We start from the raw sequence: 57,542 nt of genomic DNA, 5'->3' as shown, positions 1-57,542 counted from the left end.
CTGGACTGCCTGCACGTCGACCCCTCGGTCGCCGACCGGGCGGCGGTCGCCGCCGGGCTGATCACCGCGAGCCTGCGGGCCTTCGCCGAGCAGGGCGCCGCCAAGCCCCCGCTGTACAACGTGACGCTGCCGAACGGCTGGCGCGAGGACCCGGCCGTCGTCGCCGCGCTGGCCTGGCGGCGCGGGGCCGCGCAGGCCGCCGGGCTCACCGACGAGGTGGAACGGCTGCGCCTGGAGTGGACCCCCGACGCCGGGCTCCCGGCCTCCAGCGGGCGCCTCACCTTCACCGAGGGCTCGGACGAGGAGTTCCTGGAGGTCTTCCGGCGGATCGCGGTGGGCAGCCTGGACGGCGAGACCCGCCGCAACGTGGCGTCCATGGGCGCCGAGGCCGCCGCCCAGGACGAGGTGGACTTCTACCTCGGCTGCCCGGGCGAGCGCGCGTGGTGGCGGCTGGCCCGCACCCCCGACGGGCAGGTCGCCGGACTGGCCCTGCCGTCGGCGACGCCGTACAACCGCAACGTCGGCTACCTGGGCGTCGTCCCCGAGCTGCGCGGACAGGGGTACGTCGACGACGTGCTCGCCGAGATCACCCGGGTGCAGGTGGAGGCGGGCGCCGAGCTGATCACCGCCACCACGGACACCGACAACGCCCCGATGGCCGCCGCCTTCGCCCGGGCCGGCTACCGGACCGCCCAGACCCGGATGATCTACTCGATGCCGGAGGCCTCCGCGGCCTGGTCGGCGCCGGCCTCATGAGGCCGCAGGCCTTCGCCACCCCGTCGGCTCCGGTCTCATGAGGCCAGCAGCGTGGCGAGCTCGGTGCGGGAGCCGACCCCGAGCTTGGGGAACGCCCGGTACAGGTGGTGCCCGACCGTGCGGGGGCTCAGGAACAACTGGGCGGCGATCTCCCGGTTGCTCGCACCGGCGGCCGCCAGCCGGACCACCTCGCGTTCCTGCGGGCTCAGCAGGCTGATCGGCCCGTCCTGGCGGGTCGTCAGCCCGGTCTCCCCGCCCGCTGCTCCCAGCTCCGCCCGGGCGCGGGCGGCCCAGGGCCGGGCGCCGAGCCGCTCGAAGGCCTCCAGCGCGGCGCGCAGCTGGTCCCGGGCGTCGATCTGGCGCCGCAGACGGCGCAGCCACTCCCCGTAGAGCAGTGCGGTGCGGGCCCGGTCGTAGTCGCTGCCGCCCTCGTGCAGGGCCAGCGCCGCCGTGAAGTACTCCTCGGCCGCCCGGTCGGGGCCGGTCAGCGCCTGGCAGCGGCGGGCCAGCGCGGAGAGGGCGGGCCGCCCCAGTGCGGCGGCCCATTCCCCGAGCAGCCGGGCCGGCTCCACCGCCCGCTCCGGGCGTCCGGCGCGCCCGGCGGCCTCGACGAGGTCCGGCAGCAGGGGCAGCGAGAGCAGCGGATGGCCCGCCTCCCGTCGTGCCGACTCCAGCGGCTCCAGCGCCGCCTCGGCCCGGCCCAGGCCGAGTTCGAGCAGGCCCTGCGCCCACAGGGCGTCCGTGGTGCCCCGGCCCACCCCGCGCGGTCGGGTGTACTCCAGGGCCTCGCCGGCCAGCGCCCTGACCTGCTCCTCCTCTCCGCGGACGCCCGCCAGCACGGCCAGCGCGGTCCGCAGATGGGCGGCCCGGTGGGCCAGGTCGTAGTACTCGGCGAGCTGCAGGCCCTCGGTGGCGTGCGCGAACGCCTCGTCGTGGCGGCCGAGCGCCAGTTCCGTCTGGGCCAGCAGGTGGAGCGTGGTGGGCAGCCAGCCGCTGATGCCCTGCTCACGGCAGTGGGCGACGGCTCCGGCGGCCACCTCCCGGGCGGCCGCGTGGTCGCCGGTCAGCTGGCAGTAGATCCCGGTCATCAGCCGGTCCATCACATCGCAGGCCGGGTCCTGGGTGCTGTCCACGAGGGCGCGCAGTGCGTCGAGTGCGCCGGGTATGTCGGGTGCGCCGGGCACGTTGGGTGCGTCGGGTGCGCCGGGCACGTTGGGTGCGTCGGGCGCGCCGGGCACGTCACCGCCGAACAGTCGGGCGGGCACGGCCAGTACCGGCAGCTCCGGGGCGCGGGACGCGACCTCCGCGATCAGCGTGGCGTCCCCCGCGGAGAAGGCCGCGTGGACGGCGTCGGCCAGCAGGGAGGCCATCGTGTCCGGACGGTCGGCGCCGGTCAGGTCCGCGCTGTCGACCAGGATCCGGGCGGCCGTCTCCGGCCTGCGGTAGCCCAGCTCGACCACCGCCCGGGCGCGGGCGAAGTTCGCCGCCACGCCCGGGTCCTCCAGCGGCAGCGGCACCTGGTCGGCCAGTACGGCGCACCGCTCGTCCTGCCCGGCGTCGGCGGCCCGCCGGGCCGCCCGGACCAGTCGGCGCGCACGCTGCTGCGGATCCGCGGTGAGCTGGGCGGCCCGCTCGTAGGCGGCGGACGCGGACGCCATCGCCTGCCGGCTGCCGGCCCACTCGGCGACCCGTTCCAGCTCCTCGGCGACCTGCTCGTCCGGTCCGGTCGACGCCGCCGCCAGATGCCAGGCCCGCCGGTGCACCTGGCCGGCGGCACCGAGCGCCTGCGCGAGCGCCCGGTGCGCGGCGATGCGCCGGGCGAGCGGGGCGCCCTGGTAGGCGGCGTACCGCACCAGCGGATGCCGGAAGCGCACCGTCGCCCCGGACAGCAGCACGAACCCGGAGCGTTCCGCGGGTTCGAGGTCCTCGACGGCCCCGCCTAGCGGCTCCGCGGCCCGCAGCACCACGGCGAGCTCGCCGGTGTCGTCGGCGGCGGCCACCAGCAGTACCGCCTGGGCGGCCTCGGGAAGCCGCCGGATCTGCTCCAGGAAGCCGTCCCGGATCCGGCTCGGCAGCCCGGCGGCCGCCTCGGGGAGCGCCAGCTGGCCCAGCCGCCCGGCGCGCTGGGCCGGGGTCAGCGCGGCCGACAGCTCGATCAGGGCCAGCGGGTTGCCGCAGGCCTCCTCGATGACCCGGTCCGCGACGTACGGCGGCAGACCGGGCAGCAGCTCGGCGGCGGCCGTCTGGTCGAGGCCCTCGACGAGCAGCCGGGGCAGCCCCTTCACGGCGGCGCCCGGCGCCCCGTCGCGGACGGCGAAGAGCATCACGACGCCCTCCGCCCGAAGTCGGCGCGCGGCGAACGTCAGCATGTCCACCGACGGCTGGTCGAGCCACTGCGCGTCGTCGACCAGGCACAGCAGCGGGCCGTCGGCCGCGGCCTCCGACAGCAGCGTGAGGACGGCGAGGCCGACGGTGAAGCGGTCGCGCACGCCGTCGCCGGTCAGGCCGAAGACCGCCCGGATGGCCGCGGCCTGCGGCTCCGGCAGGGTGTCGACGAGGTCCAGGACGGGCAGGAACAGCTGGTGGAGGCCGCCGAAGGCCAGCTCCATCTCCGACTCGATGCCCTCGACGCGCAGGACGCGTACGCCCTCGGCCCGTGCGGCGGCGTGGTCGAGCAGCGCGGTCTTGCCGATTCCGGCCTCGCCGTGCACCAGCAGGACCCCGCTCGTCCCCTGGCGGGCGTCGGCGAGCAACTGCTCGATCCGGTCCTGTTCCGCCTTCCGCCCCCGCACGCCCTACCCCTGTTCCCGTGTACCGATTGTTCCCGTGTACCGATCGCCCCGTCCGGGCCCGGCGAGACCGTGCGGCAGCAGCCGCCAGGCCGCTCCGAGGATCCTCCCGCCGGGCGTGTTCGATTCATTATCACTGGTCAGACGGGGTCGGTCGGTGCGGGGTGGACGGGGTCGGTCGGCTCAGGTGGACGGGGTATCCGGCCGCCGTCAGGCGCGGTCGGCGGTGACGAGGTGGTAGTCGAGCAGGCCGTTCCTCCAGGCGGGGAGGAAGTTGCGGGTCCAGTGGCCGGGCGGGACGGTGTCCTCCAGGTAGCGGTCCAGGCCCGGCCAGACGTCGGCGCCGATCGACGCGCTGCGGACGCCCGTGAAGCCGGCGTCCCTGAGGTCGGCGGTGAAGGCGTCGAGCGGATGGGCGACGTCCAGGCCGTCGGCGAAGCTGCCCAGCAGGATGCTCAGCCGCTCGGCGACCTCCGGGCCGGAGCTGAAGAAGGTCGTCACCACCAGCCGCCCGCCCGGACGCAGCACCCGCGCCGCCTCGCGGGCGAAGCCGGTCAGCTCGCGGAAGTGCTGGGCCGCCTCCACCGAGTAGACGCCGTCCAGCGAACCGCCCTGGAAGGGCAGCTCGTCGGCCGCACCGAGGACGTAGGCCAGCCGGTCCGGGAACGTCGCCAGCGCCTTGGAGTTGACCGTTCGGGCGCGCTCGACCTGGTCCGGGTGGATGTCCACCCCGGTCACCGCGGCGAACCGGAACTCCCGCAGCGCGAGCGCCGCACCCAGCCCGCGCCCGCAGCCCACCTCGGCCAGCCGAAGCCGCTCGGCCGGCCCGGGAAAGGCGCTCAGCACCCGGCGGTACAGCTGCTCCTGGCTGTGGACCCGGTCCTCGGCGCTCGGAGAGGTGGTGTCGATCCCGCGCCAGTCGCCGAAGTTGATGAAGCCGCCGGCGAAGCTGGCCGCCATCGCGAGGTCGCCCACGCCGTACGTCTGGCGCACGGTTGCGGGGATGCGGTCGTGGTTCATGGATTGCTCGGTCTCCTCTCGGGTCGCCGCCCGGGGCTTCGGGTGCGTGCCCAGACTCGCTCGGTTCGGAAGGCGCCGTGGGACGGAAGGGCCGGGGTGGCCAGGGGCTGCGGTCGTGCCCGCCGCTCGGGGCGCGCCGCAGTACGTACCCAAACCTGATGGCGGGCGAACGCCGGAAATCGACCGGATGACGTGGGGGGCAAGTGAGTTGACGGTCATACCGAATGACGAATCCGCCGTTGGTGGGCGTGCGGTACGCGTGCGGTGCACGAGGCCGGGAACGGGTCGGGAGTAAAAGGAGTGGACAGTGCGGGCCGGAAGCACCTAGATGGTGAACCGGGACAGCAGGTCCGAACCGTCGTGAAGGGGAACAGGATGACCACCGAACGCATCGCGCCGCCGCTGACCGGGGGCGAGCGCGAGATGCTGCGCGCCTTTCTGGACTACCACCGGGCGACGCTCGCCCTGAAGTGCGACGGGCTCACCGACGAACAGCTGCGGCTCAAGTCGAGCCCGCCGTCCACGCTCAGCCTGCTCGGGCTGGTGCGGCACATGGCGGAGGTGGAGCGGGCCTGGTTCCGACGGGTGATCAACAAGGAGGACATCCCGTGGGTCTGGTCCCCGGAGGGGGACTTCCAGGTGGCCTACGACGCGACCGACTCCTCCCGGGCCGAGGCCTTCGAGGCCTGGCAGGCCGAGGTCGAGCACGCCCGGCGGATCGAGCGGGAGGCGGAGTCGCTGGACGTCACGGGCTACTTCGACCGCTGGGGCGAGGACGTCTCGCTGCGGCTGGTGATGCTGCACCTGATCCACGAGTACGCCCGCCACAACGGGCACGCCGACTTCCTGCGCGAGAGCATCGACGGGGTGGTGGGGGCGTAGGGCTTTGTCTGAGGCGGCCCGGTCAGGCCGGCGTGGGGCGCTGGCAGCATGCTGCCATTTCGCGGAGGAGCCCCGGCGGGCGGCTGACAGACTCCCGTCATGACCTCAGAGACCATCACCGCGGCGGCCGCGGGCACCTGGAAGCTCGGCGACCTGACCGTCAACCGGATCGGGTTCGGCGCGATGCGCCTGGCGCAGTACGGCGAGGCGCTCGGCAACGGCGTGCCGCGCGATCGCGAACAGGCGATCACCGTGCTGCGCCGGGCCGTCGAGCTCGGGGTGAACCACATCGACACCGCCGCGTTCTACTTCTCCTCGCTGCGCTCCGCCAACGAGCTGATCAACCGGGCCCTGGCGCCCTACGCGGACGAGCTGGTCATCACCACCAAGGTCGGCCCGTCCCGGGGCCCGTCGGGGGACTGGGTGCCCCACGCCCGCACTCCGGAGGAGCTGCGCGGCCAGGTCGAGGAGAACCTGCGCCAGCTCGGCCGCGACCACCTGGACGTGGTGAACCTGCGGATCGTCGGCGCGGACTCGATCGCCGAGCGCTTCGGCGCGCTGGCCCGCCTGCGGGAGGCCGGGCTCATCCGGCACCTGGGCATCTCCAACGTCAACGCAGGGCACCTCGCCGAGGCCCAGGCCATCGCGCCGGTGGTCTGCGTGCAGAACCGGTACGGGATCGGCGCCTCGCCCGAGCAGGAGGAGGTGCTGCGGATCTGCGGTGAGCAGGGCATCGCGTTCGTGCCGTTCTACGCGATCGCCGGTGCGGGCGGCCAGGGGGGTGCGATCGGCAAGGACAGCGACGAGGTGCTCGCGATCGCCCGTGAGCGCGGGATCAGCGTCGCGCAGGTCCGGTTGGCGTGGACCCTGCACCGCGGCCCGCACGTGCTGGCCATCCCCGGCACCGGTGACCCGGACCACCTGGTCGAGAACGTGGCGGCCGGTGCGCTGCGGCTCTCCGAGGAGGAGCTGGCCCGGCTCGACGCGGTCCACGCGGCGGGCGTGTAGGGGCTGTCAGCGCGGGCGGTGCGCAGGTGCGGGCCTTCGCCGTGGCCACGGCCGTAGCCATGGCGGAGCGGCCCCGGCCCGCCGGGGAGAGGGCGGGCCGGGACGGCCGGGGCGGGCCGCCGCGACAGGGCGAGCGGTGGCCCACCGGGGCCGGTGGCCGACCAGGCCGGGGGCCGACCCGGTTCACGGCGGGCGGGCCTCCGCTCTGGTCAACGGCGCCCGGGCCGTCCCGGGTTCACCAGGACCGGGCCCATCTCGGAGCGGCGCTACCAACCCAGCAGGTACGCGCCCCGGAGCAGCCCCTCCAGTACGGTCTTCGCCGTGGCCGCCGCGTCGCCCGCCGGGTCCACCGGGAGCTCGTGCCGCTCCAGCGCGCCGAGGCCGCCGAAGGGCCTCTCGCCCGTCGGCCGGGAGTCCTCCTGGGCCGGTTCGGGGCACAGCAGCACATAGTGCAGGGGCGCGCCGGTGGCCCGGCTCTCCCGGCGGAAGGCGGCCAGGTCCGACGGGGCGATCGGGCCCTCGACCACCACCTGGTAGCCGCCGCTCGCATAGGCGAAGGCGGCCTGGGCCGTGGCCGTCAGCACCGTCTCGTTCTGCCGCCGGGCCTCCGGCAGGTGCGGCTCGACGTGCCCCCGCCGGATCGCCTGCCGGAAGTCCTCCGCGCGCAGGTGCGCGCCCGGGTGCAGCGCCTCCGCGAGCAGCGGTGCGACCGCGTCCTCCCCGGCCCCGGGTCGGCCGGAGAGCACGACGACGCCGCCGGATCCCCGGCCGCCCCCGAGTTCCGGTCCACCTACGGTCGTACGGTTCACAGCTGCTGATCCCTTCGCGAGCCGGCGATGGACGGGCGGGCCGGGGCGGGCGCCCGGCGCCGAGATCAACCTAGTCCACGCCGCCGCCCCGACGCCTCCCCTACCGTCGCTACCGCTCCCCGCTGCGCAGCACGATCGGGTTGGTGAGCGCCGCCATCGGACCCCAGGGGAGGTCGGCGCCCATCGAGTTGCCCTTGCCGGGGGTGCCGTCGGCCTTCGGGTGGCGGACCTCCGCGCGGACGTAGGCGGCGAGCGAGGCCGTCGTCCGCCAGACCACCGTGCCCGCGCCCTCGGCGGGCAGGGACTCCTGGTGCAGTTGGCCCTCGTCGGTCAGCAGCCGGACCGTCCCGCCCGGCACCCCGGACACCGCCAGCCGGACGTCCACCGGCGCGTCCGCCGGGACGGTCAGCTGCTCGCCGATGCCCGCCTGGCGGCCGCCGCCGGTGGCGGTGAAGTCCAGCTGCACGGAGGCGGATTCGGCCAGCCAGCTGTGTCCGGAGCGCAGGCCGTCGAGGACCGCGTCCCGGGTGAGGTCCTCGGCCCGGACGACGGTGTGCGGCGAGCCGATCACCTGCGGGGCGCTGTGCGCGTCGCTGTTGCCGACGGCGGGCAGCCAGGGCCGGTCCTCCCGCAGGGCGACGGCGAGTTGGGCGTCCCAGGTGTCCACCGCCGACTCGTCGTCGTATGTCCACGGGCCGTTCCAGATCTCCACCGCGTCGGCGTCCTGGTAGCCGAACTTCCACTGGCAGGCGACGTACGGGCAGTACGGGTGCGCGGGCACCACCAGGCCTCCCTGGCGGCGTACTTGGCGGGCGAGCCGGGGGAAGGCCTCGTCCCGCGAGCGGTACCGCCAGTCGACGAACCGGCCCGGCTGGAGACCGAGCGCCAGCCAGTGGCCGTTGCGGGTGGTGACCTCCTCGCCCAGCACGATCAGCAGGTCCGGTCCGGCCAGCGGGCCCCAGACGGCGTGCGAGGAGGTGGTGTTGTGGTCGGTCGAGACGATGAAGTCCAGCCCGGCCGCCCGGGCGCCCTCCGCGACCTCGGCCGGCAGCCGCCGCCCGTCGGAGTGCACGGTGTGCAGATGGCAGTCGCCCCGGTACCAGGCGCGGCCGCGTCCGCGGGCCCGCTCGGAGGGGTAGGACGGGGTGAACTCGGGCCCGGGGGCGCCGAATCGGAGTGTGACGCGGACGGTGTAGTCGAGCCCCTGCGGGGCCACCTGGTAGGGGCCGAGTACCACGTGCCAGGTGCCGGGCCGGATCGGGCCCGGCAGGTAGCCGGGGGTCGCCTGGTCGCGGGCGACGGCGAACTCGGTGCGGAACCCGCCCGACCAGCCCCGGAAGCCGCGGCCGCCGAGGTCCGTCCCGCGCTCGTCGAACAGGCCGATGTCGCAGGAGTTTCCGGGGGTGCCGGCCGGTACGGGTGGCTTGTCGTAGCTGTAGGAGACGGCGATCTCCCGTACCCCGGCCGGTACTTCGAACGGTAGGTAGACGAAGTCCGGTGCGCCGGTGGGGAGGTGGCCGGTGAGGGTGAGTACGGTGTCGGCCGGGGCGGCCTCGGCGGAGCCGGCGGCGGCGAGGCCGAACGCGGTGGCCGTGCCGGTGGCCAGGCCCGCCTGGAGCAGGTGGCGGCGGGCGAGCGGGGGACGGTCGGCGTTCTCGGGCGTGGGCATACGGGAGGCCTCCGGTCGCGGGCGGGCACCGGCGGCAGGGGTTGCCGGACCGGCTCGCCCGCCTCCCTACCCCGGCCGGTGAGCCCGGGGTGAACCCGGGGTGAGCCCCGCCCCACCGCGGTGGGGCGGGTCGGTGAAGGCGGCCCGGCAGCAGGCCGCCCCGACCGCCGAGGGGCCCGTCCGTCGGGAAGGAGGGGCCTCTGGGTGCTCGGTGCCACCCCGACCAGGCCCGGCGGGTTCAGACGGGCAGGTTCCAGGTCGGACCGTCCTCGGAGCCGAGCCGGACCCGTTGCCCGTCTGCGGTCACCGTGATTCCGAAACGGACACCCGCGACCAGGACAGATGCAAGATCATCAGGACTTTGGCCTGGAGCATCCCGACGTCGCCGACTACCCGGAGATCGCGTCGGGGGGACGGGCGACGCCCGGTCGCACTACTTGTCGTAGGCGGACGGCGATGACCCTGCGTTGTTTCCGGATGTCGCCATCGACTGCCACCAGTCGGCGCCGGCCATCATCTCCCTGAGCTGGGTGTCGGTGAGGTCGGGATGAGCCTCGGCGGCGTGCGCCTTGATATGTCCGAACAGCTCCTCGTCATCCGCGCCGGTGAAATCGATCCTGCCGTGCGACGGATCTGTGCAGTGGAATCCGCGCATTGCTCCTCCTTCGCGAAGCGTCATTTTATTCTAGGCCGCGAGGGCGTTAACGCGCGCGCCCAGGGACGTTCCCGCGCGCTCGCCCGTGCATTGCGTCTCCCTTCCTCCGTCCCGGGCCCATTACCCAGGGCTGATTCTCCTAATGATCTTGCATCTGTCCTGGTCGCGGGATGTCGATGAGGTCGAGGGGGCGAGTGAAGGGCTCGGAAGAGATGTGGCGTGACTTCCGGAACGGCACAATCGAGTGGTCTCCGCGGACTGGGGTGCGCGAAGATCGCGGTGCAATCCGCGATCACTGCGCTTAATTCCGCGGCTTCGGAGGATTTTTGGGATATCCGCTCACGGATGAAACGGGAACCCCGGACGCGGTCGTCCGTTTTAGCCACTTCGAGACCGGATCGATCTACTGGACACTGGAAACGGGAGCGTCCCGCCGTCGGGCGTTACCGCCATGCCGTTGGGGAAGGCCAGGCCCTCGGCCACCCGGCGTACCGGGTCGTCTGGGCCGGCCGGCGCGATCAGGCCGGGGCCGATGCGGTGGACGTGGCCGCGGCCGTCCACCGCGACCTCGTTCCACGGGCGGTCGCAGACCGGTCGCAGGTCGGGGTACGGGGTGAGGGTGCCGTCCGCCTCGCGCTGCAGCAGTCGGCGGTTGGGCCGTCCGGAGCAGGGGACCGGACCGGCCGGTGTCCTGGTTCGTGCCAGTGCCCGTAGGGCGGGGTGCCGGAACGGCGGGGTGTGAGGTTGCGGGCGGCGATCGATCAGTGTTCATAGAAGCAGACAGTCGGATCGTCCGACGATACTGACGGCTGTGGAGGTGGGCATGTCGCTGAGTCGGCGGAGGCTGCTGGTGCTGGCGGCGGGTGGTGCGCTGGCGGGGTGTCAGCCCACGGCCGGGGCCGGCGGGGGGTCCGTAACCGCTGAGGGGGCCGGGGTGCCGGCCGTCTCGGGTGTGGCTCCGCCGGAGGCTTCCACCGCGGCTCCGTCGGCCGAGGCCGATCCTCCCGCGCCGCCGGTCCCGGCCCCGGCGGCCCCCGCGCCCGCGCTGACCGTGACCAGGGCCGAGGCGGTCGCCCGGTACGGGGACGTCGAGCCCACGGCGTGGGGGCTGGACGGGCCGGGGGTGATCAACGGCCTGCCGGAGGGCGAGCGCGCGGTGGCGCTCACCTTCGACGCCTGTGGCGGCCCCGGCGGGAACGGCTACGACGGGGACCTGATCGACTTCCTCCGGACGAACGGCGTGCCCGCCACGCTCTTCCTCAACGCGCGCTGGATCGACGCCAACCGGGAGGAGTTCGACGGCCTCGCCGCCGACCCGCTGTTCGAGATCGCCAACCACGGCACCGCCCACCGCCCGCTCTCGGTGACCGGCCGCTCCGCGTACGGCATCGCGGGCACCCGGGACATCGGCGGGGTGTACGACGAGGTCGCGGGCAACGCCGAGAAGCTCACCGGTCTGCTCGGACACCCGCCCCGGTTCTTCCGCTCCGGCACCGCCCACTACGACGACGTCGCCACCCGGATCGTCTCGGACCTCGGGCAGCGGGTCGCGGGCTTCACCGTCAACGGCGACGGCGGCGCGACGCTGACTGCGGGCCAGGTCCACCGGGAGGTGGCCGCCGCGCCGCCCGGCGCCATCGTGCTCGCCCATATGAACCACCCCGGCGGCGGCACCGCCCCCGGCATCGCGGCGGCCGTCCCGGCGCTGCTCGCGGCGGGGACGCGCTTCGTCCGGCTCTCGGACGTCCTCGCGTAGGGCCGGCGGTAAGGGAGGCCGGACCGGGCCTACCCGGCGGTCGGGACGGCGATCGCCGTGGCGAGCAGGCCGTCGCGGACCATCCAGCGGCCGTCGAAGGCGCCGACCGTCCGGCCGCCGACGACCGGGCCCGGCACCAGCAGCACGGCGTGGAAGGTGCCGTCCGGGCGCAGCGTGATGTCGGCCTCGGCGAACTCCAGGAACAGCCCGGTGAGCGGGAACCAGGCCTTGTAGACGGCCTCCTTGGCACTGAACAGCAGCCGGTCCCAGGGCAGGTCCGGGAGCTCGGCGAGCAGCTTGCCGATCCGCTCCTGCTCGGCGGGCAGCGCGATGGCCTCCAGCACGCCCTCCGGGAGCGCCAGCGCCGGCTCGGCGTCGACGCCCAGCGAGGCGAGGTCGCCGGGCCGGGCGACGACGGCGGCCCGGTAGCCGGCGCAGTGCGTCATGCTGCCGATCACCCCGTCGGGCCAGCTGGGTGCGCCGCGCCGACCGGGCACCAGCGGCTGGTACGGGACGCCGAGCCGGCCGAGCGCGAGGCGGGCGCAGTGCCGGACGGTGGTGAACTCCCGGCGGCGGGTCTCCACGGCCTTGGCGATGACGGCCTCCTCGGCCGGCTCCAGCCGGGCCTGCGGCGGGTCGTCGTACGCGGCCTCGACCACCACGGACGCGGGCAGAATCTCGGCGATCACGCTTCCCCCTCGTGCAGGTGTGCGGGCCTGCGCCGCACCCGGACGAGGGTAACCCAGCGGTCCCCGGCCCGTCCGGGGCCGGGGACCGCCGGTCCGCGGGCTACTCGAAGGCCGCCGCGGCCTCCCGCAGCGCCTGGGCGACCGTCTCCGGGTCGTAGGGGGCGGGCTCGCCCGGCACGTAGGTGACCGAGCGCAGTCCGCCGCTGTAGCGGAAGGAGCGGTGCCGCTCGTACACCGGCCAGGAGACCGGGGACTTGCGGTCCACGCCGACGCTGATGCCCTGGAACGGCGCCATGCCGATCAGTTGGTGGACCGGCCCGAGCCGGCCGCCCTCGACGCCGTCGACCAGCAGCCGGAACTCCCACTTGAGGTCCGCCACGGCCGTCGCCTCGACGGTGACCCGCCGGGCGCCAGGGGTGAGCGGGCCGCCGTCGGCCTCGTACAGCTCGCCGTACTGGTTGTAGGCGAACCGCAGCCGCCCGTCCTCGACGTACAGGCTGTAGCCGCCGCCCTGGTCGCCGTGGGAGACCAGGACGCCCTGGTCGGTGCTCCCGTGCCGGTCGAGATCGACCTCGATGGCGAAGGACCGGAAGGAGACCAGCCTGGAGGAGCGGTACCGCTCCAGCTCGGGCGTGCCCGCGAGCAGGGTCACCGGCCGCCGCAGCCGGGCGTCCTCGGGGTTGCGCAGGGCGAGCGCGCCGCTGCCGTCGGCGAGCGGGAAGACGCCGTCGCGCCAGGCCGCCGCCTCCCAGGCCGCCGCCAACTCCTTGACGATGCCGGGGTGTTCGGCGGAGACGTCGTGGATCTCGGTGGGGTCGGTGCGCAGGTCGTAGAGCGCCCACTCGCCGTCGTCGTAGGGCGTGCCGAAGCGGTGCAGGGTGACCAGCTTCCAGCCGTCGCGGTAGTAGCTGCGGTTGCCGGTCATCTCGCAGTACTGCTCGTGGTGCGTACTGGGCGCCTGCGGTTCGCGCAGGACGGGCGCGAAGCCGATCCCGTCGAGCTCCTGCACCGGCTGCCCGGCGCGCTCCGACGGCCGCTGTACTCCGGCGAGTTCCAGCAGGGTGGGGAGGATGTCCGTGACGTACTGGTACTGCGGGCGGACGCCGTTGTCGCCCGCGGCGCGGGGCAGGCCGGCCGGCCAGGAGAGCACGAACGGCACCCGGACGCCGCCCGCGTGGGTCTGCCCCTTGTAGAGGCGGAACGGCGTGTTGGAGGCCATGCCCCAGCCGCGCGGGTAGTGCACCAGGCTCTGCGGGCCGCCGATCAGCTCGATCTCCCGCTCGACGTCCGGGTCCCAGTCGGCGGGCAGGCGCGGGTGGTGGACGAAGCGGCTGAAGTAGCTGCGGGTGCCCTCGGCGCCGCCCTCGCCGGTGCCGCCGTTGTCGGAGGTGAAGACGACGATGGTGTTGTCGAGTTCGCCGAGTGCGGCCAGGGTGTCGGTGAGCCGGCCGAGGTTCTGGTCGACGTTGTCGACCATCGCCGCGTACACCTCCATGTACCGGGCGTACAACTTCTTCTGTACGTCGGTGAGTTCGCTCCAGGGGCCGACCTCGTGGCCGGGCTCGGAGTTGCGTTCGGGCAGCTCGGTGCCCGCGGGGAAGTGTCCGGCGGCCGACTGGCGGGCGAAGCGGGCGGCGCGCAGCTCGTCCCAGCCGCCGTCGTAGCGGCCCCGGTGCCGGGCCAGGTCCTCGGGCTTCGCCTGGAGCGGGCCGTGCACGGCGTTGTGCGCGAGGTAGAGGAAGAACGGCTTCTCGGCGTCGTGTGCGCGCAGCGACTTGACCATCGCGATGGCCTGGTCGGTGATGTCGTCGGTGTAGTAGTAGCCCTCGGGGAGCTCGTCGATGTCCAGCGGGCTGTTGTCGCGCACGAGTTGGTGCGGGTGGAAGAGGCTGGTCAGGCCCTCCAGCACGCCGTAGTACTGGTCGAAGCCCTTCTGCAGCGGCCAGTTGGCGCGGTTGTCGGCGGCGTTGGAGGCGGAGTCGCGGGTCAGGTGCCACTTGCCGACGGCGTAGGTGGCGTAGCCCTCGTCGTGCAGGGTCTCGGCGAGCGTGGGGATGTCCCCGGCGACCTCCATGCCGTAGCCGGGGAACCCGGGGTCGGCGTTGGCGACGAAGGAGTAGCCGACGCGGTGCGGGTTGAGGCCGGTGAGCAGGGCCGCCCGGGCGGGGGAGCAGAGCGGCATGGTGTGGTAGTTGGCCAGCTTGACGCCGCGGGCGGCGAGCCGGTCCAGGGTGGGGGTGGGGATCTCGGCGCCGAACGGGCCGATGTCGCTGTAGCCCAGGTCGTCGACGAGGACGACCACGATGTTGGGTGCGCCCTCGCGCGGGCGCACCCGCTGCGGCCAGGCGGGTACCGACTCGCCGAAGGTGCGGCCGACGGTCCCGGCGAAGCCGGCGTACGGGTCGCGGCGGCCGGGGCGCTGCGCGGGCTGGGACGCGGGCTCGGGGGCGGTGCTCATACGGCGCTCCTGACGGCGGGTCCGACGGCGTCCAGGCGCGGCACGGCGGCCAGGAGCTCGGCGGTGTACGGGTGTTCGGGCGCGGTGACGACGCGGTCGGCCGGGCCGGTCTCGACGATCCGGCCGCGGTGCATCACCGCGATCCGGTGGCTGACCTGGCGGACCACCGCGAGGTCGTGCGCGATGAAGAGGATGGCGAGCCCGAGCTCGCGCTGCAGCCGGGCGAGCAGCTCGATCACCTGGGCCTGGACCGAGACGTCCAGGGCCGAGACCGGCTCGTCGCAGACCAGCACGCTCGGCTCGGGCGCCAGCGCGCGGGCGATGCCGATCCGCTGGCGCTGCCCGCCGGAGAAGGCGCGCGGGTGCCGGTCGGCCATCTCCGGCTCCAGGCCGACCTGTTGGAGCAGTTCGGCGACCCGGTCGGCCCGCTCGGCGGCGGTGCCGAGCCCGTGCGCGATGAGCGGCTCCTCGATGTTCCGGCCGGCCGTCATCCGGGGGTTGAGCGAGGAGTACGGGTCCTGGAAGACCATCTGCAGCTCCCGCCGGGCGGCGCGGCCGCCGCCGCGGCCGAGCTCCTCGCCCCGGAACCGGATGCTGCCCGCCGAGGGCGCGTGTACCTGGACGAGGGCCCGGGCCAGCGTGGACTTGCCCGAACCGGACTCGCCGACCAGCCCGAGGGTCTCGCCCGGGTGCAGCTCCAGGTCGACGCCGTCCAGTGCGGTGACCGGCCGCCGGCGCGGGCCGTACGTCTTGCGCACCCCGTGCACGGTCAGCAGCGGTTCGGGGCCCGGGAGGCTGTTGGCGGCGGCCTCGGAGGGCGCCTCCAGCCGCGGGACGGCGGCCAGCAGCCGCTTGGTGTACGGGTGCCGGGGTGCGGCGAGCACCTCACCGGTGGCACCCTGCTCGACCACCCGGCCGTCGCGCATCACCAGGATCCGGCGGCAGGTCTGCGCGATCACGCCGAGGTCGTGGCTGATCACCACCAGGGCGGTGCCGGTCTCCCGGTTGATCCGGGAGAGCAGTTGGAGGATCTGCTGCTGGACGGTCGGGTCGAGCGCGGTGGTCGGCTCGTCGGCGACCAGCACCTCGGCCTCGTTGGCGAGCGCGAGCGCGATCATGATGCGCTGGCGCTGGCCGCCGGAGAACTGATGCGGGTGGTCGCCCAGCCGGCCGCCGCCGCCGGGGATGCCGACCAGGTCGAGCAGCTCGGCCGCCCGGGTGGCCCGCTCGGAGCGGGCGGCCGAGCCGTGCGCCCGCAGGGCCTCGTCGAGCTGCTTGCCGACGGTGAGCACCGGGTTGAGCGAGGACATCGGGTCCTGGAAGACCATCGCGATCCGCCGCCCGCGCAGGCCGCGCAGGGCGGTCTCGGGCAGCGCGGCGAGGTCCTGTCCGTCCAACTCGACCGAGCCGCCGGTGATCCGGCCGCCGGCCGGCAGCATGCGCAGCAGCGCCAGCGCGGTGGTCGACTTCCCGGAGCCGGACTCGCCGACCAGCCCGAGGGTGTCGCCGGCGGCCAGCTCGAAGCCGACCCCGTCGACGGCCGTCACCCCGTCGAAGGCGACGGAGAGGTCGCGGACCTGCAGGACTGGGCGGCTCATCGGCGGATCCCCCTGTTCAGGGCCTCGGCGATCAGCGTGAAGCCGAGCACCAGGGCGGTGGTCGCGGCGAGCGGGACGGCCGCGAAGGCGGGGTGGGTGTCGAGGTAGGCGACGGACTGGCTGAGGATCGAGCCGAGGGTGGGCTCCGGCGGGCGGACACCCAGGCCCAGGAAGCTCATCGCGCCTTCGATGAAGACGCCGATGGAGAGTGCGACGGCGCTCTGCACGATCAGCGGGTCGGCGGAGTTGGGCACGACGTGGCGCAGCAGTACCCGCAGCCGGGACGCCCCGCCGACCCGGGCGGCCAGCGCGTACTCGCGCTCGCGCTGGACCAGGATGCCGGCCCGCAGCTGTCGCCCGAAGCCGGGGATCTCGGCGAGCGCGATGACGATGAGCACCGGCCAGCGGCCGGGGCCCAGCACGGCGGTCACGGCGAGCGCCAGGATGATGCCGGGGAAGGCGAGCAGCAGGTCGAAGCCGCGCTGGACGGCGACGTCCGCCCAGCGGGAGGAGGCCGCGAGCAGGGCGAGGGAGCAGCCGAGCAGGGCGCCGACCGGGACGGCGCTGAGGGTGATCGCGAGGTCGGTGCCGATGCCGTGCAGCACCCGGCTGTAGAGGTCGCGGCCCAGGTCGTCGGTGCCGAAGGGGTGGTCGGTGCTGGGGCCGGCGAGCGCGAGGGCGCTCTGGGCGTTCGGGTCGAGGTCGGTCAGCAGCGGCGCGAACAGGCCGGCCAGCGCGATCACGCCGACCAGGGCCAGGCCGGTGAGGCCGCGCCCGGTGAGCAGGCCGGCCAGGTACCGGTTGCGGGGTACGCGGGCGGTGCGCGGCGGCGCCTTGGCGGTCAGGACGGTCATCGGTCACTCCCACCGGATCCGGGGGTCCAGCCACGCGTACACCAGGTCGGTGAGCAGCTGGACGGCGACATAGACGGCGACGATCAGCAGCAGGAGGTCCTGCACGACCGGGTAGTCGCGGCGGATCACGCCCTGCTCGATCAGCTGGCCGAGGCCCGGCCAGGCGAAGATCCGCTCCACCAGTACGGCCCCGGCGATGAGTTGGCCGATCTGCAGGCCGAGCACGGTGATCGCGGACGGCAGTGCGTTGGGCAGCGCGTGCTGCCAGACGATCCGCCGGCGGGAGACGCCGAGGGCGGTGGCGGTCCGGACGTAGTCCTCGGCGAGGGCGCGCTCCATGCCGTCCTTGAGGTACCGGGCGAGCACGGCGGCGCTCGGCAGTGCCAGGCAGACGGCGGGCATCAGCAGGTACTGCACGGCGAGGTCGGGCTGGTCGAGCAGGGACTCGTGGCCGCCGGCCGGCAGCAGTCCGAGGGTGACCGCGAAGAGCAGCACCAGCAGGACGCCGGTGACGAACGGCGGCACCGCGAGGACGGCCGTGGTGAAGGCGCGGACGGCGGCGGCGACCGGCCGGCGCCGGGTGGTGGCGCCGAGCACGCCGAGCGGCAGCGCGATCACCACCACCAGCAGCAGGGCGCCGAGGGTGAGTTGGACGGTGGCACCGAGCCCGTTGCCGATCAGGTCGGCGACCTGGCCGCCGATCGCGTAGCTGGGGCCGAGGTCCCCGGTGAGGAGGTCGCTGAGCCAGCCGGCGTACTGCGAGAGCAGCGGCTGGTCGAGGCCGAGCCGGCCGCGGATGGCGGCGACGGCCTCCGGTCCGGCGTCGGGCCCGGCGAGCGAGGTGGCCGGGTCGCCGGGGATCAGCCGCAGGATGAGGAAGACCAGGAAGGAGGCGAGGACGAGGACGAGCAGCCCGGAGGGCAGCCGTTTGAACAGGAAGGTTCGCATCGGTCAGGCCGTCAGGTAGGCGTCGTCGAGGATCAGGTAGCCGAACTTGTTGAGGTCGGCGCCCGCCGTCTTGCTGCCGGCCACCTCCACCAGGCCGCCGATGGCGAGGTCGATCACGAACTCCTCGTCCAGCAGCACGTCGGTGATCTGCTGGTAGAGGGCCTTGGCCTCGGGGCCGGAGCCGTCCGAGCGGTTCCAGGCCTGCTGGACGACGTCGGTGTAGGCGGGTGAGCTGAAGCGCGAGCTGTTCTTGGCCTCGTTGAACGGGTAGGCGCTCACCGCGAGGGTGGCGGGCTGGAGTTGGGCGAAGCCGTGGCTGAGCGTCCACAGGGCCGGCATGGACTGGGCGATCAACTGCTTCTGCATGGTGGGGGAGTCGGTGGGCTGGAGCACCGTCTCGATGCCGACCTGCTTGAGGTCGTACTGCAGGATCTGGGCGATCGCGGTGTTGCCCGGGTCGTTGGAGTGCGCGAACGGGAGGGTGATGGTGTCGAGTCCGGCCTCCCTGAGCAGCGCCCGGGCCCGGTCGGGGTTGTGGGTGTAGCGGGTGGCGTTGGCCTCGCTGTACGCGGGCGAGGACTTGGGCCAGGGCGCGGCCGAGACGGTGCCGTACCCGCCGAGCGCCTGCTGCACCAGCCGGTCGCGGTCCACGGCCCAGGCGATGGCCTGCCGGACCCGCTTGTCGCCCACGTGCTCGGCGGTGAGGTTGGCGCCGATGTAGTAGGCGCCGGATCCGGTGTCGTACTGCTTGATCCGGAACTGCGGGTCGTTCTTGAGGGTGGCCGCGTCCTTGCCGCGGACGCCGTAGGAGAGGTGGGTCTGGCCGGTCTTGAGCGAGGACAGCAGGGACTCCGCCTGCGGGACGATCCGTATCTCGACCCCGTCCAGGTAGGGGCGGCCCGGGTTCCAGTACCTGTCGTTGCGGGCGAAGGTGATCGAGCTGCCGGGCTTGCGCTCGGTGAAGGTGAACGGGCCGGTGCCGATCAGCCTCGTCCCGGCGACGGCGTCCTCGACGCTGGCCGAGTCGGGGATGATCATGAACTCGAAGAGGTCGAAGAGGTTGCTGACCGGGTGGGCGAGGACGAGGGTCAGCTCGAAGTCGCCGTTCTTGCGGAAGTCGGTGACCGCCGCCGCGGTGGAGCGCAACTGGGCCGAACGGGACGGGTTCTGCAGGTTCTTGACGGCGAACACCACGTCGTCCGCGGTGAACCTGCGGCCGCTGTGGAAGAGCACGTCCTCGCGCAGCTTGAGCGTGACGCTGGTGCCGTCCGCGCCGAGCTGCCAGGAGGTGGCCAGTTCGGGCTGCGGCCGGAGCTTGTCGTCGTACCTGGTCAGGGTGTTGAAGACGAGGCGCTGGACGAGGGTGTTGGCGCTCTGGGCGAACAGCAGGCTCGGGGTGAAGTCGATCCCGGTGCCCACCGTGAGGACGCCGCCCCGGCGCGGGCCCGCCGAGCCGCCCGCGGGGGAGGAGGCGGTGTCCGCGGCCGAGCGGCAGGCCGCCAGCGCCAGCAGACCGGCTCCGGCGACACCCCCGCGCAGCAGGGCGCGCCGGGAGAGGCCGGAGGCGGACGGGGAGGTGAACGCGGTCATGGCGGGTCCTTCACGGGGGGCGATCGGGTGCGATCGGGGGGAACGACGGGACGGGAAGGCGGGCCTTACGCCTGGAGGGTGGCCTCGAGCTCCTCGGCGGGGACCAGGCCGGGCACCTTCGGCGGCTCGGTCGGCTCCAGCAGGCGGCTCGGGGTGCCGTCGACGCCCACCGGCAGGTCCCCGTCCAGGGTGATCCGGCGGACCAGGCGCGGCTCGTCGCCGTAGTCGTTGACCGCGTAGTGCTGGGTCGCCCGGTTGTCCCAGATCGCCACGTCGCCGACCTGCCAGTCCCAGCGCACGGTGTTCTCCAGCCGCTCCACGTAGCGCTGGAACAGCTCCAGCAGTGCGCGGCTGTCCGCACCCGAGACGCCCTGGATGCGCTGCGCGAAGGCGCCGAGCAGCAGCGTCTTCTCCCCGGTCACGGGGTGCACGCGGACCACCGGGTGCTCGGTCTTGAACGCGGTCGAGACGAACACCTGGCGGAACAGCCGGGCGATGTCGGCGTTGTCCGCCAGCTCGGGGCGCAGCGCCAGGCTCGCCGCGTAGTCGTAGTCGTTGGTGTGCACCGCCCGCAGGCTCTCGGCCAGCACCTTCAGCGGCTGCGGCAGGTCCTGGTAGGCGGCGACGGTGTTGGCCCACACGGTGCTGCCGCCGGCCGGCGGGAGCTCCAGCGACCGGAGGATGGACGCCTTCGGGTAGGACGGGACGAAGGTGACGTCGGTGTGCCAGTTGTTGGCGCGGACACCCTTGGTGGCGTCCAGTTCGAAGATGTACCGGCCGTCGGCGCTGGGGACGGTCGGGTGGCCGACGGGGTGGCCCAACAGCCGGGCGAACGCCTCGTGTTCGGCGTCGTCCAGGTGGTCCTGGCCACGGAAGAAGAGCACCTTGTGCTCGTACAGCGCGGCCTCGACGGCGGCGACGGTCTCGGCGGGCAGGCCGCCGCCGAGGCGGACGTCGTGGACGATCGCGCCGATCCGGCCGGCGGCCGGGGTGAGGCGAAGTTCGGTGCGGGCAGCGGTGGTCATGGCGGTTCCTCGGCTTTCACGTGGAGCGAAGGGAAGGGGGAGGGCGGGCGCCGGGCATGCGGGGGTGCGGCATGGCGGCGGCGCGGCGCGGCGCGGCGCAGGGTATGCGGGGAGAAGCGGGTGGCACCGGACGTGCGGGCACGGCCGTGCCGTGCGGGACGCCGATCCGAGCGAGCGGATCAGCGGGTGAGCGCTCCGCGGCGACAACAGCGGCGCAGGACGCAGCAGGGGCGCAGGGCGCAGCAGGAGCGGGGACAGGCAGGGCTCTGGACACGGCGAGCGGTGGTCATCGGCCCTCCTTCCGGCTGTGCTGCGAGTGGGCTCGGCGCTCATCGTGCTGAAGGCCGGGGCCTGCTGTCAATCGCTGTTTTGCCTGGTGGACACGGGTGTTGCCGCCGTGTGTCGCCCTGTTTCGGGGGGTGGCCGGCGGGTGGCGGGAGCGCTTCGCGGCAGTGTTCGACCCGGTGGCGGGCCCGTGCGGATCGTCGACTCCCGGCGCGGGGAGACGCACGCAGGCGCCCCCGGCGGATCCCCGCCGGGGGGCGTGGCGGGGATCCGGCGCTCTCGGCGGGGATCCGCCCGCGGTCGCCGCGTGCGCGCCTCCCGCGGCGGGTGTGCCGGCCTCCCGCTACTGGCCGAGCAGTCGGGCGAAGTCGTTCCCGAGGGAGCCGAGCACGGGCAGCGCGCCGAGGTCGGTGATCCCGCCGACGGGGATGCTGTAGCCCTGGTTCGCGGCCCTGGGCGCCGATTGGGCGGTGGCGCCGGTGGCGGGCAGCAGGGCGGCGCCGAGGACCGCGGCGGTGAGGGCGGTGCGGAGCATGGTGCGCATGGGGCCTCCGGGAGGGTGTGGGACGTGCCCTGTCAACGCCCCGCCGCCCGGCGCGGTCACGTGTGGTCCAACCTTTGGCGGCATTTGCGGCTCCGGGTGGATCCGGTCCCCATCGAACCGCTCTGCACGAGCCGCTACTTGGCGTCGGTACCGGCCGAGTGCCGGCGGGTGCGGGGTGGGGTCGGGGGCGGGGCCGGGGCGGGTGCGGGCCGGGGCCGGGCGCCCTGACAGGGTGCAGCGGGCGGTGGGCGGTTCCTGGCACTGTGTCCGTGGTCGGCCGCTCGGGACGGCGGGTAGCGTCCTGGCAGATCATGGAGCGAGAGGAGATTCCGGTGAGCCGCAGCGAGCTTCCGGCCGTCAACGGTGGGGTCTCCTTCTGGTACGCCCGGACCGGGCTGCCGGAGCCCCGACCGGCACCGACGGGGGATCTGGACGTCGACGTCTGCATCGTCGGCGGCGGGTACACCGGGCTCTGGACCGCCTACCACCTGAAGAAGGCCGACCCCGGGCTGCGGGTGGCCCTGCTGGAGGCGCGGTTCTGCGGGTACGGGGCGTCGGGGCGCAACGGCGGCTGGCTGTACAACGGGTTCGCCGGGCGGAGCGCCTTCGCCCGCCGGTACGGGCGCGAGCGGGCCGCCGCGATGCAGCGGGTGATGGACGAGGCGGTCGGCGAGGTGGCCGGCACCGCCGCCGCCGAGGGCATCGACGCGGACCTCGTCCAGGGCGGGGTGCTGGAGGTGGCCCGGACGCCGGCGCAGCTGCTGCGGCTGCGGGAGTTCGCGGAGACGGAGCAGGGCTTCGGGGCGGGCAGGGTCGAGCTGCTGTCGGCCGCGCAGACCGCCGACCGGATCCGCGTCGCCGGGGCGCTCGGCGGCACCTGGACCTCGTACGGCGCCCGGATCCAGCCCGCCAAGCTGGCCCAGGGCCTGGCCCGGGTGGCGGCGGCGCTCGGGGTGCGGATCCACGAGGGGACTCCGGTCACCGAGATCCTCCCCGGCGCGCCCGGCCGGCGCCCCCGGGCCGTCACTCCGTACGGGACCGTCACCGCGGACCACGTGCTGCGGGCGACCGAGGGCTTCACCGCGGGGCTGCGCGGCGAGAAGCGGACCTGGCTGCCGATGAACTCGGCCATGATCGCCACCGAGCCGCTGCCGGCCTCGTTCTGGGCGGAGGCCGGCTGGGAGGGCCGTGAGGTGCTGGGCGACTTCGCGCACGCCTACATGTACGCCCAGCGCACCGCCGACGACCGGATCGCGCTCGGGGGGCGCGGGGTCCCGTACCGCTACGGTTCGCGCACCGACTCCGACGGCACCACCCAGCAGGCCACCGTCCGCCAGCTGCGCGAGATCCTGGACCGCTTCTTCCCGGGCGCAGCCGGGGCGCGGATCGACCACGCCTGGGCCGGCGTCCTCGGGGTGCCCCGGGACTGGTGCGCCACCGTGGAGCTCGACCGGGCCACCGGCCTCGGCTGGGCGGGCGGCTACGTCGGCAGCGGGGTCACCACCGCCAACCTGGCCGGCCGCACCCTGCGCGACCTCGTCCTCGGCCGGGACACCGAGCTCACCCGGCTGCCCTGGGTCGGCCACACCGTCCGCCGCTGGGAGCCGGAGCCGCTGCGCTGGCTCGGCGTGCACGCCCTGTACGCCGTCTACCACGCGGCCGACCGCCAGGAGGCGGGCGGCCGGGCCACCACCTCGCCGCTCGCCCGCCTCGCGGACCGGATCTCCGGGCGCTGACCCCGGCCGCCCCTCGCGGTGCCGGGGCGGGCGCAGCCGCCGCCCTGGTACGGGTGCTGACGCAGGGACGGACGGGACCCGCGACCGCGGGCGCCCCTCGACCGTCCGGCCCCTCCCCACTGGCACGACCGCCCGCCACGCCGCACGGTGGAGCGGGCGGCCGTGCCGACGGGCGCGGCCGGAGGGCAGAGGGGTGGTCGTGGTGCGAACGCGGCGAGCCGTACTGGTGGGTCTGGCCGGGCTCGCGCTCTGCGGAGCGGCCGGTACGACGGGTGTGACCGGCGTGACGGGCACGGCCCTGGCCGCCCGGCCCGGGGGACCGGTCGTGGTGGTCGACCAGGCCTCCCGCCGGATCCTCGTGCTGCAGAGCGCGGGGGAGCTGATGCGCTACCAGGGGCCGGACCGCCTCCCGGTGGTGTGGTCCTGGAGCGCGGACCGGGAGCCCGGGCTGGCGGACCTCGAACCCGCCCGGACCTGGTCGATGCCGGACGAGGCCAAGAGCCGGGTCCACCAGGGCCGCCGCTACCTGCTGACCACCGCATCCGGCGGCCTGGCGGCCGTCGTCGACACCGCGACGGGCTCGCCGTACTGGGCCGCCGACACCGGGAGCGGCGCCAACCCGCACAGCCTGGAGCTGCTCCCGGACGGCAACGTGGCCGTCGCCGCCAGCGGCGGGGGCTGGGTCCGGCTCTACACCGCCTCGCAGGGGCCGCGAAGCACCGCCTACGCGGCCTATCCGCTCCCCGGCGCCCACGGGGTGCACTGGGACCGGCGCACCGGGCTGCTCTGGGCCCTCGGCGACCGGGTGCTGGCCGCCCTGCGGGTGGACGGCACGGCGGCCGTGCCGGTGCTCACGCCCGTCCGGACCGTCCCGCTGCCGGAGGCCGAGGGGCACGACCTGGCGCCCGTGCTGGCCGAACCCGGCCGGTTCTGGGTGAGCACGGCCGCGCACCTGTGGCGGTTCGACCCGGCGGCGGACCGGTTCGACCCCGTCCGGTTCGCCACCGAGGGCGCCGCGCGGGGCATCAAGAGCATCGGCGACGAGCCCGGCACCGGCCGCCTGCTCACCACCGCCCCCGACCACGCCGGGCCCTGCAGCTGGTGCACCTCGGTGCTCACCCTCCACCGCCCGGAGGGCACCCGCCTGCTGACCGGGGCGCACCTCTACAAGGCGCGCTGGTGGACGGGCCGCCCGGGCTGACCGGGGCCTCCCCAGGGCCCCGCGCGAAAGGCATTCGGATGATGCGGCAGATTTTATGCCCCGGCAAACTACTCCAATGGTGGTCAGTTTCCCGCTGGCTTCCCCAAACATTCGGCCCGCCGCCCGCGCTGGGATAGCGTCCATAGCGCCGGGGGGTAGCGAACCGCTCTGGTCAATTCGAACACACCTGACCGGGCCGTATCTGTTTCGGGAGAAAAAACGTGCGAAATTGCCTTTCGGAAATCCGGCCGGGTACCGCGGACGATCTGCAGCTCGCTGTGGACTCGCTCGCGGCATTCCCGGCCCGGGGCGGGACGCGGGGTGCCGACGTCCCCGAGCGCCTGGCGGCGGTCGCCGAGCTCTGCCGGGCCGTCGACGGCGTGCTCGACAGCCTGGTCGTGCAGGCCGCCGCCGAGGCCGCCGAGGAGGGCTGGACGGCGGCCCGGATGGCGTCCGAACACGCCGTCTACTACGCCCGGTTGCAGCGGGCGCTGCTGCCCGTTGCGGCAGCCGCCGGGATGGGCGACTCCGGGCTGAAGAAGCGGTGAGCGCGCCGCACTCGAACGCGCACGTCCTGGCCTGCCCCACTCGCTGGAGCGACGTCGACGAGAACGGGCACATCAACAACGCCCGGCTGGTCTCCTACGTCCAGGAGGGGATTTACGACCTGTTCTGCCACCATGCGGAGGCCGTCCGGGAATCCCTTTTTCCGTCCGGATTCCTGATCGCCCGTCATGAGATCGATTACCTGGAGCAGTTGCACCACCAGCCGGAGCCGCTGCTGGTGCGGCTGACGGTGGAGCAGCTGGGGCGCAGTTCGGCCCATGTCGTGGTGAATGTCTGCCGTGATCCGCTGACCTATATGCGGGCGCGCACCGTGGTGGTCGCCCGGGATCGCGAATCCGGGCGCTCCCGCAAACTCAGCCAGACCGAGCGGCGGTTTCTCTCCTCGTTCCTGCCGAGAGAGGGGTCGGTCGAGCCGTTGTCCTCGGCCCCGCCGCAGCGGGTGCCGGTGAAGGCCGCGCGCGGCAAGGCGCCGGTCCCGTCCTACCGTGCGCGCAGACGCTGCCGCGCCTCGGCGCGCTGACCGGACGGATTCCGGTGCCGACGCCCCGGCCGCGGCCGGATGCCGCAGTCGGGTGAAGGAGAGTGGGGCGGGACCGGTGGGCCGTGACAGACACGATCCAGACCGGTCCCGCCCCGAGCCAGGAGCCGCCTCCGCGCCGGGCCCGCTCCGCTCGGACAGGACCTGGCCAGTGGTCGTCGGGGAAGTCGGCATGGACACCGCGCCGGCACCGGGCGCGGCCATCAACGCCTGCATCGACGACGCCGGCGGCAGGCCGTGCGTCCTCGATCTGACTAGCATCGCGGCGGAGGGCCGGCTGGAGGCTTCGGGGAGGCGGGTGAACTCCTCGATGAGGCGGCGGGTGACGCCCGGGGCGATCTCCGGAGCCCGGGTTCGGTTGGCCGGGACCTGCGAGGACCTGATCGCCGAGCACTACCGCATCGTCGGTCCACGCCGTGCAGCGTCCTCGCTCCCCCCACACCTGTCGGTCGTGCAGGAGGACCACACCGACTACCAGAGCGCATTCCTCGTCAGGACCACCGAGCCACTGCCGGAGGGGGACTGGCAGGCCGAGCACCCCGACCTCGAAGACCTGGTCCTCGCCTACCTGGACCGCGACCGGCAGGCGCACAACCCGCATGACCTGGAGGGCCTCCGGTGATCTGGGTGACCTGGCGTCAGTTCCGTACGCAGGCGATCGCCGGCGCCCCTGCTCTTGCCGCCGCCGCGGTCTACCTCCTGGTGCTCGGCCTGAGCATCCACAGTGACTACGACCGCAGCCTGGCGGGTTGCATCGCCACAGGCTGCGCGCCCGGCCTCGTCTCGGGCTTCGCGGACAAGTACTCCACTGTCGTCATGCTCACGGATCTGGCCCTGATGACCGTCCCTGGCCTGCTCGGTGCCTTCTGGGGAGCACCATTGATCAGCGGGGAGCTGGCAGCCGGAACGCACCGGCTGGCCTGGCACCAGAGCGTCACCCGAAGCCGGTGGCTGACGGTGAAGCTGCTGACCATCGGCCTCGGCGCGGTGGCCCTGACAGGACTGCTCGATCTGCTGATGTCCTGGGGCGCGAGCCAGTACGACACGGTCAAGGCCGCCAAGTTCTCCGCGCTGGTCCGGAAGGCACGACTCACGCCCACCGAAAGGCGCACGGGCGGTCGGGGCCGTTGTGCCGCTACCACTCAGGCCCGAAGCAGGTCGGCGGCGTGCTCTGCCAGCAGCGGCAGGAGGACAGAGTAGGGCGAGCGGGGCTTGTCTCGTCGGAGCCGGTTGGCGAGGTGGATGGCCGCGGGGATGACGGCGAGGTAGCGGGTTCCACCTGTCCAACCATTCTGCGTGTGCAGGAGTCGGGTGCGGGGATGATGATCCGCGTGATGCCCTGTTAGGGCAGCGGCACGGCGTGAAGGCAGGCGTGCTGGCCGGGCCCCGGTAGTGCGGTGAGCGGCCTCGCCGCCTCTCCTTCGATCGCGACGCGGAAGGTGCCCTCCTCATCCGCGTATACCGGCACACCGGCAGCGGTGGACTCGCCGGTGGGGTGGACGACGACGACCTCGGTCGGCCCGTGTCGGCCGGGCGGGCCGGGCAGGGTGACCGCGTAGCGCCGGGGTCGGTCCATCGGTCGCCTCACCTCATCCGGCGTCGGCCAACGCGGCGTGGACGCTGTCGTGGATGGTCAGTACCTCGTTGGCGCCGGTGATCTCCAGTAGTCGTCTGGTCTGGGAGGTGGGTGCGGCCAGCACGAGGGGAATGCCGGCGGCGCGGGCGGCGATCCGGGTCTTGAGGAGCGCGTTGAGACAGGTGGAGTCGCAGAAGCTCAGGCCGACGAGGTCGACGACCAGCCGGGGCGGTCGCTCGGCCACGGCACGCTCGAGCGCGCTCTCCAGCCGCTGACGCTGGTCGTGGTCGACTTCGCCGTGCAGGCGGAGGACCTGGGCGGTGCCTCGAATGGTCGTGGTGGTGATCCGCAGCAGCGGCGCGGGGACACCGGTGTTCTCGAAGCGTGTGCCGTGCCGGGGGGACATGGGGGGCTCCCTTCCAGCCCGGGAAAGGCGTCTGCACACGAGCCTGTCCCAGGTCGGCGCCCTCGTCCAAGAGGCTGCGTCGCCGAAAGCGAAGGCCCGGCCCGGGCAGTGCTCCCCCCGGGAGGGGCCCGCCGCTTCAGGCGGCGGCGGCCAGGTCGGCGCGGCCGAACAGCAGAGCGTAGCCGCGGGGCAGGTGGGCGAGGAGGCGGTCGGTGAGGTTGTCGTCGGTGAGGGTGGTGAGGGCGGCCAGGACGGAGGAGGCGTCCCAGCGGGCGGCGGTGAGGCTGGTGCCCAGGGTGTGGGCGAGGGTGTCGACGAAGGCGGGGGCGGCGACGGGACGTGGCAGGGGGATCTGGGCGGCGAGGACGGCGCGCGCCCGTTCGGGCAGGACTGCGGCGAGGTCGCAGCGTTCGTCGCCGGTGAGCTGGGCGCCGAGGAGGGCCAGGACGGCGTCAAGGACTCGTTCGGCGTCCTCGTCGGCGGTGTAGCGGCCGAGGTTGCGGACCTGCTGGAGAAGGTGGCGGTAGCGGGTCATGACCGTGGGGCCTTCCAGGAGCTGGCCGCCGGTGGTCCAGCGGCGGCGTGAGGTGGGTGGTCAGGGGCGTGTCCCTGCGGTCGGCCGGCCGAACAGCAGGTCGTAGCCGGGCGGCAGCTGGAGCAGGACGCGCCCGGTGAGATCGTCGCCCGCGGCGTCGGCCACCGTGGACAGGACGGCGCCGATGTCCCACAGGGCCGTGGCTTCGGTGGCGCCCTCGATCCAGGCCGCGGTCGCGCGCACGAACCGTTCCGGACTGAGTGGCTCGGCGGCCTGCAAGGGGTTGAGCAGGATCAGGGCCACGGTCTCCGGCAAGCGGGCGGCCAGTTCCGCGCGCACGTCGCCGACCAGGTGGGCGCCGAGCAGGGCCAGGACGACCCGGGCGGTCCGCTCGGCCTCCTGTGGGGTGTCGTACTCACCGCGCTCCCGGACCTCTTCCAGGAACGCCTCCCATCGAAGAGTCACTGCGGTTCTCCCTCCGTCCCCAGGTCCGGCGCGACCGTGCCCGGTCAGGGCTCGACGGCCAAGCGCCGGTGCAGACCGGTGAGCTCAAGCAGCCGCACGACGGCGTCTGCGCGTCGCCGCCGCGGGTGGGCCGGCCTGGGCGGAGGCGGCCGGCGGTCGGGGGTGTTCCGGCCGCCCCTTTCGATCGAGGGGGGAGAGATCAGGGGCGGCCGGAACGGCATCGGGGGTTGGTCAGGCCCGGATCTGCTTGCGGTCGCCGCTGCGGCTGATCGCGATCTTGCGGGGCTTGGCCTTCTCCGCGACCGGGATGCGCAGGGTCAGCACGCCGGCGTCGTAGTCGGCGCTGATCCCGGCGGGGTCGAGGGTGTCGGAGAGCATCACCTGCCGGGAGAACACACCCAGCGGGCGCTCGGACAGCTCCCACTTCACGTCGTCGCCCTGGTGGCGGGGGCGGCGTTCGGCCTTGACGGTCAGCATGTTCCGTTCGACGTCGATGTCGATCGCGTCCGGGTCCACCCCGGGCAGGTCGAAGCAGATCACGTACTCGTCGCCCACCCGGCAGGCATCCAGTGGCATCGGGGCCGGCCGGGACCAGGTGCCGTTCGTGCCCAGGAACTGCTGGGTCAGACGGTCCAGCTCGCGGAACGGGTCAGTGCGCATCAGCATCGCGAAACACCTCCACAGATCGATGGGAGCCAGTGCGCTTCACCTGACACCTTTGTAGCGCGTCATCCATCCGATGACAAGTCGCTGTGTCGCCTATAGAGTGACTTCATGAGTGAAGAGCCCCGCAGCTCCGCCGCCGGCCCTCCCCAGCCGGTCGAGCCCGCCTCGTTCCTGGCGGCCGCAGCAGCACTGGCCGCCATCGACGACGCCGTCCGCACCGCCCAGAACCCCGCGTCCCAGCCCCCGACCGCCCCTGACCAGGAAGGCCCCGAGCAAGCCCTGGCCGCCCTGATTCTGCTGCGTGAACTGCGAACGCGGCTCGCCGGGTGGGAAGCCTGCCTGGTGGAGAGCGCCCGGGACGCCGGCGCCACCTGGGCCGACCTCGCCCGGCCCATGGGCGTCGCCAGCCGCCAGGCCGCCGAGAACCGCTACCTGCGCCTCAAGCCCGCCGCCGGCAAGACACGGGCCGGTACCGGTGCGGAACGCGTCAAGGCCGTCCGAGACCGGCGGGCCGCCGACCGAACGGTCACCACCTGGGCCCGCGACAACGCCGCCGAGCTACGGGTCCTCGCCGCCCAGATCACCATGACCGCACTCGCCCCCGGCGCCCGCCCCGCCCAGGTCGCCCTGACCGCCGCGCTCGGCGCCACCGACCCCGCCGACCTCATAGCGCCCCTCGCCGCCATCCGCCCCCACCTCGCCACCGGCCAGGGCGACCTCGCCACCCGCCTCGACGCCCTCACCCACCACACCACCCAGCTCCGCGATGACAGCGACCGACGCCGCGCCTGACCCTGTCGCCGAGGCCGAAAGGCGCTGGCAGGACCTCCTGGACCGGATCCACGACCTCGAAGCACGAGTTGTTGCCACCACGAGCACCGTCACCACCGCCCTCGACCACCACCTCGCTCGACTCGACGCCCTGCGCCACCAGCTCGCCCACCCCGACTGGCCACTGTCCGCCCCCGATCCGGGCAGCCCTCAGACCACACCCGCGAACAACCGGTCGACCTGACAGGGCCGGGAGCCGCCTGGCGCCGGGCCGGACACCGCATCGAGCTGCTGGTCATGGACGTCCGCGCGGCCGACAGCCGCCAGGGCACCGCCCTGCGCTACGCCGAGGCCAGCCGGAGCGGAACCCCTGCCGGGCCGGTTCACCACCGCCGACGGGCACGACCGCTGCCTGGCCGCGGTGCTGGACTGCGTCCAGGCCGTGGAAGAGCAGCGCCTGGTGGACCACCTCAGTGTGGTGCGGCGCGACGGCGCCGCCGTCTTCCGCAACACACTCGGCCCCGACGGCCGGTGGACCGGGCCGGCCGGTGCCGCGGCTGCTGCCGATGCGCATCGACCTCGCCGCCCAGCTGCTCACCGGCCTCGACCCGCGCGCCACGACCCTCACCACCCGCATCGCCGCGCTGGTCCGCGATGCCGGCACCGCAGGTTTCCCGGACCGCGCGAGCGTCCTCGGCGCGGAGATCCGCACCGCCGGCGTGCGCGCCGCCCAGGCCACCCCGGCCCTCGCCAGGTGCTTCCAGCACGCCGTCCTCGGCGACGACGACGAGGGCCTAGCCGCCGAGGGCCGTGGCGGCGACGGCCGCCGCGCCGATCAGGCCCGCGTCCGTGCCGAGTTCGGCGCGCCGGACGTCCAGGCCGCGGACGTACGGCAGCGCCGCGTACCGGTCGAGGTGGCGGGCGAGCGGGGTGAACAGCACCTCGCCCGACTCGGCGACGCCGCCGCCGATAACGACCCGGCCGAGGTCGACCAGGGCGGCGGTGGCGGCGATCCCGGCGGCCAGGGCCTGGGCCGCCCGGTCGTACGCCGCGAGTGCGACCTGGTCGCCGGCCACCGCGTCCGCCGCGACGGCCCGGGCCGAGGCGTCGGCGCCCGCGGGCCGCCAGCCCCGGTCCAGGGCGTACCGGGCGATCGCCGTCCCGCTGGCGATGCCCTCCAGGCAGCCGCGCGAGCCGCACGGGCAGGGCTCGCCGTCCAGCTCCACGCAGATGTGGCCGAGGTGGCCGGCGTTGCCGCTCGGGCCGGGCCGTACCGCGCCGTCCAGGACCAGCCCGGCGCCGACCCCGGTGGAGACGACCAGGCAGAGCGCGTTCTCGGCGCCGCGCGCCGCACCGCGCCAGTGCTCGGCGGCCGCCATGGCGACCCCGTCCCCGGCTAGTGCGACCGGTATCCGGTGCGCCAGGGCCGGGTGCGCGGCGACCGAGGCGGTCAGCGGGAAGGCCCGCCACGCGGGGATGTTCACCGGGCTGACGGTGCCGTGCACCAGGTCCACCGGACCGGCGCTGCCGATGCCGACCGCGCCCACCTCCGCCCAGTCCGGGTGCGCCGAGAGCCGGTCGAGCACCTGGTGCACCACGCCGACCACCACCTCCGCCGACTCCCGGGCCGGGGTGGGCAGCTGGAGGCGGTGCCGGAGCTCCCCGCGGTCGTCGACCAGCGCGCCGGCGATCTTGGTGCCGCCGATGTCGACGGCGGCGAACAGCGGGGAGGCGGACACGGTCATCGCGGGGGCTCCAGAGGGGGAGGGAGGGACGGGATGCGGCGCCCCGGGGATCCCGGGGCGCCGCACGGTGAGCATGAGCGTCAGACGGTCGCGCCACCGGGGGTCAGCCGCAGGGTGACCAGCTCGAACGGCCGAAGTCCGAGCTCGACGCCGTCCTCGGCCGCCACGACCTCGCCGCGCGTGCCGTCCCACGGCCGCTCCAGCAGGTCGCACGGTACCGCGCCGGCCAGCGGGAAGGACGGAACGAGCCGGCCCCGGGCGCGGCCGCCGTGCGCCTCGTACACGCGCACGACCACGTCCCCGCTGCCGTCGTCGGCCAGCTTGACGGCGCTGACCACCAGCGCGTCGTTGTCCACCGCCACCAGCGGCGGCACCGACTCGGCGCTGCCGGTGACCCGCCGCTCGGGCAGGCTGATCCGGTAGCCCTCGCGGACGGCGTCGCCGATCGCCGCCCCCGGCACCAGCGCGTGCCGGAACCGGTGCAGCCCCTGGTCGGTCTGCGGGTCGGGGAAGCGCGGCGCGCGCAGCAGCGAGAACCGGACCGTCGTGGTCGTCCCGCCGTCCTGCTCCCGCACCGCGCGCGTCACGTCGTGCCCGTACGTGGAGGCGGTGACCAGCGCGACGCCCCAGCCGGGTTCCTCCAGGTGCACGAAGCGGTGGTTGCACGCCTCGAACTTGGCCGCCTCCCAACTGGTGTTGGTGTGGGTCGGCCGGTACAGGTGGCCGAACTGGGTCTCGGCGGCGTACCGCTCGGTGTGCACGTCCAGCGGGAACGCGGCCTTGAGGAACTTCTCCGTCTCGTGCCAGTCCACCTCGGTGTCGATGTCGAGGCGCTTGGCGCCCGCGCGCAGCGTCAGCGTCTGGACGACCGTGGACGAGCCGAAGGAGCGCGCCACCCGCACCGCCACCTCGTCCACCGAGGAGGCCGCCACCGCGACCTCGTCCGCCGCGGTCAGATCGGTGACGGTGTTGCGGTAGAACTGGTCGACGTCCCAGGCGTCCCACATGTTCGGGAAGTCGGGATGCAGTTGGAGCAGGTTGGCCCGGGTACCGGGCGCGACGGTCTCCCGGCCGTCCGCCAGGTCGACCACCGAGACCACCAGGCCGTCGCCGTCCACGGTGACGTCCAGCAGCCCGTTGCCGAGCACGAACCCGCCCTGCGGCCGCGCCGTCACCGCACAGCCCGCCACCGCGGGGCCGGCCGGCCCCGCCCCGCCCGCGGGCACCGTCGAGCGGCTGTGCGGCGCCGCGTTGAACAGCAGCTCGCGCCCGCCCGCCGCGTCCCCCGCCAGGGCCTGCTGCGCCCGGTCGATCAGCGCGTCCAGCTCCGCGGCGACGCCCGCGTAGGTCTGCTCCGCCTCCCGGTGCACCCAGGCGATCGACGAGCCCGGCAGGATGTCGTGGAACTGGTGCAGCAGCACCGTCTTCCAGATCCGGTCGAGCTCCTCGTACGGGTAGGCCAGCCCGGTGCGCAACGCGGCGGTGGCACACCACAGTTCGGCCTCGCGCAGCAGGTTCTCGCTGCGGCGGTTGCCCTGCTTGGTCCTGGCCTGGCTGGTCAGCGTGGCCCGGTGCAGCTCCAGGTACAACTCGCCGACCCAGACCGGCGGCTGCGGGTACTCGGCCTGCGCCTTCTCGAAGAACTCGGCGGGCCGCTCCCACACCACGGTGGCCGAGCCCTCCAGGTTGCGCAGCCGGGCCGCCTTGGCGACCATCTCGCGGGTCGTGCCGCCGCCGCCGTCGCCCCAGCCGGTCGGTGCGATGGAGTGCCGGGCGACGCCCTTGTCCTTGAAGTTCCGCGCGGCGTGCGCGATCTCGCTGCCCTTCATCGAGCAGTTGTAGGTGTCGATCGGCGGGAAGTGCGTGAAGATCCGGGTGCCGTCGATGCCCTCCCACAGGAAGGTGTGGTGCGGGAACCTGTTCACCTGGCTCCACGAGATCTTCTGCGTCAGCAGCCACTTGGAGCCGGCGTTGCGGATGATCTGCGGCAGCCCGCCGGTGAAGCCGAAGGTGTCCGGCAGCCAGGCCTCCTGGTTCTCGACGCCGAACTCCTCCAGGAAGAACCGCTTTCCGTGGACGAACTGGCGGGCCATCGCCTCCGAGCCCGGCATGTTGGTGTCGGACTCCACCCACATGCCGCCGGCCGGCACGAACCGGCCCTCGGCGACGGCCTTCTTCACCCGGGCGTACACCTCCGGCCGGTGCTCCTTGATCCAGGCGTACTGCTGCGCCTGGGACATGGTGTAGACGAAGTCCGGCTCGTCCTCCAGCAGCGCCGTCATGTTGGCGGTGGTCCGGGCGACCTTGCGGACCGTCTCGCGCAGCGGCCACAGCCAGGCCGAGTCGATGTGCGCGTGGCCGACCGCGCTGATCCGGTGCGCGGACGGCGCGGCGGGCGCCGCCAGCACCTCGGCGAGCTGCGAACGGGCCGCGGCGGCGGTGCCGTTGACGTCCTGCAGGTCGACCGCGTCCAGCGCCCGCTCGACGGCGCGCAGCACGTCCCAGCGGCGGGCGCCGTCGACCGGCAGCTCCGCCATCAGCTCGCCGAGCACCTCCAGGTCCATGACGAGCTGCCAGACCGTCTCGTCGAAGACCGCGAGGTCCATTCGCTCCAGCTTGTACTGCGGCTGGTCGCCGGCGGTCTCCCGGTCGCCCAGGGTGGTCGGCAGGAAGGGGTGGTAGTCCAGGATGACCGGGTTGGACGCCGCCTCGACGTGCAGCTCGACCCGCTCGCCGCCGGCCGCCGGGGCGGCGATCCGCACCCACTGGTTCTGCGGGTTGAGGCCCTTCACCGGGGTGCCGTCCGGGCGGTAGACCAGGCCCTCGCACTGGAAGCCGGGCATGTTGGCGTCGAAGCCGAGGTCGATCAGCGCCTCGACCGTCCGCCCGGCCCAGGCCTCGGGCACGGTGCCGGTCACGGTGATCCAGCTGGTGCCCCACGGCGCGCCCCAGGCCTCGCCGACGGCGATCGGGGTGCGGGGGGCGGCCAGGCCCTCGGCGACCGGGACGGGCTCGCCGGGCGCCGTCCAGATGCCGACCTCCAGAGGGACGGACTCGGGGTGGATCGCCGGGCGGATGCGCTCGTCGAGGACGCGCTTGAGACGGGACTCGACGAGGGTGCGGTCATCGTGCATGTCGGCAGGCTCCGTTGCATGGCTGAGGGTGTGTGACTGGCGGTGCGTGACACGGGTTGGGCCCTGCGGGGCGGGACGACGGCGGACGGAGGCAGTGGTCAGCGTACGTCGTCCGGGTGGGCGGGTCGCGGCCGGAGGCGGTGGTCAGGGTACGTCGTCGGGGTGGACGACCTCGGTGATGCCCCGGGCCGCCAGCCGGGCCGGATCGGCGGCGTGCTCGGCGAGCACCGCGGTCGGCCGGGCGCCGGCCTCGGTGAGCCGCATGAACGCCTCGAACACGGCGCCGCCCGGGCCGCAGACCGAGCGCTTGGGCGAGGCGACGGCGTCACCGGTGTCGACCACCAGCGCCGTGGTGCGCGGGCGCGGCGCCCGCCAACCGGTGCGCAGCTCCTCGACGGCGGCGGCGATCCGGGCGCCGGCGGGCTTGACCCGGCGGTCGGTGGTGAGCAGGCCGAGGCTGTACTCCAGCTCGGGGAAGTCCGCCAGCGAGCGGTCCACGTCGTGCGAGCACCACCAGGTGACGCCCCACAGGTCGGGGCAGTCCAGCACGGCGGCGACCGTGTCGCCGGTGAACCGGGCGGCGTCCTCGGCGGTGATGTGCGGGGCCGGCGCGCCGACCTCCTGCAGCCAGACCGGGCGGTGCGGCTCGGCCGCCCAGGCCTTGGACAGCTCGACCAGGTAGGCGGCGTGCTGCGCCGTCGCGGTGGAGTGGGCGCCGTAGCGCTGGGCGGTGCCGTTGAACACCCAGGAGTGGACGGCGGTGGCGGCGCCGATCCGGGCCGAGTGCCAGGGGGTGAACGGGTGCTCGTCCAGGTACCAGGCGGCGTCGTAGGAGGCGTGCAGGTTGAGCCGGCCGGGCGCGCCCTCCTCGCAGGCGGCGAGCATCCGGCGCAGCCAGGCCTCGGCCTGCTCGGGGGTGACCCGGTCCGGGTCGGGGTGCGGGTCGCCGGAGAACTGGTTGATCTCGTTGCCGACCGTCATCCCGAGGAAGTTGGGCCGGCCGTCCAGCGCGGCGGCCAGGGTGCGCAGGTAGGCGGCCTGGCCGTCGACCACGTCCGGGTCGGTGAAGATGTTGCGCCGGTGCCAGGTCTGCGTCCACGAGGGCTGGAAGTCGAAGCTCGACAGGTGGCCCTGGAGGCCGTCCACCGAGACGTCCAGCCCGCGCTCGCCGGCCGCGTCCACCAGTGCGGCCAGCTGTTCGACGGCGCGCGGGCGGATCAGGGTGCGGTTGGGCTGGAACAGCGGCCAGAGCGGGAAGACCCGGACGTGGTCCAGGCCGAGCGCCGCGACCGAGTCCAGATCGGCCCGGACGGCGTCCAGGTCGAAGTCGAGCCAGTGGTGGAACCAGCCGGCGGTGGGCGTGTAGTTGACGCCGAAGCGCGGGGCGGGGGCGTCCGGGGTGCGGTCCTGGTCGGCGGTCATGCTCGGTCGGCTTCCTCGGTGAGAGCGGCCGTCGCGGGGTTCGGCGACGGGTCGGGCTGGTCCGGCGGTCACCCCTTGACGGCCCCCTCCTCCACGCCCCGGAAGAAGAACCGCTGGCAGACGCCGAACACCACGACGATCGGCAGGAAGGCGATCATGGTGCCGGCCGCGATCAGCCGGGGGTTGGCGGAGAAGGTGCCGTTGAGGTACTGGAGCCCGACGGTGAGGGTGTACTTCTGCGGGTCGTTGAGCACGATCAGCGGCCAGAGGAAGTCGTCCCAGGCGCCGATGAAGGTGAAGATCACGATCACGCTGAGCATGCCGCGCACGTTCGGCAGGCCGACGTGCCACAGCCGCTGCCAGACGTTGGCGCCGTCCACCAGGGCGGCCTGGTCGAGCTCGGGCGGCACCGCCGCGAAGGCGGTGCGCATCAGCAGCACGTTCAGCATGGCGATCGCGCCGGGCAGGGCGACGCCGGTCAGCGTGTCGGCCAGGCCCAGGCTGCGCACGGTCACGTACTGGGAGACGATCGTGACCTCGCCGGGCAGTACCAGGGTCGCCAGGAAGAGACCGAACACCAGCCGGGCGCCGCGGAATCGCAGCTTGGCGAGGGCGTAGCCGGCCAGGGTGGTGCCGACCACGTTGCCGAAGATCGCGATCGCGGCCACCACCAGCGAGTTGCCGGCGTAGGCCCAGACCGGGATGGTGTCGGCGACCTTGCCGTAGTTGGCGAAGGTCGGGTCCTCGGGGACGAAGCTCGGGCTGAGGGTGAAGACGTCCTCGTCCGGGCCCTTCAGCGAGGTGGAGAGCTGCCAGAGGAACGGGCCGATCACCAGCAGCAGCACGACCAGCAACAGCAGGTAGCGCAGTGCGACCTGGGCGGGGGAGGGGGAGTTGAAGCTCCGGGTACGGCGGGTGGACCGGGCCGGTGCGGCCCGGTCGGGCGGTGCGGGCGGGCCGGGCTGCGGTGCGGTGGCGGTGGCGGTGGGGCCGGTCGGGGCGGCGGGTCGGGTCACGGGGTCAGTCCGCCTTCCGGTTCAGGCGCATCAGCAGCAGCATCGGGCCGAGGGTGATGACGAACAGCAGCAGGCTGAGCGCGGAGGCGTAGCCGAGGTGGCCGGTGAAGCCGCGGCTGTACATCTGGATCAGCATCACCACCGACATGTCCCGGCCGCCGGGCCCGCCGGTGCCGTTGGAGAGCACGTACAGCTCGGCGAAGACGCGCAGCGAGGAGACCGAGATCAGCACCGAGATCAGCGCCATGGTGGGCCGCACCCCGGGCAGGGTGACGTGCCGGAACCGGCGCCAGGCGCTCGCGCCGTCCACGGCGGCGGCCTCGTGCAGTTCGCGGCCGACGTTGGCCAGGGCGGACAGGTAGATCACCATGTAGTAGCCGAGGCCCTTCCAGGTGGTCAGGGCGATCGAGCTGAGCAGCAGCAGCCAGCGGTCGGTCAGGAAGGCGACCGGGGAGTCGGCCAGTCCGGTCTGCTGGAGCAGGCCGTTGACCAGGCCGCGGTCGTCCAGGACCCAGCCCCAGATCAGCGCCACCACCACGGCGGAGGCGATCACCGGGGTGTAGAAGGCGGTGCGGAAGAAGGTGATGCCGGGCAGCTTGCGCTGGACCAGCAGGGCGAGCAGCAGCGGCAGGACGGTCAGCAGGGGCAGGCAGATCAGCAGGTAGACGACGCTGTTGAGCAGGGCGTCGGCCAACTGCTCGTCGCTGAACACGCGTTCGTAGTTGTCGAGGCCGGTGAACCGCCCGCCGCCCAGCGGCTTGGCGTTGGTGAACGACAGGATCACCGTGTTGAGCGTCGGCCAGAGGTTGAAGACGACCAGCCAGATGATCGCGGGCCCGGCGAGCAGCCAGGGGGTGAACCAACGCCGGTGGGTCATGCCGTTGCCTTCCTGGGGGCGGTGCGGGTCGTTCCCGGTGGGCGGCGGCCCCTGGGTCCGGACAGGGCCTAGGGGTCCCGGGGGCCCGGGGACGCCTGAGGGTCCCCGGGTTCGGGAGGTGCCGCCGCTCCACCGGTGCGAGGCCGTGCGGGGGCCGGGTCAGCCCTTGAGCAGCTGGTTGCACCGCTCGACGGCGGTGTCCAGGGCCTGCTTGGAGCTCGCGTCGCCGCTGATCGCCAGGGCGATCTGCTGGTTGACGACGGTGCTCATCGCGTCGTCGACCTGGACGGGCTGGAGGATCTTCGCCTTGGCCAGCGAGGTGAACGCGATCACCTTGGCGTCGCCGGCGTTGGTGCCGTCGCCCTTGCTGAAGAACGGGTCGCCCGCGGACGCCTTGGTGGACGGGAACACGCTGGTCAGGTGGGCGAAGGCGGCCTGGTTCCCGGGGCTGGTGACCCAGCGGGCCAGAGCGACCGCGGCGGCCGGGTTCTTGCTGCCCTTGGAGATCGACAGGCCCTGCACGTACAGCGGCGGGGTGCCCATCGCGGGGGAGGGGACGATCTTCGGGGCGAGCGTGGGGTTGTCGGTGGCCAGGCTGGTGATGAAGTTCCCGCCTCCGGTGGTCCAGGCCGCGGCACCGGAGTTGAACAGCTTGGAGTTGCCGGCGTAGGTGTTGGTCAGGACGTCCTTCGGCAGCAGGCCCTCCTTGAAGGCGTCGCGGTACTTGTCGAGCAGCGCGGCGGCCTCCGGGGTGTTGAAGGTGAAGGACCTGCCGTCGTCGGACATCACCTTGACACCGGCGTTGACCAGGTCGCCGAGGCCGGGCTTGCGGCTCATCAGATAGGTCTGGCCGCCGGACTTCTCCTTCATCACCCGGGCCTGGGCGATGAGTTCGTCCAGGGTGGTGGGGAGGGTCTTCGGGTCCAGGCCGTTCTTGCCGAGCAGCTCCGAACTCCAGTAGTTGACATCGGTGTTGAGGTACCAGGGGTAGCCGTAGGTGCCGTCCTGGCCGGCGAAGCGGTAGGCGTCGACGCCGCCGGCGACGTACTCGTCGGCGAGCTTCGGATCGGCCTTGGCCACGTCGAGCAGCATGTTCTGCCTGGCCAGCGGGAGGGCGAAGTCCGGCGGGAGGTTGACCACGTCCGGCAGACCGCCGGCCGCGGCCTGGCTGAGCACCTTCTGCGAGTAGCCCTCACCCGGCTGGTCCAGCCACTCGACCTCGACGCCCGGGTACTGCTTCTTGAAGCCGTCGATCACGCCCTGCACGTAGTCGGTGAACTTCGGCTTCAGCGCCCAGGTCTGGAGCGAGACCTTGCCCTTGACCTCACCGGTGGCGGCCGCACTCGCCGCGGTGTCGTCGCTCTTGGTGTCGGAGCTCAGCCCGCAGCCGCTGAGCAGGGCGGTGGTGACCGCCGCCGTCGTCAGTGCCGCCCAGATTCTTCGCATGAGGGTCTCCCGGTCCTGAGGGTGGGTGGGGGATTGTGCCGGCGTGCAGAACCTGACTTACTAAACCGGTCTAGCTGTTGCAGGGACTATGCTCCCGCCTAAACTTGGATGTCAAGAGAGGGGTCGGATCCTGTGGGCAGACCGACGATCGCCGACATCGCGCGCCAGGCCGGTGTCTCCAAGGGCGCGGTGTCCTTCGCGCTGAACGGGCGACCCGGGGTGAGCGAGGCGACCAGGGCCCGCATCCTGCGGGTCGCCGAGGACATGAACTGGCGGCCGCACAGTGCGGCCCGCGCCCTCGGTGGCGCCCGCTCCGACGCGGTCGGACTGGTGATCGCGCGCCCGGCCCGCACCATCGGCGTCGAGCCGTTCTTCAGCCAGCTGCTGTCCGGCCTCCAGGCGGTGCTCTCGGCCCGCTCGGTCGCGCTGCACCTGATGGTGGTCGAGGACACCGCCGCCGAGATCGAGGTCTACCGGCGCTGGGCCTCCGAGCACCGGGTCGACGGGTTCATCGTGGTCGACCTGCAGGTCCGCGACCCGCGGCCGGAGGTGCTGGAGGAACTCGCCCTGCCCGCCGTCGTCCTGGGCGGCCCCGGCAAGGGCGGCGGCCCGCTGCGGGTCTGGGCGGACGACCGGGAGGCGATGCTCTCGATCGTCGACTACCTGGCCGCGATCGGCCACCGGCGGATCGCGCACCTGGCCGGCCTGCCGCACTTCCAGCACACCCAGCGGCGGATCCGCGCGCTGCGGGACGCCTCCCGGCGGCTGGGCCTGGAGGAGGCGGTCTCGGTGCCCACCGACTTCAGCGACGCCGAGGGCGCGGCGGCCACCCGGACGCTGCTCTCCCGGCCGCGGCGGCCCAGCGCGATCGTCTACGACAGCGACGTGATGGCGGTGGCGGGGCTCGGGGTGGCCGGCGAGATGGGCGTCTCGGTACCCGGCGAGCTGTCGATCGTCTCCTTCGACGACTCGGTGCTCGCCCGGATCGTGCACCCCCCGCTGACCGCGCTCAGCCGGGACACCTTCGCGCTCGGCGAGCAGGTGGCCCGCAGTCTGCTCGAGGTGCTCGACGAGGCCGGACCGGGCCGTGACCTGCAGATGCCCACGCCCCGGCTGACCGTTCGGGAGTCCACCTCGCCGCCGCCCGGCCTGTCGGGCGCTGCGCGGAACGTTGACAGCGGATCTGAACCGGTTTAGCCTCGCTGCGCCGAGCGGGCCACGCTCGGCGCGTCCCCGCGGGCGGGGCGCCGCCCCGCTCCCGCCGCCGTCGCTCCCGGCGGTGGCGGTTGTCCGGTGTACCGCCGCGCCCTCGCGCGGCCGCAGGTCCGCACCTCGCACCGCTGCACGTTCGTACTGCCGCACTCGCGCCGCTGCACCTCTGCACCTTCGCACTGCTGCACCCTCGTACCGCCGGTCCCGCACCGCCGTGCCGGGCCAGGCCGGGACCGGCCCGCCTGAGCACTCCGCGCCACCCGGCACCCCGCCGCGACCAGCACCGCCACGCTCGCATGCACCCGGACCGCCCCCGGGCGGGCCCCACCCCCACCCTCCTCCGCTCGATCGGAGCCACCGCATGTCCCGACGCCTCCCCCTTCTGCTGAGCGCCGCCCTCGGGGCCGCCGTGCTGGGCGCCGCACCCGCCGCCCACGCGGAGCCCCTACCGGCCGCCCCGGGCCCCGCCCCGGCCCCCGTCTCGGCCGCTTTGGGCAGCCAGCCGTACGCCTCGTACTGGTACCCGAACACCATCCTGAACTGGGACCCGGCCACCGACCCGGACGCCCGGTTCAACCGCTCCCGCGTCCCGCTGCAGCCGCGCACCACCGACCCGGCGCTCAAGGCCAACCCCAACGCCCGGGCCGGCGAGGGCAAGGTGGCGTCCCTGGTCTCCTTCGGCCCGACCTCCAACAACCCCTCGCAGGGCTCCGCCGACCCGAACTACTACGCCTTCGGCTACTGGCAGTACGTCGACAAGCTCGTCTTCTGGGGCGGCTCCGCGGGCGAGGGCCTGATCCTCGCACCCAACCCGACCGTCATCGACGCCGCCCACCGCAACGGCGTCAAGGTCTACGGCACGGTCTTCTTCCCGCCCGCCGCCTACGGCGGCCAGCTCCAGTGGGTCCGCGACTTCGTCCAGAAGTCCGGCGGCGGCTACCCCGTCGCGGACAAGCTCGCCCAGGCCGCCCAGTACTACGGCTTCGACGGCTGGTTCATCAACCAGGAGACCGGCGGCGGCGATTCGGCCCTCGCCACCGAGGTCCGCAACCTCATGCAGTACACCAAGGCGAAGAGCTCCACCGAGTTCATGTGGTACGACGCGATGACCGAGTCCGGATCGGTCTCCTGGCAGAACGCGTTCACCACCGCCAACGACTCCTTCCTCCAGGAGGGCACCCGCCGCACCTCCGACTCCATGTTCCTCAACTTCAACTGGAGTTCCGGCGGCCTCGACTCCTCCCGCAGCCTCGCCCGCGGCCTCGGGCGCAGCGAGTACGACCTCTACTCCGGCATCGACACCGAGGCCAACGGCTACAACAGCGGCGTCGACTGGAACACGCTCTTCCCGGCCGGAAAGCCGCACACCACCTCGCTCGGCCTCTACCGGCCCGAGTGGACCTGGAAGTCCGCCAGCGACCGCGCCGACTTCTACGCCAAGGACGCCCGTTACTGGGTCGGTGCCAACAACGACCCGTCCAACACGACGACTTCGTCCAGCTGGAAGGGCCTCTCCACGTACATCGCGGAGTCCTCGCCGATCACCGCCAAGCCCTTCGTCACCAACTTCGACTCCGGCCAGGGCGACTTCTACAACTCCGGCGGCACCCGGGTCGCCACCGGCGGCTGGAACAACCTGTCGCTCCAGGACGTCCCGCCCACCTACCGCTGGCTGGTCGGCTCCACCGGCAGCAGGCTGACGCCCTCGATCGACTTCACCGACGCCTACGAGGGCGGCTCCACGCTGCGCCTCACCGGTCGGCTCGACGCGGCCAACACCATCCGCCTCTACGAGACCAGGCTCCCGGTCGCGGCGGACAGCAGGCTCTCGGTGGTCCTGAAGACCCCGGCCGCCGGGGCGACCAACCTCAAGGCCGCGATCTCCTTCACCGACGCGCCGACCAGCTTCACCACCCTCGACCTCGGCTCGACCGGCGGCAACGGCTGGGAGCGCAGGACCCTCGACCTCTCCGCCTACGCCGGCCGCACCATCGCCCAGATCGGCCTGCAGGCCGAGGGGTCCAACCCCGCCTACGATGTGAAGGTGGGGCAACTGGCGGTCTACGACGGCGCGGTGGACGCTCCGGCCGCGCCGAGCGGACTCACGGTGCTCGGTGCCGCCGACACCGTGCCCGGCACCAGCCAGTCGCTGCGGCTGTCCTGGACCGGGTCCACGGGCGGGGCCGTCCACCACTACGAGCTCTACCGGCGCAACCCGGACGGCACCCGCTCCTACCTCGGCGCGACCCCGTCCGACGCCTACTTCGTGAACCGGCTCGACCGGGTGGGCACCGAGAGCGCCACCACCATCGAGGTCGAGGCCGTCTCCACCGAGTACGGCCGCTCGTCCGCCGCCAGCGCCACCGTCTCCTGGACGGGCACCCCGCCGGCCGGCGGCAACCTGGCGCTGAACCGCCCGGCCACCGGCTCCGGCCAGTGCAACGCCAACGAGACCCCGGCGAAGGCGGTCAACGGTACCGTCAACGGTGGCAACGGCGACAAGTGGTGCACCACCACCTCGGCCAAGTGGCTTGAGGTGGACCTCGGTTCGGCGCAGCCGCTGTCGAAGTTCGTGGTCAAGCACGCCTCGGCCGGCGGTGAGAGCGCCTCCTACAACACCCGTGACTTCTCCGTGCAGGTCCGCAACTCCGCCACCGACCCGTGGACCACCGTCGCCAACGTCACCGGCAACACCGCCGGGACGACCACCCACCCGGTCTCCACCACGGCCCGCTACGTCCGCCTGGTCGTGACCAGGCCCACCCAGACCTCCGACCCCGCCGCCCGCGTCTACGAGTTCGAGGCCTGGGGCGCGTAGCCACCCGGCCGAGCCCGCTCCACTTCCTGAAAGGACCCTCCCCGTGCCGGTCACCATCACCGCCGTCGAGAGCACGGACCTGTTCACCGGCCCCGAGGACGCGCCGCGCCAACTGCTGCGGGTGACCCTCGACGGCCCGCCCGCCCGGATCACCGTCAGCGGCCCGGGCGTACGCGGCGAGGCGGCCGGCACGGGGCTGGTCGAAGTCCCCCTGGAGATCACCGGCGCCGGGCCCGGCGCGCGGCTGCCCGTCACGGTCGTGGTCGAGGGCGCCGCCGCCGAGGGCGTGGTCGAGGTCGCCGAACCCGGCTGGACCATGTACCTCGTCTCGCACTTCCACTACGACCCGGTCTGGTGGAACACCCAGGCCGCGTACACCTCCCCGTGGGAGCTGCTCTCCGCCGACGCCACCACCCGCCCGCTCTGGGAGCGCAACGGCTTCGCCCTGGTCGACGCCCACCTGGACCTGGCCCTGCGGGACCCGGTCTACAGCTTCGTGCTCGCCGAAGTCGACTACCTGAAGCCGTACTTCGACCAGCACCCCGAGCGCCGCGAGACCCTGCGGCTGCTGCTGGAGCGCGGGCAGGTCGAGCTGGTCGGCGGCACCTACAACGAGCCCAACACCAACCTCACCGGCGCCGAGACGACCATCCGCAACATCGTCTACGGCATCGGCTACCAGCGGGACATCCTCGGCGGCGACCCGCAGACCGCCTGGCAGCTCGACGTCTTCGGCCACGACCCGCAGTTCCCCGGCCACCTCGCCGCCGCCGGCCTGACCGGCAGCGCCTGGGCGCGCGGCCCGTTCCACCAGTGGGGGCCGATCCAGAAGAACTTCCGCGAGGCCAAGGACGACGCCCGGGTGATGCAGTTCCCGAGCGAGTTCGAGTGGATCGCCCCCTCGGGCGAGGGCGTGCTCACCCACTACATGCCGCACCACTACTCGGCCGGCTGGTGGATGGACTCCTCCCCGGACCTCGCCACCGCCGAGCAGGCCGTCTACGAGCTGTACCGCAAGCTCAAGCCGGTCGGGGCGACCAGGAACCTGCTGCTGCCCGTCGGCACCGACTACACCCCGCCGAACAAGTGGGTCACCGCGATCCACCGCTCCTGGGCCGCCAAGTACCTCTGGCCGCGCTTCGTCTGCGGCACCCCGCGCGACTTCCTGGCCGCCGTCCGCGCCGAACTCGCCGCCACCGGCCGCCGGCCCAGCCCGCAGACCCGGGACATGAACCCGGTGTACACCGGCAAGGACGTCTCCTACATCGACACCAAGCAGGCCCAGCGGGCCGCCGAGGTCGCCGCCGTCGACGCCGAGAAGCTCGCGACCCTCGCCACCGTGCAGGGCCTGGGGCGCTACCCCGAGGCCGCGCTCGACAAGGTGTGGCGCCAACTCGCCTACGGCGCCCACCACGACGCGATCACCGGCTCCGAGTCCGACCAGGTGTACCTGGACCTGCTCGGCGGCTGGCGCGAGGCCCACGACCTGGCCGCCGCCGTCCGCGACACCGCGCTGGACGCCCTGACCGCCCGGATCGACACCCGGGGCACGGGCACGGCCGTGGTGGTCACCAACACGCTCTCCTTCGACCGGACCGACCTGGCCGCCGTCCGGCTCCCCGAGGGCGACCGGGCCGTCCGGGTGCTGGACGACACGGGCGCCGAGGTGCCCAGCAGCGTCGACCGGGGCACCCTGCGCTTCCTCGCCGCCGAGGTGCCCGCCCTCGGCTGGCGCACCTGGCGCCTGGTCGCGGGCCGGGCCGCCCCCGCCTGGTCGCCAGCCGAGGGCTGCACCGCCGCCAACGACCGGTACCGCGTGACCGCCGACCCGGCCCGCGGCGGCGGCCTGACCAGCGTCCACGATCTGCTGCACGACCGGGAGTTGATCCAGGACGGCCGGATCGGCAACGAACTGCGGGTCTACGAGGAGTACCCGCAGCACCCCGACTTCGGCGAGGGCCCCTGGCACCTCGTCCCCAAGGGCCCGGTACTCGGCTCCGGTGAGCGGCCCGCCGCCGTCCGCCGCGAGTGCGGCCCGCTCGGCGAGCGCCTGGTGATCGCCGGCACCGTCGACGCCGTCCGCTACGAGCAGACCGTCACCCTCTGGCACGGACTGGACCGGGTCGACTGCCGGACCAGGGTGGTCGACTACTCCGGCGCCGACCGCCTGCTGCGGCTGCGCTTCCCGGTGGACGTCCCCGGAGCGCTGCCGGTCAGCGAGGTCGCCGGCGCGGTCGTCGGCCGCGGCTTCGCGCTGCCCGACGTCGACTCCGCCGAGGCGCCCTGGACCCTCGACAACCCCGCCAACACCTGGTTCGGCCTCGGCGCCACGGCCCGGGCCGTCCTCACCGACCCGGCCGGCAACCCGCTCGGCGAGCGGGCCCTCGGCGTCGCCGAGGTGGTGGTACCCGACCTCGACGCCGCCGCCGACGCCCGCGACCTGGTCGTCGCCCTCGCCCGGGTCGGCGTCACCGCCACCGCCTCCGGCGCCGACTGGGCCCGGTACGGCTGGCTGGACGTCGACTCCAACCTGCCGGACTTCCGGATCGTCCTCGGCGGCCCCGAGGAGAACGACGCCGCAAGGGAGTTGATCGAGCGCGCGGGCGAGGAGTACGCCGCCGTGCTCAAGGCGAACGGCGCCGTCTGGGTGCCAGCGCTCACCCCGCTCGCCGAGGTCTGGCAGCCCGGCGCCGACCTGCGCGACCTGCGCGCGCTGCCCGCCCTGGTGACCACCGACCCGGCGGCGCTCACCCGCGACCTCGCCGACGCCCGGATCGGCGCCGTCTGCCCCGGCGCCGTCCACGGGCAACTCGCCGACCACACCGTGGCCCTGCTCACCTACGGCCTGCCCGGCTTCGCCGTGGACGCCACCGGCGCGCTGCACCTCTCGCTGCTGCGCTCCTGCACCGGCTGGCCCTCCGGGGTCTGGATCGACCCGCCCCGGCGTACCGTGCCCGACGGATCCTCCTTCCAACTCCAGCACTGGACACATGAGTTCAGCTACGCCCTGACCGGCGGTGCGGGCGACTGGCGCGCCCAGGCACTGCCCGCACAGGGCCAGGAGTTCAACCACCCGCTGTACACCCGGCTCTCAGGCGGTCCGGTCGGCCGGGGCGGCCCGGTGGACCAGGACGGCTCCGTCGGTCAGGACGGCCAGGGAGGTCAGGACGGCCCGCTGCCCGCCGTGCTCTCCTGGCTGCGCGTCGAACCGCAGCGCGAGGTCCTGCTCGGCACCCTCAAGCCGGCCGGGAACCCGATCGCCCACGGCTCGGCCGCGCCGACCGGCGTCGACCTCGCCCTCAGGCTGGTCGAGTCCACCGGCCTCGGCCGCACCGCCGTCCTCGGCGGAGCCCTCGGCCTGACCGGGCTGCACCGCGCCGACCTGCTGGAGCGCCCGACGGCCGCACTCCCCGGCCCGGTCGAGCTGACCGGCTCGCAGATCGCGACCCTGCTCGCCCGGCCGACCCTGGCCGCCGCCGACAGGCCGGACGCGCCCGTGCTCGGCCCGGTCGCCGAGGCCGCGCAGCCCGTGCACGCCCGCTACTGGCTGCACAACCGGGGCCCGGCCCCGCTCGGCTACCTCCCCGTCTCGGTCGGCGTCTCGCCCGGCCTGCTGCGCACCGGGGGCGAGCCGGTCGAGCTGTCCGTCGCGCTCTCCTCCCACCTGCGGGACGCCGCCGTCGAGGGCACGGCCACGGTGCTGCCGCCCGATGGCTGGCAGGCCGGACCAGGCGCCCGCCCCTACCGGCTGGCGCCCGGTGGCCACCTGCGTTTCCCCGTCACCCTCACCCCGCCCACCGGCGTCGAACCCGGGCTGTACTTCGCCGCCGTCCGGATCGCCCACGACGGCCAGCGGATCGAGGACGTGGTGACCATCGCGGTCGGCGCGCCGCCCGAGCTGCTCCCGGCACCCGGCGACGCCCCGGAGGACTGGGCCGCCGCCCAGGGCACCAAGGCCGCCACCGGCCGGGACACCGGCCTGACGGTGGCGGTCGGCCAGGAGTCGCTGCACGTCGCCCCCGGCGGCCGCGCCACCCTCGACGTGCTGCTGGCCAACCGCACCCGCGGCGGGATCCGCGGCGAACTGCAGCTGGTCTCGCCCTGGGGCAGCTGGGAGGCGGTGGCCGCGCCCGTCCGCGGGTTCACGCTCGCGGCCGGCGCCGAGGAGACGCTCGCCTTCGAGGTCGCCGTCCCCGAGGACACCGATCCCGGGGCCTACTGGGCGCTCACCAAGGTGATGTGGTTCGGCCGCTGCCAGTACTCGCCGACCGTCGCCCTGGTGGTGGAGCCGTGACCGCGCCCGCCGAGGCCCCCGTGCTGGGCCTGCTCGACGGCCGCCCGCTGCCGCGGACCGAGCTGGACCGCCGGCTCGCCGCCCTGCGTCGGGGCCCGCGCTCCGCGGCGCTGCCCCGGCCCGGCAGCGCGGAGGACCGGCAACTGGCGCGCTGGGTGGCCCAGGTGCTGCTGACCGAGGCGCTGTGCGCGGCGGTCGCCGCCGAGCGGGGGCTCGGCCACCCCGCCGGGCCGGCCCCCGCCCGGCTCGACCAGCGGGCCGCAGTCGAGCTCGGCTCCATCACCGCGGCCGCCTACGAGGGCAGCGCCGCCGTCCGGGCGGTGTACGCGGCGGTCACGGCGCAGGTCGCCCCGGCACCGGGGGAGGTGGAGCGGTACCGGTCGCTGACCGACCGCCGGCCACCCGGCACCGTGTGGCGGGTGGCCACCCCCGACGGTGAGTTCGAGGCCGACCCCGAGACCCTCCCGACCGCCCTGGCCGACGCCCTGCGGCAGGCGGCGCCGGGGGAGTGGGTCACCGCGGGGGCCTGGACGGCGGCCCGGGCGGCTGAACCCTGCGCCGATACGGCCGCCTCCTCCGGTGCCGCGGGGGAGGTCACGGCCGCCGCCCGGCGCGCGGCCTTCGTCCGCTGGCTCGACCAGGCCCGCGCCGAACGCCTCACCCTCGTCCCGGGCCTGGAGCACCCGGGCGACCCGGCCCAACCGGACAACCACCACCGGCACTGAACCCGGCATGGTGGTGAGGGCCGCGCGACGCGACCTCCGGGAAGCCCCGGTGCCCTTTTGGGTAGAGTCGAGTGCTGCGCCGATGTTCCGGAAGCGCATCGCCGCAGGTGGGACGCGAGCCGGAGACCATCCGCCCGACGGATTGCGCGGCTGCGGGTTCCGGAGGCCACGCGACGCCCTTAGGTTCGGATCCTCAGAGCTTCAGCCGAGGAGGCCGGATGCACTCGCATGACAGGACGTCCCGATCCGCTGCTCCGCGGGCCCGTGACAGGACGGCACGCTCGGGCCCGCCCGGCGGGTTGACGGGACTCCAGGCGAGTGTCGGCAACCAGACGGTGCTGCGGATGATGCAGCGTGCGCGCGAGGAGGAGGAGCACCAGCACGGTGAGGGCTGCGGGCATGAACAGCCCGTTCAGCGCTCCGACGTCGAGGCCGGCCTGCGGACGCACGGCCGCCCGCTGGACCGGGCCGTCCTGGCCCGCAAGGAAGACCAGTTCCAGGCCGACCTGTCCGGGGTGCGGGTGCACACGGGTGCCGTCGCCCGGCAGGCGGCCGCCGCCGTCCAGGCACGGGCGTTCACGGTGAACCAGGACATCGTGATCGGGGAGCACGGTCGCGATGCGCAGACGCTGGACCACGAACTCACCCACGTGGTCCGGAACCAGCAGAGGACCTCGACGGGGCATCCGACGGGCGGCGGGTTCAACATGACCCATCCGCACGACGGTGAGGAACGCGAGGCGGCGTCGAACGCGGCGCGGATGCGTTCGGGCGGGACCAGCGCGGTACAGGGCCAGGGCGCGGGCGCCGCCGGCGCTCCTGTCACCGCCTCGGCGCCGGTCCAGCGCTGGTACGACGACCAGGCGGATCCGCTGCTGTACAACGGGCCGAGGGAGATCCCCGTCAAGCAGCCGCGCAACGCCCAGACGCAGGCCCAGGTGGATGCCTTCGTCAACGGCCTGGACCGGCTGGACTGGTACGCGCGTACCCGCGAGTCCCTGATCGACAACTCCGAGAGCCGCAGCGTCGTCGACCCGTTCTCGGAGACGGGCCAGCCCGTCCTGATGTGGCAGTGCGCGTCCTGTCGGCGCGGCGTCACCTACCCCGGCATCGACATCGGCCACCGCGTGCCGTGGCAGCAGTACCTGCGGGCCAAGGGCGTCACCACCATGGACGAGGCGAAGGTCGCCTACAACGACCTGAACAACCTGCAGATCGAGTGCGCCACCTGCAACCGCAGCCACGACTTCGAGCGCAACGCCGCCGGCGAGTACCTCAGCGGCGACGACGACTCGGAACACACCAGCGATCGGGACTTCATCGCCTCGGACAGCGACTCCGGCAACGCGATGTCCACCTCGCCCTGACGGTGCCGTGCCGTCCCCGGCCGCCGCCCTCCCCGGGCGGTTCGGGGCGCCGGACCGGTCGGCGGTACGCTGAGCTGCGGTTTCGGCGAGGTCTCGAACGCCGGAGCGGGACGAGGGGATGCTGGCCATGGGTGCGGAGACCGACGAGTTCGCGGCGATGCTGCGTGAGCTGAAGGACCGTTCGGGCCGCAGCTACGGGACGCTCGCCGCCCGGTTGCACGTCAGCACCTCCACCCTGCACCGCTACTGCAACGGGGCCGCGGTGCCCACCGACTACGCGCCGGTGGAGCGGCTCGCCCGGGTCTGCGGGGCGGGCGCCGACGAGCTCGTCGAGCTGCACCGGCGCTGGATCCTGGCGGACGCGGCCCGGCGCAGGGAGCCGGGCGGGGCGGCGGCGGCCCGGGCCGGTGCGGCGGAGCCGGCGCCCGAACCGCAGCCGGTGCCCGAACCGGGCCAGGTGGACCAGCTGGAGCCGGTGGCTCAGGTCGGGCAGGCCGGCCCCGAGCGCCGTCGGCGGCGGCTGCCGTACCCCCGGGTCCTGCTGAGTGCGGCGGCCGTGGTCGTCCTCGCCTCGGCGATCCCGTTCCTCGGGCTGGGCGACCCGACCCCGGCCGCCGCCCCGCCCCCGACCCCGCTCGCGGCTCCGCAGCCCTCGGGGACGGGCGGTACCGCCCCGATGGCCTCGGCCGCCCCGACGTCCCCGGCGGCGTCGGCACCCGCGCCCGCGTCCACGTCCACCACCCCGGCCGCGGGCGCCGACGCCGAGCCGCCGCCCTTCCACGTGAACGTCCTGACGGACAACTGGGGCAGCACCTGCGACCAGTGGTTCCTGTCGGCCAAGGCCCCGGGCGCGGTGCCCGCGCCGCCGGCCACCCAGCGGACGGACAGCTGGGCGGCCGCCCAGCACGCCCTCCCCGGAGGGCATCTGCGGCTGCAGCTGACCGCGCAGGGCGCGAACGCGAAGCCGGTCGTCCTGCACGCCCTCTACGTGCACGTGGTGAGCGCCGGGCCCGCGCCCAAGGGGAACGCCTACCTCATGGGCTCGGGCTGCGGCGGCGGCCTCACCCCGGCGGCCTTCTCGGTGGACCTCGACGCCTCGGCCCCCCGCCCGGTACCCGTCGCGGGGGCGGAGGGCGCCGCGAAGTCCCGTACCTCGGACTTCCCCTACCAGGTCTCGGCCACCGATCCGCAGGTGCTGAACATCGACGCCGGCACCGCCGCACAGGACGTCAGCTGGTACCTGGACGTGCTGTGGAGCAGCGGCGACCGCCAGGGGACGCTGAAGGTCGACGACCACGGCCGCCCGTTCCGGACCGCGGGTCTGAAGGGCGCGCCGAGCTACTTCTACCAGGACGAGCGCACGGGCTGGGTCCCCGTCCCGCCCGGCGGCTGACCGGCCGAGGGGCGTTGCTAGCCTGTTTGGCATGATCAGGAAAAGCTCCGGGTTACAGACGAACGACGTGCCGACGCAGAGCGGTCCGCAGCGTGCCCTCATCGCCGCGAGCTTCGTCAGCCGGGTGGGCAACGGGCTGTTCAACACCGCTTCGGTGCTCTACTTCACGCTGGTGGTGCACCTGCCCGCCACCCGGGTCGGGGTCGGCCTGACGGTCGCCGGGCTGGTCGGGCTGCTGGCCGGGATCCCGGCCGGGAACCTGGCCGACCGGTACGGGCCGCGCACGGTCTGGCTGACGGCCGTCGCGCTGCAGGCCGCGACGATGGCCTCCTTCGTCCTGATCCACGACTGGGTCACGTTCACGCTGATCGCCACCCTGGACCGGCTGGCGGCGACGGCGGGCGGCGCCGCGGGCGGTGCGATCGTCGCGCGGACCGGCGGTGAGCGCCCGGCCGCCTTCAGGGCGAGGCTGCGCACGTTCGTCAACCTCGGTGTGGTGCTGGGCACCGTCGGCGCCGCCTTCGCCGTCTCGGCCGACACCCGCTGGGCGTACACCGTGCTGATCCTCGCCAACGCCGCCAGCTTCGCCTGCGCCGGCCTGATCGCGCTGCTCTGGGTGCCGAACTACCGGCCCCTGCCCCGGCCCGAGGAGCACCACCGCTGGGCCGTGCTGTCCGACCGGCCGTACACGTTGTTCGCCGCGATCTACGGCGCCATGGGCCTGCAGTACCAGACCGTCTCCCTGCTCCTGCCGATCTGGCTCTCCGCCCACACCGACGCGCCGCGCTGGACGGTGGCGGTGGTCTACGCGGTCAACAGCGGGGTGTGCGTGCTGCTCCAGAGCAGGATCGGCTCCCGGGTGGAGACGCCGAGCCAGGGCGGCCGGGCGTTCCGCCTCGCCGGGCTGCTCTTCCTGGTCAGCTGCCCCCTGATGGCGCTGACCGCGGACGTTCCGGCCTGGGTCGCGCCGGGGCTCGCCATCCTCGCCATCTGCGTGCACAGCCTCGGCGAGGTGTGGGAGTCCTCGGGCGGGTTCGCGCTCGGGTACGGTCTCGCCCCCGACCACGCCCAGGGGCAGTACCAGGGCTTCTTCGGCATCGCCTTCGCCGCCGGGCAGGCGCTCGCTCCGCTGGTCCTCACCACGGCGGTGCTCGGACTCGGACACGCGGGCTGGCTGCTGCTCGGCGTGTTCTTCGCGGCGCTGGGCGCGGCGGGCCCGCCGGTGGCCGCCTGGGCGGAGCGCACCCGCCGCCCGAGCCCCGAAGCGGCGGATGTCCGGTCGGAGGAGGATCCGGTCCCCGACCCCGCCTAGGCCCCGGCCGGGTGCGCAGGGTTGCGGGTAGCATGCGCAGCGTCCTTGACGCTCCGTCAGGCGGCGCGGGGTGCGGGTGCGCACCCCGGGCCCGGTCGGAGCCACCCGCTCTCGGCGTCGCGCAGGAGTAGCCCGTGGCCACCCACACCCCGCCCACCGCCCCGTCCGTCCCGCAGCCGCCCGGTGCCGGCGGTCCGCCCCCGCCGGAGCTGCCGGCCGCCGACGTGGACCGCTGGCGCGCCGAGGGCGGCGGGATGGTCGACCTGCTGCGCCTGGTCCAGCGGCTCGGCCCGGTCGCCGCCGTCCGGCTGGGCCCGCAGCCGACCGTCCTGGTCACCGGCCCGGAGGCGGTCCAGCACGTCCTGGCCCGGCACCCGGACCGCTACGTCAAGCGCTCGCACCGCGCCCGGATCCTGGTCGGCGACGGCGTGCTGTCCGCCTCGGGGGACGCCTGGAAGAGCCAGCGGAAGCTGCTGCAGAGCCAGTTCACCGGCCCCGGCATGCGCCGCTTCGAGCAGCGGATCGACCTGGCCGCGGACCGCTGCGCCGATCGCTGGGCGGGGTACGCCCGGACCGGGCAGGAGGTCGACCTCGCCGCCGAAATGCGGCACTTCGCCCTGGACACCATCTGGCGCGCCCTCACCGGCCACCCCCTCGACGACCGGTCGGCCGACGAACTCGCCACCATCGGGCGGGTGGTGACCGCCCTGCCGGTGCTGCCCGCCGACGCCGTCGACGCCCAGGCCGCGGTGGCCGAGGAGCTCGCCCGGATCGACGCCGTCGCACTCCGGGCGATCGACGCCGCCCGCACCGGCGGCCCCGGACCGCACGGCCCGGGCCTGCTGCACGTCCTGCTCGACGCCGCCGCCGACCGCGCCGAGTACACCGACCGGCTGATCCGGGACGAGCTGGTCACCCTGATGGTGGCCGGCCACGAGACCACGGCCACCACGCTGACCTGGCTGTACCTCTTCCTGGACCGCCACCCCGAGGCCCTGGAAGGGGCGTTGGCCGCCGGCGGGCCCGAGTCGCCCGAGCGGCGGGCCGCGATCCAGGCCCTGGTCAGCGAGACCCTCCGGCTCTACCCCGTCGCCTGGCTGCTCCCGCGGCACGCCGTCGAGGGCGACCTGATCACCGGCTACCGGGTCGAGGCGGGCACCGACGTGCTGGTGTCTCCCTATCTGACCCACCGGGACGGGCGGTTGTGGCCGGAGCCCGACCGCTTCGACCCCGGGCGCTTCACCGCCCCGGGCCGGCGGCCCGCGCACCCGGGCGGCTATCTCCCGTTCGGGATCGGCGCCCGCGCCTGCCTCGGCCTGCAGTTCGCCGTGCGGGAGACGACCGCCCTGCTGGAGCGGCTGCTGCCCGCGTACCTGCCCCGGCTGCGGGCCGTCCCGCCGGGCCCGGTCTTCGACTTCACCGTCCGCCCCGACGGCCCGGTCCCCGCGGTGATCACGAAGCGGTGATCACGAAGCGTTGACCACCCGGCGGTGGTCGCACAGCGCTGATCAGTCGCCGGTGACCAGCCGCGGGCGCGCCGACGGCCCGGCCCGAAGCCCCCGGGCCGGGCCGCCTTCAACGGCTGTGCCGCGGCTCGCCCCTCAACGGGCCGCGGCACACCCTGGTCCCATCAGACGGGTCAGAGGCGCTGCCAGAGGGCGGGGACGATCGGCGGCTCCCAGCCGACCTGGGCCTGGTGGCCCTGGATGCAGCGGTAGCTCACCCCGTTGTAGGTGACGGTGTCACCCGCCTTGTAGACCGTCCCGGCCGCCCAGGTGCCGCCCGGGTTGCCCGGGTCGGTGCCGACGACCAGCGTGTAGGAGGTGCTGTGGGTGGCGCTTCCGGTCCCGGTCACCGTGATGGTGTACGTGCCGGGGGCGGTCGAGGAGCCGACCGACACCGTCAGCGTCGAGGACGAACCGGCCTGCACCGAGGACGGGTTGAAGGAGACGGTGGTGCCGCTCGGCGCGCCGGAGGCGGTGAGGTTCACCGTCTTCGAACTGCCGGAGACGACGGAGGTGTTGACCGTCGCGGTGGTGGTGCCGCCGGGGAGGGCGTTGCCGGTCGCGGGGCTCACCGCGAGGGCGTAGTCGTCGGTCGGCGTGGTGCCGCCGCCGACCGAGGTCTTCCACAGGGTGTACGCGACGCCGTCGGCGCTGCGGTCCAGCGCGATGCTGCTGATGTTGGCGGTGGTGTCGCAGGACTGGTGGTAGCAGGAGTCGTACGCCCGGTTGGCCGTACCGCCCCACTTCGCGGCCTGCGTCGAGGACTTGGTGTCGCTGGCGCCCGCCGCGTACCCGGAGGTGGGGATGCCGCCCTGCTGGAAGGAGTAGTCGTCGGAGCGGCCCTGGCCCTCCACGTTCTCCTCCGGCTGCAGGCTCAGCGAGTCCCAGTACGCCTTCATCGGCGCGGCGGCGGCGGAGTTGATGTTGTTGATGAAGTAGCCGGCGTTGGGCGAGCCGACCATGTCGAAGTTGTAGTAGGCCTTGATGGCGGAGCGCTGCGTGGAGCCCAGCTGGCCGACGTAGTACTGGGAGCCCTGGAGGCCCTGCTCCTCACCGGTCCACCAGGCGAACCGGACGTGCCGGGTCAGGTTGGGGTTCTGCTGCGCCAGCACCAGGGCGGTCTCCAGCAGGACGGCCGAGCCGGAGCCGTTGTCGTTGATGCCGGGACCGGCGGCGACGCTGTCCAGGTGGGCGCCGAACATCGTGACCTGGTCGGCGGGGCCGCCCGGCCAGTCGGCGACCAGGTTGTTGGAGGAGTAGGTGCAGGAGGTGCAGGTCTGCTCGGAGACGGTGTAGCCGGCCGCCTGCAGCTTGGCCTTGATGTACGCGACGGACTGTGAGTGCCCGGCGCTGCCGGCCCGGCGGTTTCCGCCGTTCTGCGAGGCGATGGTGTTCAGCTGGGTCAGGTGCGCCTGCACCTTGGCCACGTCGATGTCGGGCGGGGTGCCGCCCGGGGTGCCGCCGTTCACCGTCAGCGTGTACTGCGCGGTGTGGGTGATCGTGCCGGCGGCGGTGACGGTGATCGGGTAGGTGCCGGGGGCCGTCGTGGCGGAGGTCGACACCGTCAGCGTCGAGGACGAACCGGCCTGCACCGAGGACGGGTTGAAGGTGACGGTGGCGCCGCTCGGCGCACCGGAGGCGCTCAGGTTGACGGTCTGTGCGGAGCCGGACACCACGGCGGTGTTGACCGTCGCGGTGGTCGAGGCGCCGGGCTGGACCGAACCGGAGCCCGGCAGGAGCGACAGCGAGAAGTCGTTGCCGCCCTGCGGCGTGCAGGTGGGCTCACCGCTCTGCGCGGGCACGCTGATCGCGTCCCAGGCCGCCTTGGTGCGGTTGAAGGCGGTGCAGCTGGTGTCGATGCTCTTGGCGGCGGTCAGGGTGGTGACCCGGTACTTCTTGTAGGTCATGCCGCTGGTCTTCAGCAGCATGCCGCCGTAGAAGATCCGCCCGGCGTCCTTGATGCCCACACCGGTGACCGTGGAGTTGTTGCAGGTCGGGCTGGAGGGCTTGCCGCCGCCCGGGGCGGAACCCTCGGCGAGCAGGTAGAACCAGTGGTTCAGCGGGCCCGCCGCGGCGTGCACCTCGGTGCTCGGGATCGAGGAGGAGTAGCAGTTGGGGTTGTTGCTCACCAGCGAGGGGTTGTACATGTTGCGGATCGGGCCGCTGCCGACCAGGTTGATCATCTCGCCGACGAGGTAGTCGGGGTTGTCGTACGGGGCCGGCTCGTTGGCGTACGCCTCGGTGAGCGCGCCGAAGATGTCGCCGGTGCCCTCGCCGAGGCCGTTCTCGTTGTTGGCGCCGCCGGGCGTGTACTGGTCGATGCCGTGGCCGAACTCGTGGCCGACGACGTCGATCGAGGCGATCCACTCGTTGGCGTTGTTGTGGCCGATCGAGACGGACGTGCCGTCCCAGTAGGCGTTGACGTCGTTCAGACCGACCTTGACCGGCCAGCTGCCGCCGTTGCCGTTGTGCCCGTTGCGGCCCAGCCAGTCGCGGAGCATGTCCCATTCCTTCTGCGCCGCGAACATCACGTCGGCGCAGCCGGTCTCCTTGCTGGTCGGGTTGCCGGTGCCCCAGGAGTCCGAGGACTTGGAGAACACCTGGCCGCTGCTGTAGTCGGCACAGGTGAGCCCGGGCCGGTTGGGGTCGCGCAGCGAGTACGAGCCGCCGGAGGCCGTGGTGCTGATGGTGACCGGGGCGGGTCCGTTCCACTTGCTGTTGGCGGTGCCGGCCTGGACGTCGTCGTAGCTGTCGACGACCTCGCCGGTGCGGGCGTCCACGAAGACGTGCAGCCGGCTGGGCGCGCTGTCGGTGCGGCCGTTCAGCACGGTCTCCCAGGCGAGCCGGCTGGTGCCGTCCTTGACCCGGACCACCAGGCGGCGGCTGTCGACGCCGGTGACGGCGGCCAGCTTGGCGCGGGAGGTCTTCTCGGCCTGGGCGGCGCTGACGGTGGCCTTGGTGGAGACGCCGATCGGTCCGGTGGAGGCGGACTGGAGGCCGCGGATCCGGCCCTGGCCGTCGGCCAGCACGACGGCGTCGCCGCCGACCACCGGCAGACCGCGGTAGCTGCGCTCGTAGGCGACCGAGTAGATCCCGTCGATCCACGGGGTCACCGTCTGCCGCTCGTAGCTCTCGTCCGGGCCCTTGGCGAGGGCGTCCAGACCGGCGGCGGTCGCCTGGTCGGCGGCGGAGACGGCGGCGGCCAGTGCGCTCGGCGGGGCCGGTGACGGGAGTGGCGCGGCGGTGGCCGCCCCGCCGGTGGTGGTGGCGAGCAGACCGGCCAGGACGGTCAGGGTCGTTCCGGCCGTCAGCAATCTGCCCTTGGTTATCTTGCGTTGCATCGAGGCTCCTCGGAGGTGGGGGTCCTCGACCGCGGACGTCGCGCTTGTGGCGCTCTCTACGGGGCCGCCCGGCGGACGGCCGTGCGGGGGGTGTGTCCGCGCTCGGGTGCCGGAACCCTCACACGCCGTCATGCCCCGG

47 protein-coding genes (1 of these 47 running past the window's edge) are annotated in these 57,542 nt (G+C 73.8%); 22 read left to right on the top strand and 25 right to left on the bottom strand.

Going from position 1 to position 57,542, the window contains the following annotated elements; translation table 11 throughout:
* Positions 1-756 carry the 3' portion of a GNAT family N-acetyltransferase gene (locus tag ACIGZJ_RS13070; protein ID WP_396457249.1) on the top strand. It extends 231 nt beyond the left edge of the window, so 756 of the gene's 987 nt are visible here — the last part of the coding sequence; its start codon lies off the left edge, out of view; it ends in the stop codon at positions 754-756.
* Between the two features lie 35 nt (positions 757-791).
* Here the strand turns inward: ACIGZJ_RS13070 and ACIGZJ_RS13065 are convergent, their stop codons facing one another.
* Both ACIGZJ_RS13065 and ACIGZJ_RS13060 read right to left on the bottom strand, forming a co-directional pair.
* On the bottom strand, positions 792-3,548 hold the full coding sequence (locus ACIGZJ_RS13065) for an ATP-binding protein (RefSeq protein ID WP_396457248.1): 2,757 nt from the start codon (positions 3,546-3,548) through the stop codon (positions 792-794).
* A 207-nt stretch (positions 3,549-3,755) separates the two neighbouring features.
* Positions 3,756-4,565, bottom strand: coding sequence for a class I SAM-dependent methyltransferase (locus ACIGZJ_RS13060; protein ID WP_396457247.1), 810 nt, complete (start codon positions 4,563-4,565; stop codon positions 3,756-3,758).
* A 375-nt stretch (positions 4,566-4,940) separates the two neighbouring features.
* Here ACIGZJ_RS13060 and ACIGZJ_RS13055 point away from each other — a divergent pair, with 375 nt between their 5' ends.
* On the top strand, positions 4,941-5,447 hold the full coding sequence (locus ACIGZJ_RS13055; RefSeq protein WP_396457246.1) for a DinB family protein: 507 nt from the start codon (positions 4,941-4,943) through the stop codon (positions 5,445-5,447).
* Between the two features lie 99 nt (positions 5,448-5,546).
* Positions 5,547-6,455, top strand: coding sequence for an oxidoreductase (locus tag ACIGZJ_RS13050; protein ID WP_396457245.1), 909 nt, complete (start codon positions 5,547-5,549; stop codon positions 6,453-6,455).
* A 266-nt stretch (positions 6,456-6,721) separates the two neighbouring features.
* Here the strand turns inward: ACIGZJ_RS13050 and ACIGZJ_RS13045 are convergent, their stop codons facing one another.
* From ACIGZJ_RS13045 to ACIGZJ_RS13035, 3 genes are all read right to left on the bottom strand, one after another.
* Positions 6,722-7,264, bottom strand: a complete 543-nt coding sequence (locus ACIGZJ_RS13045) for an ATP-binding protein (RefSeq protein ID WP_396457244.1) — start codon at positions 7,262-7,264, stop codon at positions 6,722-6,724.
* Between the two features lie 109 nt (positions 7,265-7,373).
* Positions 7,374-8,933: a CehA/McbA family metallohydrolase gene (locus ACIGZJ_RS13040; RefSeq protein ID WP_396457243.1), complete on the bottom strand. Its 1,560-nt coding sequence runs from the start codon at positions 8,931-8,933 to the stop codon at positions 7,374-7,376.
* A gap of 433 nt (positions 8,934-9,366) precedes the next feature.
* Complete coding sequence (locus ACIGZJ_RS13035; protein WP_396457242.1) at positions 9,367-9,588, bottom strand: hypothetical protein; 222 nt, start codon at positions 9,586-9,588, stop codon at positions 9,367-9,369.
* 170 nt (positions 9,589-9,758) lie between these two features.
* Between ACIGZJ_RS13035 and ACIGZJ_RS13030 the strand changes: the two genes are divergently transcribed.
* From ACIGZJ_RS13030 to ACIGZJ_RS13020, 3 genes are all read left to right on the top strand, one after another.
* Positions 9,759-9,893: a hypothetical protein gene (locus ACIGZJ_RS13030; protein WP_396457241.1), complete on the top strand. Its 135-nt coding sequence runs from the start codon at positions 9,759-9,761 to the stop codon at positions 9,891-9,893.
* A 21-nt stretch (positions 9,894-9,914) separates the two neighbouring features.
* Positions 9,915-10,205, top strand: coding sequence for a hypothetical protein (locus tag ACIGZJ_RS13025; protein WP_396457240.1), 291 nt, complete (start codon positions 9,915-9,917; stop codon positions 10,203-10,205).
* A 434-nt stretch (positions 10,206-10,639) separates the two neighbouring features.
* Positions 10,640-11,344: a polysaccharide deacetylase family protein gene (locus ACIGZJ_RS13020; RefSeq protein ID WP_396457239.1), complete on the top strand. Its 705-nt coding sequence runs from the start codon at positions 10,640-10,642 to the stop codon at positions 11,342-11,344.
* A gap of 29 nt (positions 11,345-11,373) precedes the next feature.
* On the opposite strand, the gene ACIGZJ_RS13015 is transcribed toward ACIGZJ_RS13020, so the two are convergent.
* The 8 genes from ACIGZJ_RS13015 to ACIGZJ_RS12980 all read right to left on the bottom strand — a co-directional run bounded on the left by ACIGZJ_RS13015 (position 11,374) and on the right by ACIGZJ_RS12980 (position 21,335).
* On the bottom strand, positions 11,374-12,033 hold the full coding sequence (locus ACIGZJ_RS13015; protein ID WP_396457238.1) for a 4'-phosphopantetheinyl transferase: 660 nt from the start codon (positions 12,031-12,033) through the stop codon (positions 11,374-11,376).
* A gap of 100 nt (positions 12,034-12,133) precedes the next feature.
* The gene (locus ACIGZJ_RS13010) at positions 12,134-14,491 is read right to left on the bottom strand and encodes an arylsulfatase (RefSeq protein WP_396457237.1); all 2,358 of its coding nucleotides are present in this window, start codon (positions 14,489-14,491) and stop codon (positions 12,134-12,136) included.
* Complete coding sequence (locus ACIGZJ_RS13005) at positions 14,488-16,089, bottom strand: dipeptide ABC transporter ATP-binding protein (RefSeq protein WP_396457236.1); 1,602 nt, start codon at positions 16,087-16,089, stop codon at positions 14,488-14,490. Before ACIGZJ_RS13005 ends, ACIGZJ_RS13010 begins: the two co-directional genes overlap by 4 nt.
* A complete protein-coding gene (locus tag ACIGZJ_RS13000) occupies positions 16,086-16,943 on the bottom strand; it encodes an ABC transporter permease (protein ID WP_396457235.1) in 858 nt (285 codons plus the stop codon). The genes ACIGZJ_RS13005 and ACIGZJ_RS13000 overlap by 4 nt, the downstream gene beginning before the upstream one ends.
* 3 nt (positions 16,944-16,946) lie before the next feature.
* Positions 16,947-17,891, bottom strand: a complete 945-nt coding sequence (locus ACIGZJ_RS12995) for an ABC transporter permease (RefSeq protein ID WP_396457234.1) — start codon at positions 17,889-17,891, stop codon at positions 16,947-16,949.
* A 3-nt stretch (positions 17,892-17,894) separates the two neighbouring features.
* Positions 17,895-19,481 carry an ABC transporter substrate-binding protein gene (locus ACIGZJ_RS12990; protein WP_396457233.1) on the bottom strand — a complete coding sequence of 529 codons (1,587 nt, stop codon included), beginning with the start codon at positions 19,479-19,481 and terminating at the stop codon, positions 17,895-17,897.
* Between the two features lie 65 nt (positions 19,482-19,546).
* Positions 19,547-20,506, bottom strand: a complete 960-nt coding sequence (locus ACIGZJ_RS12985) for a TauD/TfdA dioxygenase family protein (protein WP_396457232.1) — start codon at positions 20,504-20,506, stop codon at positions 19,547-19,549.
* A 628-nt stretch (positions 20,507-21,134) separates the two neighbouring features.
* Positions 21,135-21,335: a hypothetical protein gene (locus tag ACIGZJ_RS12980; protein ID WP_396457231.1), complete on the bottom strand. Its 201-nt coding sequence runs from the start codon at positions 21,333-21,335 to the stop codon at positions 21,135-21,137.
* Positions 21,336-21,646: 311 nt separating this feature from the next.
* Between ACIGZJ_RS12980 and ACIGZJ_RS12975 the strand changes: the two genes are divergently transcribed.
* From ACIGZJ_RS12975 to ACIGZJ_RS12950, 6 genes are all read left to right on the top strand, one after another.
* Complete coding sequence (locus ACIGZJ_RS12975; protein WP_396457230.1) at positions 21,647-23,071, top strand: NAD(P)/FAD-dependent oxidoreductase; 1,425 nt, start codon at positions 21,647-21,649, stop codon at positions 23,069-23,071.
* 202 nt (positions 23,072-23,273) lie between these two features.
* Positions 23,274-24,272 (top strand): DUF6528 family protein, encoded by a 999-nt coding sequence (locus tag ACIGZJ_RS12970; RefSeq protein ID WP_396457229.1) that lies wholly within the window; start codon positions 23,274-23,276, stop codon positions 24,270-24,272.
* Between the two features lie 278 nt (positions 24,273-24,550).
* Positions 24,551-24,820: a hypothetical protein gene (locus ACIGZJ_RS12965; RefSeq protein ID WP_392940140.1), complete on the top strand. Its 270-nt coding sequence runs from the start codon at positions 24,551-24,553 to the stop codon at positions 24,818-24,820.
* Positions 24,817-25,359, top strand: coding sequence for an acyl-CoA thioesterase (locus tag ACIGZJ_RS12960; RefSeq protein WP_392940139.1), 543 nt, complete (start codon positions 24,817-24,819; stop codon positions 25,357-25,359). Before ACIGZJ_RS12965 ends, ACIGZJ_RS12960 begins: the two co-directional genes overlap by 4 nt.
* 190 nt (positions 25,360-25,549) lie before the next feature.
* A complete protein-coding gene (locus ACIGZJ_RS12955; protein ID WP_396457228.1) occupies positions 25,550-25,999 on the top strand; it encodes a hypothetical protein in 450 nt (149 codons plus the stop codon).
* Positions 25,996-26,577 (top strand): hypothetical protein, encoded by a 582-nt coding sequence (locus tag ACIGZJ_RS12950; protein ID WP_396457227.1) that lies wholly within the window; start codon positions 25,996-25,998, stop codon positions 26,575-26,577. The genes ACIGZJ_RS12955 and ACIGZJ_RS12950 overlap by 4 nt, the downstream gene beginning before the upstream one ends.
* 142 nt (positions 26,578-26,719) lie before the next feature.
* On the opposite strand, the gene ACIGZJ_RS12945 is transcribed toward ACIGZJ_RS12950, so the two are convergent.
* The 5 genes from ACIGZJ_RS12945 to ACIGZJ_RS12925 form a co-directional block, all read right to left on the bottom strand.
* Entirely contained in the window at positions 26,720-26,953 is a 234-nt protein-coding gene (locus tag ACIGZJ_RS12945) for a DUF6296 family protein (RefSeq protein ID WP_392940137.1), read from the bottom strand.
* Between the two features lie 13 nt (positions 26,954-26,966).
* Positions 26,967-27,359, bottom strand: coding sequence for an STAS domain-containing protein (locus ACIGZJ_RS12940; RefSeq protein ID WP_392940136.1), 393 nt, complete (start codon positions 27,357-27,359; stop codon positions 26,967-26,969).
* 136 nt (positions 27,360-27,495) lie between these two features.
* On the bottom strand, positions 27,496-27,894 hold the full coding sequence (locus tag ACIGZJ_RS12935) for a DUF2267 domain-containing protein (RefSeq protein ID WP_396457226.1): 399 nt from the start codon (positions 27,892-27,894) through the stop codon (positions 27,496-27,498).
* Positions 27,895-27,954: 60 nt separating this feature from the next.
* Positions 27,955-28,359 (bottom strand): DUF2267 domain-containing protein, encoded by a 405-nt coding sequence (locus tag ACIGZJ_RS12930; RefSeq protein WP_396457225.1) that lies wholly within the window; start codon positions 28,357-28,359, stop codon positions 27,955-27,957.
* Positions 28,360-28,590: 231 nt separating this feature from the next.
* Positions 28,591-29,025, bottom strand: a complete 435-nt coding sequence (locus tag ACIGZJ_RS12925) for an Hsp20/alpha crystallin family protein (protein WP_392940133.1) — start codon at positions 29,023-29,025, stop codon at positions 28,591-28,593.
* Between the two features lie 108 nt (positions 29,026-29,133).
* Here ACIGZJ_RS12925 and ACIGZJ_RS12920 point away from each other — a divergent pair, with 108 nt between their 5' ends.
* Together ACIGZJ_RS12920 and ACIGZJ_RS12915 are read left to right on the top strand one after the other, a co-directional pair.
* Positions 29,134-29,817, top strand: coding sequence for a type III effector protein (locus ACIGZJ_RS12920; protein ID WP_396457224.1), 684 nt, complete (start codon positions 29,134-29,136; stop codon positions 29,815-29,817).
* Positions 29,792-30,040, top strand: a complete 249-nt coding sequence (locus tag ACIGZJ_RS12915; RefSeq protein ID WP_396457223.1) for a hypothetical protein — start codon at positions 29,792-29,794, stop codon at positions 30,038-30,040. The genes ACIGZJ_RS12920 and ACIGZJ_RS12915 overlap by 26 nt, the downstream gene beginning before the upstream one ends.
* 550 nt (positions 30,041-30,590) lie before the next feature.
* On the opposite strand, the gene ACIGZJ_RS12910 is transcribed toward ACIGZJ_RS12915, so the two are convergent.
* The 6 genes from ACIGZJ_RS12910 to ACIGZJ_RS12885 all read right to left on the bottom strand — a co-directional run bounded on the left by ACIGZJ_RS12910 (position 30,591) and on the right by ACIGZJ_RS12885 (position 39,436).
* Positions 30,591-31,541, bottom strand: coding sequence for an ROK family protein (locus ACIGZJ_RS12910; RefSeq protein ID WP_396457222.1), 951 nt, complete (start codon positions 31,539-31,541; stop codon positions 30,591-30,593).
* Positions 31,542-31,621: 80 nt separating this feature from the next.
* A complete protein-coding gene (locus ACIGZJ_RS12905; RefSeq protein WP_396457221.1) occupies positions 31,622-34,675 on the bottom strand; it encodes an alpha-mannosidase in 3,054 nt (1,017 codons plus the stop codon).
* Positions 34,676-34,819: 144 nt separating this feature from the next.
* On the bottom strand, positions 34,820-36,097 hold the full coding sequence (locus ACIGZJ_RS12900; RefSeq protein WP_396457220.1) for a glycosyl hydrolase: 1,278 nt from the start codon (positions 36,095-36,097) through the stop codon (positions 34,820-34,822).
* A gap of 68 nt (positions 36,098-36,165) precedes the next feature.
* Positions 36,166-37,113 carry a carbohydrate ABC transporter permease gene (locus ACIGZJ_RS12895; protein WP_396457219.1) on the bottom strand — a complete coding sequence of 316 codons (948 nt, stop codon included), beginning with the start codon at positions 37,111-37,113 and terminating at the stop codon, positions 36,166-36,168.
* 4 nt (positions 37,114-37,117) lie between these two features.
* The gene (locus ACIGZJ_RS12890) at positions 37,118-37,990 is read right to left on the bottom strand and encodes a carbohydrate ABC transporter permease (protein ID WP_396457218.1); all 873 of its coding nucleotides are present in this window, start codon (positions 37,988-37,990) and stop codon (positions 37,118-37,120) included.
* A gap of 159 nt (positions 37,991-38,149) precedes the next feature.
* Positions 38,150-39,436 (bottom strand): ABC transporter substrate-binding protein, encoded by a 1,287-nt coding sequence (locus ACIGZJ_RS12885; RefSeq protein WP_396457217.1) that lies wholly within the window; start codon positions 39,434-39,436, stop codon positions 38,150-38,152.
* 132 nt (positions 39,437-39,568) lie between these two features.
* On the opposite strand from ACIGZJ_RS12885, the gene ACIGZJ_RS12880 reads away from it, so the two are divergent.
* From ACIGZJ_RS12880 to ACIGZJ_RS12845, 8 genes are all read left to right on the top strand, one after another.
* The gene (locus ACIGZJ_RS12880) at positions 39,569-40,633 is read left to right on the top strand and encodes a LacI family DNA-binding transcriptional regulator (RefSeq protein ID WP_396457216.1); all 1,065 of its coding nucleotides are present in this window, start codon (positions 39,569-39,571) and stop codon (positions 40,631-40,633) included.
* Positions 40,634-41,009: 376 nt separating this feature from the next.
* Positions 41,010-43,466 (top strand): discoidin domain-containing protein, encoded by a 2,457-nt coding sequence (locus ACIGZJ_RS12875; protein WP_396457215.1) that lies wholly within the window; start codon positions 41,010-41,012, stop codon positions 43,464-43,466.
* Positions 43,467-43,509: 43 nt separating this feature from the next.
* Positions 43,510-47,760: an NEW3 domain-containing protein gene (locus ACIGZJ_RS12870; RefSeq protein WP_396457214.1), complete on the top strand. Its 4,251-nt coding sequence runs from the start codon at positions 43,510-43,512 to the stop codon at positions 47,758-47,760.
* Positions 47,757-48,485, top strand: coding sequence for a hypothetical protein (locus ACIGZJ_RS12865; protein WP_396457213.1), 729 nt, complete (start codon positions 47,757-47,759; stop codon positions 48,483-48,485). Before ACIGZJ_RS12870 ends, ACIGZJ_RS12865 begins: the two co-directional genes overlap by 4 nt.
* 344 nt (positions 48,486-48,829) lie before the next feature.
* Complete coding sequence (locus ACIGZJ_RS12860) at positions 48,830-49,852, top strand: DUF4157 domain-containing protein (RefSeq protein ID WP_396457212.1); 1,023 nt, start codon at positions 48,830-48,832, stop codon at positions 49,850-49,852.
* Between the two features lie 127 nt (positions 49,853-49,979).
* Positions 49,980-51,245: a helix-turn-helix domain-containing protein gene (locus tag ACIGZJ_RS12855; protein ID WP_396457211.1), complete on the top strand. Its 1,266-nt coding sequence runs from the start codon at positions 49,980-49,982 to the stop codon at positions 51,243-51,245.
* Positions 51,246-51,276: 31 nt separating this feature from the next.
* Complete coding sequence (locus ACIGZJ_RS12850) at positions 51,277-52,557, top strand: MFS transporter (RefSeq protein ID WP_396457210.1); 1,281 nt, start codon at positions 51,277-51,279, stop codon at positions 52,555-52,557.
* Between the two features lie 134 nt (positions 52,558-52,691).
* Positions 52,692-54,023, top strand: a complete 1,332-nt coding sequence (locus tag ACIGZJ_RS12845) for a cytochrome P450 (RefSeq protein ID WP_396457209.1) — start codon at positions 52,692-52,694, stop codon at positions 54,021-54,023.
* 173 nt (positions 54,024-54,196) lie between these two features.
* Here the strand turns inward: ACIGZJ_RS12845 and ACIGZJ_RS12840 are convergent, their stop codons facing one another.
* A complete protein-coding gene (locus tag ACIGZJ_RS12840) occupies positions 54,197-57,403 on the bottom strand; it encodes a M28 family peptidase (RefSeq protein ID WP_396457208.1) in 3,207 nt (1,068 codons plus the stop codon).
* Positions 57,404-57,542: the final 139 nt, after the last annotated feature.

The organism is Kitasatospora sp. NPDC052868 (genome assembly GCF_044547105.1).
GTDB lineage: Bacteria > Actinomycetota > Actinomycetes > Streptomycetales > Streptomycetaceae > Kitasatospora.
Note: the sequence above shows the minus strand (reverse complement) of the source record. Positions and strands in the feature narration are given on the sequence as shown.

Coding starts and splice junctions, on each gene's coding strand:
- ACIGZJ_RS12900 (WP_396457220.1), bottom strand. CDS start 36,097: ATGACCGCCGACCAGGACCGCACCCCGGACGCCCCCGCCCCGCGCTTC.
- ACIGZJ_RS12855 (WP_396457211.1), top strand. CDS start 49,980: ATGGGTGCGGAGACCGACGAGTTCGCGGCGATGCTGCGTGAGCTGAAG.
- ACIGZJ_RS12940 (WP_392940136.1), bottom strand. CDS start 27,359: ATGTCCCCCCGGCACGGCACACGCTTCGAGAACACCGGTGTCCCCGCG.
- ACIGZJ_RS13010 (WP_396457237.1), bottom strand. CDS start 14,491: ATGAGCACCGCCCCCGAGCCCGCGTCCCAGCCCGCGCAGCGCCCCGGC.
- ACIGZJ_RS13000 (WP_396457235.1), bottom strand. CDS start 16,943: ATGACCGTCCTGACCGCCAAGGCGCCGCCGCGCACCGCCCGCGTACCC.
- ACIGZJ_RS13050 (WP_396457245.1), top strand. CDS start 5,547: ATGACCTCAGAGACCATCACCGCGGCGGCCGCGGGCACCTGGAAGCTC.
- ACIGZJ_RS12945 (WP_392940137.1), bottom strand. CDS start 26,953: ATGGACCGACCCCGGCGCTACGCGGTCACCCTGCCCGGCCCGCCCGGC.
- ACIGZJ_RS12925 (WP_392940133.1), bottom strand. CDS start 29,025: ATGCTGATGCGCACTGACCCGTTCCGCGAGCTGGACCGTCTGACCCAG.
- ACIGZJ_RS12990 (WP_396457233.1), bottom strand. CDS start 19,481: ATGACCGCGTTCACCTCCCCGTCCGCCTCCGGCCTCTCCCGGCGCGCC.
- ACIGZJ_RS12975 (WP_396457230.1), top strand. CDS start 21,647: ATGGAGCGAGAGGAGATTCCGGTGAGCCGCAGCGAGCTTCCGGCCGTC.
- ACIGZJ_RS12850 (WP_396457210.1), top strand. CDS start 51,277: ATGATCAGGAAAAGCTCCGGGTTACAGACGAACGACGTGCCGACGCAG.
- ACIGZJ_RS12920 (WP_396457224.1), top strand. CDS start 29,134: ATGAGTGAAGAGCCCCGCAGCTCCGCCGCCGGCCCTCCCCAGCCGGTC.
- ACIGZJ_RS12985 (WP_396457232.1), bottom strand. CDS start 20,506: ATGACCACCGCTGCCCGCACCGAACTTCGCCTCACCCCGGCCGCCGGC.
- ACIGZJ_RS12890 (WP_396457218.1), bottom strand. CDS start 37,990: ATGACCCACCGGCGTTGGTTCACCCCCTGGCTGCTCGCCGGGCCCGCG.
- ACIGZJ_RS13040 (WP_396457243.1), bottom strand. CDS start 8,933: ATGCCCACGCCCGAGAACGCCGACCGTCCCCCGCTCGCCCGCCGCCAC.
- ACIGZJ_RS13035 (WP_396457242.1), bottom strand. CDS start 9,588: ATGCGCGGATTCCACTGCACAGATCCGTCGCACGGCAGGATCGATTTC.
- ACIGZJ_RS13005 (WP_396457236.1), bottom strand. CDS start 16,089: ATGAGCCGCCCAGTCCTGCAGGTCCGCGACCTCTCCGTCGCCTTCGAC.
- ACIGZJ_RS13060 (WP_396457247.1), bottom strand. CDS start 4,565: ATGAACCACGACCGCATCCCCGCAACCGTGCGCCAGACGTACGGCGTG.
- ACIGZJ_RS12980 (WP_396457231.1), bottom strand. CDS start 21,335: ATGCGCACCATGCTCCGCACCGCCCTCACCGCCGCGGTCCTCGGCGCC.
- ACIGZJ_RS12995 (WP_396457234.1), bottom strand. CDS start 17,891: ATGCGAACCTTCCTGTTCAAACGGCTGCCCTCCGGGCTGCTCGTCCTC.
- ACIGZJ_RS13055 (WP_396457246.1), top strand. CDS start 4,941: ATGACCACCGAACGCATCGCGCCGCCGCTGACCGGGGGCGAGCGCGAG.
- ACIGZJ_RS12955 (WP_396457228.1), top strand. CDS start 25,550: ATGGACACCGCGCCGGCACCGGGCGCGGCCATCAACGCCTGCATCGAC.
- ACIGZJ_RS12840 (WP_396457208.1), bottom strand. CDS start 57,403: ATGCAACGCAAGATAACCAAGGGCAGATTGCTGACGGCCGGAACGACC.
- ACIGZJ_RS13030 (WP_396457241.1), top strand. CDS start 9,759: ATGTCGATGAGGTCGAGGGGGCGAGTGAAGGGCTCGGAAGAGATGTGG.
- ACIGZJ_RS12935 (WP_396457226.1), bottom strand. CDS start 27,894: ATGACCCGCTACCGCCACCTTCTCCAGCAGGTCCGCAACCTCGGCCGC.
- ACIGZJ_RS12885 (WP_396457217.1), bottom strand. CDS start 39,436: ATGCGAAGAATCTGGGCGGCACTGACGACGGCGGCGGTCACCACCGCC.
- ACIGZJ_RS12910 (WP_396457222.1), bottom strand. CDS start 31,541: ATGACCGTGTCCGCCTCCCCGCTGTTCGCCGCCGTCGACATCGGCGGC.
- ACIGZJ_RS12875 (WP_396457215.1), top strand. CDS start 41,010: ATGTCCCGACGCCTCCCCCTTCTGCTGAGCGCCGCCCTCGGGGCCGCC.
- ACIGZJ_RS12905 (WP_396457221.1), bottom strand. CDS start 34,675: ATGCACGATGACCGCACCCTCGTCGAGTCCCGTCTCAAGCGCGTCCTC.
- ACIGZJ_RS12860 (WP_396457212.1), top strand. CDS start 48,830: ATGATGCAGCGTGCGCGCGAGGAGGAGGAGCACCAGCACGGTGAGGGC.
- ACIGZJ_RS12915 (WP_396457223.1), top strand. CDS start 29,792: ATGACAGCGACCGACGCCGCGCCTGACCCTGTCGCCGAGGCCGAAAGG.